At 60.6% G+C, this 45,897-nt stretch carries 36 protein-coding genes and 3 tRNA genes; 16 read left to right on the plus strand and 23 right to left on the minus strand.

What is annotated here, in order from left to right; all coding sequences use genetic code 11:
* Positions 1 to 124: 124 nt before the first annotated feature.
* Both GX444_12040 and GX444_12045 read right to left on the minus strand, forming a co-directional pair.
* On the minus strand, positions 125 to 910 hold the full coding sequence (locus tag GX444_12040) for a ParA family protein (protein NLH49314.1): 786 nt from the start codon (positions 908 to 910) through the stop codon (positions 125 to 127).
* 129 nt (positions 911 to 1,039) lie between these two features.
* Positions 1,040 to 1,113: transfer RNA gene (locus GX444_12045), tRNA-Arg, on the minus strand.
* A 144-nt stretch (positions 1,114 to 1,257) separates the two neighbouring features.
* Here GX444_12045 and GX444_12050 point away from each other — a divergent pair.
* The 3 genes from GX444_12050 (at position 1,258) to GX444_12060 (ending at position 3,613) form a co-directional block, all read left to right on the plus strand.
* Positions 1,258 to 1,926 (plus strand): DUF1566 domain-containing protein, encoded by a 669-nt coding sequence (locus GX444_12050; protein NLH49315.1) that lies wholly within the window; start codon positions 1,258 to 1,260, stop codon positions 1,924 to 1,926.
* Between the two features lie 121 nt (positions 1,927 to 2,047).
* A complete protein-coding gene (locus GX444_12055; protein ID NLH49316.1) occupies positions 2,048 to 3,265 on the plus strand; it encodes a hypothetical protein in 1,218 nt (405 codons plus the stop codon).
* Positions 3,266 to 3,277: 12 nt separating this feature from the next.
* On the plus strand, positions 3,278 to 3,613 hold the full coding sequence (locus tag GX444_12060; protein NLH49317.1) for a hypothetical protein: 336 nt from the start codon (positions 3,278 to 3,280) through the stop codon (positions 3,611 to 3,613).
* A gap of 5 nt (positions 3,614 to 3,618) precedes the next feature.
* Here GX444_12060 and nth read toward each other — a convergent pair whose 3' ends face one another.
* From nth to GX444_12080, 4 genes are all read right to left on the minus strand, one after another.
* Complete coding sequence (gene nth / locus GX444_12065) at positions 3,619 to 4,260, minus strand: endonuclease III (GenBank protein ID NLH49318.1); 642 nt, start codon at positions 4,258 to 4,260, stop codon at positions 3,619 to 3,621.
* A complete protein-coding gene (gene polX / locus GX444_12070; GenBank protein NLH49319.1) occupies positions 4,257 to 5,978 on the minus strand; it encodes a DNA polymerase/3'-5' exonuclease PolX in 1,722 nt (573 codons plus the stop codon). Before polX ends, nth begins: the two co-directional genes overlap by 4 nt.
* 70 nt (positions 5,979 to 6,048) lie before the next feature.
* Positions 6,049 to 7,047, minus strand: coding sequence for a radical SAM protein (locus GX444_12075; protein ID NLH49320.1), 999 nt, complete (start codon positions 7,045 to 7,047; stop codon positions 6,049 to 6,051).
* Positions 7,044 to 9,590, minus strand: coding sequence for a PQQ-like beta-propeller repeat protein (locus GX444_12080; protein NLH49321.1), 2,547 nt, complete (start codon positions 9,588 to 9,590; stop codon positions 7,044 to 7,046). Before GX444_12080 ends, GX444_12075 begins: the two co-directional genes overlap by 4 nt.
* Positions 9,591 to 9,781: 191 nt before the next feature.
* On the opposite strand from GX444_12080, the gene GX444_12085 reads away from it, so the two are divergent.
* A tRNA-Ala gene (locus GX444_12085) sits at positions 9,782 to 9,854 on the plus strand.
* Positions 9,855 to 9,864: 10 nt separating this feature from the next.
* Positions 9,865 to 9,937 (plus strand) — tRNA-Arg (locus tag GX444_12090).
* 70 nt (positions 9,938 to 10,007) lie between these two features.
* On the opposite strand, the gene GX444_12095 is transcribed toward GX444_12090, so the two are convergent.
* The gene (locus tag GX444_12095; protein NLH49322.1) at positions 10,008 to 10,622 is read right to left on the minus strand and encodes a TetR/AcrR family transcriptional regulator; all 615 of its coding nucleotides are present in this window, start codon (positions 10,620 to 10,622) and stop codon (positions 10,008 to 10,010) included.
* 151 nt (positions 10,623 to 10,773) lie between these two features.
* Here GX444_12095 and GX444_12100 point away from each other — a divergent pair, with 151 nt between their 5' ends.
* From GX444_12100 to GX444_12110, 3 genes are read left to right on the plus strand one after another with little or no spacing between them, the layout of a single operon-like run.
* Complete coding sequence (locus GX444_12100) at positions 10,774 to 12,252, plus strand: aminotransferase class III-fold pyridoxal phosphate-dependent enzyme (GenBank protein ID NLH49323.1); 1,479 nt, start codon at positions 10,774 to 10,776, stop codon at positions 12,250 to 12,252.
* Positions 12,253 to 12,265: 13 nt separating this feature from the next.
* Positions 12,266 to 12,937: a class II aldolase/adducin family protein gene (locus GX444_12105; protein ID NLH49324.1), complete on the plus strand. Its 672-nt coding sequence runs from the start codon at positions 12,266 to 12,268 to the stop codon at positions 12,935 to 12,937.
* 23 nt (positions 12,938 to 12,960) lie between these two features.
* A complete protein-coding gene (locus GX444_12110) occupies positions 12,961 to 14,568 on the plus strand; it encodes a xylulose kinase (GenBank protein NLH49325.1) in 1,608 nt (535 codons plus the stop codon).
* 84 nt (positions 14,569 to 14,652) lie between these two features.
* Here GX444_12110 and GX444_12115 read toward each other — a convergent pair whose 3' ends face one another.
* The 3 genes from GX444_12115 to GX444_12125 form a co-directional block, all read right to left on the minus strand.
* Complete coding sequence (locus GX444_12115) at positions 14,653 to 15,408, minus strand: YiiG family protein (GenBank protein ID NLH49326.1); 756 nt, start codon at positions 15,406 to 15,408, stop codon at positions 14,653 to 14,655.
* Positions 15,409 to 15,498: 90 nt separating this feature from the next.
* Positions 15,499 to 15,693, minus strand: coding sequence for a hypothetical protein (locus tag GX444_12120; GenBank protein ID NLH49327.1), 195 nt, complete (start codon positions 15,691 to 15,693; stop codon positions 15,499 to 15,501).
* A 427-nt stretch (positions 15,694 to 16,120) separates the two neighbouring features.
* A complete protein-coding gene (locus GX444_12125) occupies positions 16,121 to 17,428 on the minus strand; it encodes a hypothetical protein (GenBank protein ID NLH49328.1) in 1,308 nt (435 codons plus the stop codon).
* 272 nt (positions 17,429 to 17,700) lie between these two features.
* On the opposite strand from GX444_12125, the gene GX444_12130 reads away from it, so the two are divergent.
* Both GX444_12130 and GX444_12135 read left to right on the plus strand, forming a co-directional pair.
* Positions 17,701 to 20,319 carry an SUMF1/EgtB/PvdO family nonheme iron enzyme gene (locus tag GX444_12130; protein NLH49329.1) on the plus strand — a complete coding sequence of 873 codons (2,619 nt, stop codon included), beginning with the start codon at positions 17,701 to 17,703 and terminating at the stop codon, positions 20,317 to 20,319.
* Positions 20,320 to 21,356: 1,037 nt separating this feature from the next.
* The gene (locus GX444_12135; protein NLH49330.1) at positions 21,357 to 23,399 is read left to right on the plus strand and encodes a S8 family peptidase; all 2,043 of its coding nucleotides are present in this window, start codon (positions 21,357 to 21,359) and stop codon (positions 23,397 to 23,399) included.
* Between the two features lie 101 nt (positions 23,400 to 23,500).
* Here the strand turns inward: GX444_12135 and GX444_12140 are convergent, their stop codons facing one another.
* Positions 23,501 to 25,171, minus strand: a complete 1,671-nt coding sequence (locus tag GX444_12140; protein NLH49331.1) for a hypothetical protein — start codon at positions 25,169 to 25,171, stop codon at positions 23,501 to 23,503.
* 29 nt (positions 25,172 to 25,200) lie between these two features.
* Positions 25,201 to 25,698, minus strand: a complete 498-nt coding sequence (locus GX444_12145) for a DUF721 domain-containing protein (GenBank protein ID NLH49332.1) — start codon at positions 25,696 to 25,698, stop codon at positions 25,201 to 25,203.
* A 175-nt stretch (positions 25,699 to 25,873) separates the two neighbouring features.
* Here GX444_12145 and GX444_12150 point away from each other — a divergent pair, with 175 nt between their 5' ends.
* The 3 genes from GX444_12150 to GX444_12160 are packed head-to-tail and all read left to right on the plus strand — an operon-like array spanning position 25,874 to position 30,057.
* Positions 25,874 to 27,652 carry a peptide transporter gene (locus GX444_12150; protein ID NLH49333.1) on the plus strand — a complete coding sequence of 593 codons (1,779 nt, stop codon included), beginning with the start codon at positions 25,874 to 25,876 and terminating at the stop codon, positions 27,650 to 27,652.
* 36 nt (positions 27,653 to 27,688) lie between these two features.
* Positions 27,689 to 29,713, plus strand: a complete 2,025-nt coding sequence (locus tag GX444_12155) for a DUF2029 domain-containing protein (protein ID NLH49334.1) — start codon at positions 27,689 to 27,691, stop codon at positions 29,711 to 29,713.
* Between the two features lie 14 nt (positions 29,714 to 29,727).
* Entirely contained in the window at positions 29,728 to 30,057 is a 330-nt protein-coding gene (locus GX444_12160) for a hypothetical protein (protein ID NLH49335.1), read from the plus strand.
* On the opposite strand, the gene GX444_12165 is transcribed toward GX444_12160, so the two are convergent.
* Positions 30,020 to 31,366 carry a peptide MFS transporter gene (locus GX444_12165; GenBank protein NLH49336.1) on the minus strand — a complete coding sequence of 449 codons (1,347 nt, stop codon included), beginning with the start codon at positions 31,364 to 31,366 and terminating at the stop codon, positions 30,020 to 30,022. The two genes, GX444_12160 and GX444_12165, sit on opposite strands and share 38 nt — an antisense overlap.
* A 342-nt stretch (positions 31,367 to 31,708) precedes the next feature.
* Here GX444_12165 and GX444_12170 point away from each other — a divergent pair, with 342 nt between their 5' ends.
* From GX444_12170 to GX444_12180, 3 genes are read left to right on the plus strand one after another with little or no spacing between them, the layout of a single operon-like run.
* The gene (locus GX444_12170) at positions 31,709 to 34,123 is read left to right on the plus strand and encodes a diguanylate cyclase (protein NLH49337.1); all 2,415 of its coding nucleotides are present in this window, start codon (positions 31,709 to 31,711) and stop codon (positions 34,121 to 34,123) included.
* A gap of 47 nt (positions 34,124 to 34,170) precedes the next feature.
* Positions 34,171 to 34,674: an FHA domain-containing protein gene (locus tag GX444_12175; GenBank protein NLH49338.1), complete on the plus strand. Its 504-nt coding sequence runs from the start codon at positions 34,171 to 34,173 to the stop codon at positions 34,672 to 34,674.
* Between the two features lie 6 nt (positions 34,675 to 34,680).
* On the plus strand, positions 34,681 to 35,100 hold the full coding sequence (locus tag GX444_12180; GenBank protein ID NLH49339.1) for an FHA domain-containing protein: 420 nt from the start codon (positions 34,681 to 34,683) through the stop codon (positions 35,098 to 35,100).
* Here GX444_12180 and GX444_12185 read toward each other — a convergent pair.
* The 10 genes from GX444_12185 to GX444_12230 form a co-directional block, all read right to left on the minus strand.
* A complete protein-coding gene (locus GX444_12185) occupies positions 35,078 to 35,515 on the minus strand; it encodes a hypothetical protein (protein NLH49340.1) in 438 nt (145 codons plus the stop codon). The two genes, GX444_12180 and GX444_12185, sit on opposite strands and share 23 nt — an antisense overlap.
* The gene (locus tag GX444_12190; GenBank protein NLH49341.1) at positions 35,515 to 36,141 is read right to left on the minus strand and encodes a hypothetical protein; all 627 of its coding nucleotides are present in this window, start codon (positions 36,139 to 36,141) and stop codon (positions 35,515 to 35,517) included. Before GX444_12190 ends, GX444_12185 begins: the two co-directional genes overlap by 1 nt.
* A gap of 60 nt (positions 36,142 to 36,201) precedes the next feature.
* On the minus strand, positions 36,202 to 37,917 hold the full coding sequence (locus tag GX444_12195) for a HAMP domain-containing histidine kinase (protein ID NLH49342.1): 1,716 nt from the start codon (positions 37,915 to 37,917) through the stop codon (positions 36,202 to 36,204).
* Positions 37,918 to 37,926: 9 nt separating this feature from the next.
* Positions 37,927 to 38,739, minus strand: a complete 813-nt coding sequence (locus GX444_12200) for a hypothetical protein (GenBank protein NLH49343.1) — start codon at positions 38,737 to 38,739, stop codon at positions 37,927 to 37,929.
* Positions 38,702 to 39,574 carry an RNA methyltransferase gene (locus GX444_12205; protein ID NLH49344.1) on the minus strand — a complete coding sequence of 291 codons (873 nt, stop codon included), beginning with the start codon at positions 39,572 to 39,574 and terminating at the stop codon, positions 38,702 to 38,704. The genes GX444_12200 and GX444_12205 overlap by 38 nt, the downstream gene beginning before the upstream one ends.
* Positions 39,571 to 40,296: an orotidine-5'-phosphate decarboxylase gene (gene pyrF, locus GX444_12210; protein ID NLH49345.1), complete on the minus strand. Its 726-nt coding sequence runs from the start codon at positions 40,294 to 40,296 to the stop codon at positions 39,571 to 39,573. The genes GX444_12205 and pyrF overlap by 4 nt, the downstream gene beginning before the upstream one ends.
* Positions 40,283 to 42,004: a proline--tRNA ligase gene (locus GX444_12215; protein NLH49346.1), complete on the minus strand. Its 1,722-nt coding sequence runs from the start codon at positions 42,002 to 42,004 to the stop codon at positions 40,283 to 40,285. Before GX444_12215 ends, pyrF begins: the two co-directional genes overlap by 14 nt.
* 5 nt (positions 42,005 to 42,009) lie before the next feature.
* Positions 42,010 to 43,092 carry a flavodoxin-dependent (E)-4-hydroxy-3-methylbut-2-enyl-diphosphate synthase gene (ispG, locus tag GX444_12220; GenBank protein ID NLH49347.1) on the minus strand — a complete coding sequence of 361 codons (1,083 nt, stop codon included), beginning with the start codon at positions 43,090 to 43,092 and terminating at the stop codon, positions 42,010 to 42,012.
* Positions 43,089 to 44,462: a sigma-54-dependent Fis family transcriptional regulator gene (locus GX444_12225; GenBank protein NLH49348.1), complete on the minus strand. Its 1,374-nt coding sequence runs from the start codon at positions 44,460 to 44,462 to the stop codon at positions 43,089 to 43,091. The genes ispG and GX444_12225 overlap by 4 nt, the downstream gene beginning before the upstream one ends.
* A 304-nt stretch (positions 44,463 to 44,766) precedes the next feature.
* Positions 44,767 to 45,333: a hypothetical protein gene (locus tag GX444_12230; GenBank protein ID NLH49349.1), complete on the minus strand. Its 567-nt coding sequence runs from the start codon at positions 45,331 to 45,333 to the stop codon at positions 44,767 to 44,769.
* Positions 45,334 to 45,897: the final 564 nt, after the last annotated feature.

The raw sequence follows: 45,897 nt of genomic DNA on the forward strand, positions 1-45,897 counted from the left end.
GCGGCCGGCGTGGGCGCTTCCGCGGCCGGCGCTTTGGCCCGGGCGGTCCGCTTGGCCGGCGCGGGTTTGGCGGCGGGCGTCGTGGCGGTGAAGATGTCGTCGAAGCCCTTCGATTTCTTATCGGTCATCGGCTTGCCCCTCCTTCGATGCGCGCGAGCACTTCGCTCGTCAATAGTTCAAAATCCGTCGTGCCTTTGCCGTTCCGGCTGGCTTCGTATTCGTAGATGGTCTGCGACCTGCTGGGCGCGCTTTTCTGCCGCGTGTTGATGCGGATGCGCGCCTGGAAAACCTGGTCGCCGAACTTTTCCCGCAAGGTCTGTTCGACCTGGAAGGTGATCGCCTCCCGCCGGTCGTACATGGTGATGAGATACCCCAGGATGCTCAATTCCTGGTGCAGCTTCTGTTGCACCTTGCCGATGGTTTCGAGCAGGAATTTCAGGCCGAGCAGCGGCAGGTATTCGCACGAAATGGGCACCAGCACGTAGTCGGCAGCGACCAGCGCGTTGACCGTCAGCAGGCCGAGGTACGGCCCGTTGTCGATCAGCACGTAGTCGTAGCCGATTTTTTCCAGCGGGGCCAGGATGTTGCGCAGATACCGCTCGCGGCCCATCTGCGAAGCCAGGTTGAGGTCGGCGTTGGCCAGCGATTCGCCGGCCGGAACCAGGAACAGGTTTTCCTGCTTGGTCGGCACGATGATCGCGGACAGTTCGCCCTCGTCCAACAGCACCTCGCAAATGCCCGTTTCGTTCTCTTCCAGGCGGCGATGCAGAATCTGCGTGGCGTTGGCCTGGCTGTCGAGATCCACCACCAGCACCTTGCGGCCGTTCCGCGCCAGTCCGGCGCCCAGGTTGACGGCCACGGTCGTCTTGCCGACGCCGCCCTTTTGATTGGCGATCGCAATGGTTTTCATCGTTATCCCGCGCCTGTTGAAACTCGTTAGAGCTAACATCGCCCGTCGCGCGTTGTCAAATCGCGACGCCCGCTCTGGCGGCCGCGAATCGCGCCGAAAAATGGACTGGGCCGCCACGATAAAAGGTTTCGCGCCAGGCGGGATTCGAACCCACGACCTACGGATTAGAAGTCCGTTGCTCTATCCGGCTGAGCTACTGGCGCAGGGAGCGAGGCGAAACTAACACGGTTCCCCGCATGGGAAAAGAGGAGCGGGGGGATTCCGAGCCTTGCCTTTTCACGGTTGCGGACAAGCATTTTTTCATGGTATGCAATCCGCGCAATTCAACATTGAAACGGGAGTAATCGATGAAGAGACTTCTTATGTTGGCGATTTTTGCATTGCTGTTTGCCGGAATCGGCGTGGCGCTTTCTTGCGGCGATGACGATGACGACGACAACGATGTTGCCGACGACGATACCGGCGATGACGATACCGGTGACGACGATGCCGCCGACGATGATGCGGCGGACGACGACGCCGCCGACGATGACGACGACAACGACGACAATGACGATGACGATCAGGAAACGTGGACCGATCCCACTACCGGCTTGAATTGGTTGGTGAATCCCTCCGCCAGCCCGCTGGACTGGGCCGGCGCGGCTTCCTATTGCGACGCCCAGACCGTGAACGGCGGCGGCTGGCGCCTGCCCACCGTTTCGGAACTACGCACCCTGATTCGCGGTTGCGCCTCGACCATCACCGACGGCACTTGCGGCGTGACCGACGAATGCACCGAACTCGACTGCTATGACGACACCTGCTACGCCTGCGGGGAGGGCGAAGGCCCGACCGAAGGTTGCTACGGCCCCGCCGAACTGCCGGCCGAATGCGGTTGGTATTGGTCGGCCACCGAAATGGCCGGAAGCACCAGCGATCTCGTGTGGGGCGTCGACTTCAACGAGGGCGATCTGGCTTTTGATTCCATGTATTCCACGCGTATGACGCGTTGCGTGCAATTGCTCCAAAAATAACGGTCGCGAGCCATTTTCGCGAAATAAACACGAGCCGCGCGTACGGCAGCCGTTAGCGCATTTGCCGTAATCGTGCTATGCCTGGGTTCGGTGAATTTTCACACCGGATCGGGTGAGCGCGATGAATAAACTCCACTTTATTTTCCTGCTGGCGATGCTGGCTTTGCTGTGCGGCTGGTCCTTTTCCTGTTCGGAAGACGACGATGCCGATTCTGCTCAAGACCAATCCGACGACGACGATAATGACAACGATGACGACAACGACAACAACGACGTTTCGCCATCCGATGACGACGACGACAATGACGATAACGATGATGACGACAACGACAACGACAACGACAATGACGACAATGACAACGATACCTCGCCGATCGCCTACGAATACACCATCAAGGTCGATAATCTGCCGATGACCGACGTCACGAACCGGCTCGATCTGTTCGTCGAGCACGGTCTTTCAATGATGCTCAACGTGCGCCCCTGGGATATCACTCCTGATCTGCTGACCTTGCTGGCGGCGGCGCGTGAGGCGGGCGTGCCGGTCATCATCTGGCCGCTGCTGGATTGGAACGACGGTTCATGGGGTTGCGAGGACACGTTGGACGCGTTCATCGAAAACGCCTTGCTGGTGGCCGATTACATCCAGCCGCAGGCGGAAGCCATTCATCAGTTCGCTATCAACATGGAACTGGGCCACCCGGAAATCGACGAGTTATACGAGTACTTCGCCAACGGTGACTGGGACGCGGCGATTCAGCTTTTACTCGACAACCGCGATCAGGCGCGCTTCGCCGCCAGCCTGGCGAAGGTGGAATACCTGATCGAGGAACTGGCGGCGCGGGGCTTCAGCGCGATGGTGTCGACCTATCCCTTCATTCTCGACGACCTGATCGACGGCGATCCCGACATTCAGGACATCGCCGACATCCCAATGTCCGGCGCGGAATGGGCGCGCTGGGCTTTCAACCCCTACACGACGGAATACGGGGCCAACCTGGGCCTGCCGTTGGGCGCGGACATGGTTTACGAATACGCCCACGACGCGATCGAGCGCTGCGGAACGGACGTCGAGATCACCGTGGGCATCGTCAGCGCCGACCCGGATGTCGGCTACGATTCGGTCGAGGCGTTCGCCGCCGATATCGCCGCCGCGAAGGCGGGCGGTGCCCGGCGCATCGGCGTCTACAACCTGCCGGGACTGCTATCCATGGACGACCCGGAGGCTTGGATCGCTGCGTTGGAAACGCCCCCGACGACACCGCCGGCCGAGCCGATCGTCGGCTTGTTGCGCTCCGGCGTCCGGTTCGTCGATCGGTTGCTCGACGCTATTCCTTAGAGGAGGGGGGCCATGCACAAACAGGTTTTGTGGTTGATCCCGGCGGTGTTGGCCGCCTGTCTGACGGCATGGCTGGTCGGATGCGCCGCGACGCCGGCGCCGGCCTCCGGGTACTTCATCCATCAAAGCGCGGCCGGAGCGAATTGCCGTTCCTGCCATCCCGACTTGAAAGCGGATCAGAAGCCGGCGATGCACGACGACCGTTTTTTACGCCGGCACGCTTCGTATTCGCACGATCCGACTTGCGCGTTCTGTCACGGCCGCAACGCTTGCGCGAGTTGTCATCCCCAGAAAAAAGACGAACCGCCCAAGGCGCCGGACCCGCGCCGGTTGATTCCACGGCGCTGAACCAATCAGCTATTGGCCTTGAAGTAGTCGCACTGGTCGGCGACCGGGCAGGCCGGACAGACCGGTTGGCGGGCTTTGCAGACGCGGCGCCCGTGAAAAATCATCACGTGCGAAAGCAACGTCCATTCCTTTTGCGGGATCAGTTCCATCAAGTCGAATTCGACCTTCACCGGATCGTCGTTTTGCGTCAGGCCGATTCGCCGGGTGACGCGGCCGACGTGCGTATCGACGACGATGCCGGGAACGTCGAAGGCGTTGCCGAGGATGACGTTGGCGGTTTTACGGCCGACGCCGGGGAGGGTCACCAGCGTTTCGAGGTCGCGCGGCATCTCGCCGCGGTATTTTTCGATGATTTCCCGCGCCGCGCCCTGGATCGATTTCGCCTTGTTGCGGAAAAAGCCGGTCGAGCGGATGTCGTTTTCCAATTCGCTCAACGGCACGGCCAGGTAGTCGGTCGGCCGGCGGTACTTTTGAAACAGCTCCTTGGTGATCAGATTCACCCGCACGTCGGTGCATTGCGCCGAGAGGATCGTCGCGACGAGCAATTCGAACGGATTGGAAAAATCGAGCTCGATCCGGGCGTCCGGGTGCTGTTTTTTCAGCCGCCGGTAAACTTCCACGGCCTTTTTCCTCAAATCCACGGTCATTGCTTCCTCCGGGTGAAATATTCGGCCAGCCGGGCGGCCGGCCAACAGGTCGGCACGTCTTCCTTCGTCAGCCCGCCCTTGCGCGCGGTGCCGACACCGTAGGCGATGTCGTCGAGGCCCGCGGGCGTGTGGGCGTCGGGGCAGATCGGAATCGGAATCCCCAGTTCACGGGCTCGGCGATGGTGCCGCCAATCCAGGTCGAGCCGGTGTGGGTTGGCGTTGATTTCGACGGCCACGCCGCAGCGCGCCGCCGCGTCCAGCACCGCCGGTAGATTCACCGCGTAGCCGTCGCGCGACAATAGCAACCGACCGGTCGGGTGGCCGAGGATGGTCGTATACGGATTTTCCAGCGCCGCGACGATCCGCCGGGTCATTTCCTCCTCGCCGAGATTGAAACGGCTGTGCACCGAGGCGATGACGAAATCGAAGGCGGCCAGTTCCCGCTCGTCGTAGTCGAGACGCCCGTCGGCCAGGATGTCGGATTCGATGCCCTTGAAGATAATAAATGGCGCCAATTCCTCGTTCAGGGCGTCGATTTCGTCGTGCTGGCGTTTGAGGTCGTCGGGCTTGAGGCCGCCGGCGTAAGCGGCGCTTTGCGAATGATCGGTCACGCCGAGGTAATGATAGCCGCGGTCGCGCACGAGCAGCGCCAGTTGGCGCAGGGTCAACTGGCCGTCCGAGTAAGTGGTGTGCGCGTGCAGCACACCTTGCACGTCCGCGTCATCAACCAGCGCCGGAAAATCGCCGCGCGCGGCCCGCTCGATCTCGCCGAGGCCTTCGCGCAGTTCCGGCGGCACGAAATGCAAACCCAGGCGGCGATAAAGATCCGTTTCGTCGCGCAAGGGCAGCGGCGCGTCGTTTTCAAACAAGCCGTATTCGGAGAGCTTGCGGTTCTGGTCTTTGGCCAGCGAGCGCAGTTGGGTGTTGTGTTCCTTCGAGCCGGTGAAGTGGACCCACGCCGCCGCGTACTGGGTTTCGTCGACCACCCGCAAATCGACCGCGATGCCGCCGGCGAGCACGACCGACGACTTGGTTTCGCCGTGGCCGGTGATTTGGGCGACCCCGGGGGTATTCACGAACGCTTCCATCAGCCGCGCCGGTTGGGAAGAGGCGGCCAGCAGATCGATGTCTTTGACGATTTCCTTGCGCCGGCGCAACGAACCGCCGATCGCCAGGCGTTCGGCCAGCCCCGTCGCCCGCAGATGCGCCAGCAGTTCGTCGGCGATGCGGCGCGCGGTCGAATAGAGAAACAGTCCGCTGAACCGGCGCAGGCGTTCGATCCCGGCCAGGATGTTTTCCTGCGACTTGGCGCCGAAACCGGCCACTTTCAGCAGGTGGTTTTCGCGGCAGGCTTCCTCCAGGTCGCCGACCGATTGGATGCCCAGTTCCTGGTGCAGGGTGCGGATTTTTTTTGCGCCGAGGCCGGGTATCCGCAACATTTCCAGCAGGCCGGCCGGAAAAGCGGCGCGCAGTTCGTTCAGGTAGGCGATTTCACCCGTCCGCTGCAACTCGTCGATTTTTTCGGCGAGGCCCTTGCCGATGCCTTTGATCTCGCCGGCCAGCGAACGCGCCGCCAGATCGGCCAGCCCGAGTTCGCCGCTCTGCACGATCCGGGCGGCATTGGCATAAGCGCGGCCCTTGAAGGGATTTTCGCCCATCAGATCGAGCAATACGGCGATTTCCTCGAAAGCCGTCGTCAAATCTTTCAGCGTCGCCATGTCGCTCCCGTGAAGGTTGATGGGTCGATGATAGGAAAGAAAGGGGACGCTGACCAGCGGGCGGCGCTTTTTAAAGCGAGTCGCCTTGGGTGTAGCAGCAATTGACGCGGTAATTGCAGCCCCGGGCGCACCCCGTCATGCTCTCGCGGAGGCGGGCGGCGGCGGGCGACCGCCACAGCTCGCCCGGGTCGTCCGCGATGGTGCCCAACGCCCCGTGGTGATCGCAAAACGTGACCGCCCCGTCGGCCGTCACCAGCAGGTGGTCGCGGGCGACGCGGCACGGTTGATCGGCGAAGAAGCCGCGCGGATCGCGAAAATAGCCGCGCCAGAGCGCGAACTGCGCCGCTGGATTGTTGATCGGCCAGCCGTCGCTCTTCATTTGTTCCAGTTCGTCGAGCGCGGCCAGCACCGCGGCCAGCGTTTGCGGATCGCGCGGCCAGAGCGGGTCGCGGTCGAAAAACTCCCACGACCAAGGCACGGCCAACGGCGGGATGATCGCCTGGAAGTGGATCGTTTCCAGCCGGTAGGCACCGGACAGGCGGCGCACCAATTCGGGCAGTTCGGCGGCGCCGGCGGCGCTGACGAGCGCCACGGCCCGGAGCGGCAGGGCGGAATGCCGCGAGGCATATTCCAGCATGTCGCACAAACCCTGGTAGAGGCCGGGAGCGTCGCGCAGGCGGTCGTGCGTTTCGCCGAGGCCGTGAAAGGAAAAAATCAGCGAACCCAGCCCGGCGGCTTCCAGTTGCGCCAGCCGTTCGACGGTCAGCAGGATGCCGTTGGTGTTCAGGCGAGGTTCGAATCCTTCTTTCGCCAGGGCGCGGATCATCACGTCCAGGTCGTCGCGCAACAGCGGCTCGCCGCCGGTCAGGGTGATGACGCGCGGCCGGGGCAGCCAGCGGGCGAGACGTTCGAAGAACCGCAACCAGGAATCGGTGTCGGGTTCGCGTAGATTCGCCAGGTTGCTTTGGCACATCCGGCAGTTGAGGTTGCAGCGCGCGGTCACGCACAGATTGACGAACCACGGCAGATCGTCCGGCGGTCGCTCGTAACAGCGGCGTGGTGCGGTCACCGGTCTCCTCCCGCTTGGGGCGGCAGGGCGGCCGAATAAAGCGGATACAGGTTGACGATGACGTACGCGCTTTTACCGGTCGGATCGAAGCCCGGCGGCAAATTCAACCGGACCCCGTCCAGCTTGCCGGTGCCGGTCGCCGATTTTTCGAGGTTCGTTCCGTATTGAAGATCGATCGCCGCGAAATTCTCGTCGTCCACGACGAGGATCACCGGCAATTGTTCGGCGGCCGGCAGGTCGTTCGGTTGGAACGACGCTTCCAGATAGCCGCCGCCGAGGGTGCCGCCCGTGGCGTGATAGGTCAGCTCGTCGATGGCCAATCCCGCCGGCCGAAGGCCTTCGCCGCCCGTTTGCGGCGCCAGAAGCGCGGTGCCGTTGACGATCATCTTGCCGCTGTCCGGCGAGCAGAGCCCCAGGAGATTCAGGGCAAAGCCGAAAAATTCGATTTCGGCGCAGGTCACCTCGTCATAGATGTTGAGGTTGTCGGCGGTCAGATCCGGGGCCAAAAGGCCGCTGAGCCGAAACAGATCCATCGCGATCGACACCCCGGTGATGTCGAGCCGAAATCCCTCGCCGCCGAAGGCGAAATACGAATCGCGGTACTCGCCGTTCAGGCCGAAAATGCTCTTGGTGTCCACGTTCACGTGCGGCGACAGGCCGGGCGTGCCTTCCACCGTCAGCAGGATGGCTTTCTTGCGGGCCGGGTCGATCGCCACCGTGCCGAGCAGGAAGTTGTAGCTGTCGAAGCCGATCTGGTTGAAGGTCGTCAGCATCGGCGGCTGCGGCGCGGCCATCCGGCGCAGGAGCAGAGTGGTCGCCTGATCCTCGGTGACAGTCAGCGGCAACGGATGCCCGGTCGGCGCGGCCGTGCTGAAGGTAAAAGTGCGTTGGAAAGAACCGCCGACTTCACCGCCGAACAAACGATTGCCCAGCCGCCAGCCGCCGGTGAGGTACTGGCCGGAAATCGCGACGGTCATGGCGGTGTTCAGCGGCAGCGGCTCTTCCGGAATGACACTGAGGAAATTGCCGTCGGCCGAGACCTCGACCCGGTGCGCGACGTTCGGCGTCAGGGTCAGGTCGAGAGTGGAGGATTTCACGCGGGCGCGCACGGTTTCGCCGTTTTTACGCACGACCAGGCGGAAGGTGAGAACCTCGGTCGGCGCCGGCGCGGTTTCGATTTCCGCGACCGAGGAACCGCCGTTCGTGTAGAAGTACAGAAACGCGCCATGGTCGGGAATCGCCTCGTCGGGTGAGGTGTCGCAGCGGGAATCGGCGTTGTTATCGCAATAGCCGAACGGCACGAACACCACCGCGCCCGCTTCGCCGCCGATGACGATGCCCTGTTTGTCGATGGCCGGCGAGCCGTTCAGATCGTTGCGGTCGCCGGTGGTGGTGTCGAACGACCAGGCTTTTTTACCGTCGGGCCGCAGCGCGTACAATTTCCCGTCGCCGCAACCGAAGTACAGGTTGCCGTCGCCGTCGACAGCCGCCGAACTGCGGATCGGATCGAGCGTGTCGAACGACCACCGTAACGTGCCGTCCGGGTTGATCGCGTACATTGTGCCGTCGGCCGAGCCGATGTAGATCGTGCCGTCCGCGGCGATCGCCGGCGAGGCGTAAAAATGATCGCGAGCCGCGAATTTCCAGCGCGGCTTGCCGGTCGCAGCGTCGTAGGCGTGCAGGTAACCGTCGAACGAACCGACGTAAACCGTTGCGCGATCATCCGACAGTGCGGGCGAACCGGCGACCGGCCCCAGGGTCAGCGCCCGCCAGGCCCGTTTGCCCGCGGCGGTGACCGACCGGAACAGCAGGTCGTTCGAGCCGAAAAAGAGCCGGCCGTTTAGGCCGAACGCGGGGCAGGACCAGATCTGATCGCCGGTGGCGTATGTCCAGTCGATCCGGCCGTCGAGCGATATGCAGTACATCCGCCGGTCGTCGTTGCCCGCGTACAGGCGCCCGTCGGGGCCCATCGCGGCGTGGCCTTCCCACCAGGTGAGATAACCCTGATCGCCCAGGGCGGAAAGCCGCCATATTTCCTCGCCCGTCGCGGTCAGGGCGTGGATGTAACCGTCACCGCCGGGCACGTAGATCGTGCCGTCGGCCCCGAGCACGGCGGTGGAGTCGACCAGTTCGGTCATGGCGAAACGCCACTTTTCGGTGCCGTCGGGATTGATCGCGTAAAAATTGGTGTCGGCCGAGCCGATGTAAACGGTGCCGTCCTCGTCGAGGATCGGTTCGTGGAACATCCCCTTGGCGGTCTGGAAAAACCAGGGTTCGCGATCGTTGGGCGTCGGCACGATCGGGCTGCGGCCGCTGTGGGTGCTGGTGCGCCGGTGTTCCGGCCAGGGCGAAGTCGCCTTCACCGGCACGTCGTAATCGTATTCCTCGGGCGGCGGGCTCAGGTCGTTATCGTCATTGTCGTCGTCATCAGCGCCGCCGGCGTCGTCATCGGCGGTAGCGTCGCCGTCGTTTTCGCAAGCGATCAGCACACCCGTCGTCCATACAATCAGCAGCCATAAAAACAGGAGGTTTCTATTTTTCATGGATAACTCCGCCGATGGCTATCTTCATCGGCAGAATAGTGGAGGGGCCGGCGAGCGGCAACCCGGGAGAATATCCGCTTGACGCGGGACGGCAAAACCGCTAAATACAGCCGTCCCGAGACACCGCCGGGCGGGTGTCGCCGATCTTTACAGCAAGGCGCAATATTTCTATAAAGAAACCGAATGACAGTGGGCCGTTAGCTCAGCTGGAAGAGCGCTGCCTTCGCAAGGCAGAGGTCGGCAGTTCGAATCTGCTACGGTCCATTTTTTTATTGCCCCCTTAGCTCAGTGGATTAGAGCATCGGACTCCGGATCCGAGTGCGCTGGTTCGATTCCAGCAGGGGGCGAATCTTTTCAGGGCCGCGCCGAGGCGGTCTTTTTCTTTTTAAACACCAAATGATGTCGGCCGCCGAACGCTCAACGCGGCGGATGCTTATAGAAACCCTCGAGAAAAACCTCGACCAGCGTTTGAAACCGCGTTTCGAATGGTGCTTGCTCAACGCCGAGCAGGGCGCGGTCTTTCGGTGTCATGGTGATTTCCAGCAGGATCGCGCCGTGGATGCCGGCCCAGAGCGTCGCCGCCACCAGGCCCGGATCGGTGTACTTTTCCTTCAGACGGCCTTCGCGAATGCTTTCGGCCATCAGCGTCGTCAGCACGTGCAGCGTTTCGCGTTCCAGCGGCGGGCGTTCGTATTTGCGCAGTTCGATGTCCTGTTCCGCCCAGGCGGGCGGCGGCACGAGCAGCAAGCGGTAATGGTTCGGGTGGGCGATGCCCCACGAGGCGTAACGCCGAGCCATTTCGATCACCCGCTGCAGCGGATCGCCGACTTCGGCACACTCCAGCAGAAACGCCCGCAGGTCATCGGAATCCTTGCGAATGATTTCCATCACCAGCGCTTGTTTGTCTTGGAAGAATTGGTAGATGAACCCCGGTGAATATTCGATTTTTTGGGCGATCTTCCGCAGGGTGACCGCCTCGTAGCCGTCCCGCACGAACATCTCGCGCGCGACGTTCATGATCCGTTCGGTCATTTCCGCGCGCTCACGCTCCCGGCGCAATTCGGAAACGGATGGTTGACTTTTCGGTCGGCTTTGGTCCATAATCGCCCTCTGAACAGTGTTCAGATTATACACAGTGTATAAGTGCCTGACAATAAGAAAATTTTTTCGAGGACGGACGACCATGCCAGCGAACAAAGTTCCCAAAACCGGCTTCGCCATTTCCGAATATCACGATACCCGCGAGGTTTATCGCCGACTGGCGAAATTGACCGCGCAACCCGTGCGGCGGCTGAAGAAAAGCGCCTTGGAAGCCTACCTGCGCCAATACGAGGAGCATTGTAAGAAATCCAAGGCGATGACCGAGGAAGCCAAGCAATACATTCCCGGCGGCGTCCAGCACAACCTGGCGTTCAGTTATCCGTTTCCGCTTGTGTTTCCGCGGGCCGAAGGCGCCTATCTCTATGACCTGGACGGCAACCGCTACATCGATTTTCTGCAGGGCGGCGGGCCGACCGTGCTGGGCAGCAACCCGCCGGTGATCCGCGAGCAGGTGGAAGAGTTGCTGCGCGCGACCGGGCCGGTGACCGGGCTGTTCCACGAATACGAATTGAAGCTGGCCAAGTTCATCGCCGAGCGTTTTCCGAGCGTGGAAATGTTCCGCATGCTGGGCAGCGGCACCGAGTCGTGCATGGCGGCGATCCGGCTGGCCCGCGTCGCCACCGGAAAAAAGCAGATCGTGAAGATGGGCGGTGCCTATCACGGCTGGAGCGATCAGTTGTCCTACGGCATGCGGATCCCCGGCACACGCGGTTTCCTGTCGCATGGCATTCCCTACTATATTTTTTACCGGACCCACGAGGTTTATCCGAACGACATCGACGCGCTGAAGCGGCGGCTCCAGTTTAACCAGTTGCGCGGCGGCACGGCGGCGGTGCTGGTCGAGCCGGTCGGCCCCGAAAGCGGCACGCGGCCGGTGGACAAGGATTACAACGCCAAGGTGCGCGAATTGTGCGACCGCTACGGCGCGCTGCTGGTTTTCGACGAGGTCGTGACGGGTTTTCGGCTGGGGATGAGCGGCGCGCAGGGCTACTTCGGCATCAAGCCGGACCTCACCGTTTTCGGCAAGGCGGTGACGGGCGGCTATCCGTCGGCCGGCGGCCTGGGCGGGCGGCGCGAACTAATGGAGCTGCTGGCGGGCGGCATCGGCGGCAAGGCGATCAAGAAAAAAGTCCACGTCGGCGGCACGCTGGCGGCGAACCCGCTAAGCTGCGCGGCGGGCTATTTCACCCTGATGGAAATGGAGCGCACCAACGCGCCCGAGGTCGCGGGCCGGGCCGGCGATCGCCTGACCAAGGGTTTGCAGGCGCTGATCGATAAATACCGCCTGCCGTACGTGGCCTACAATCAAGGCTCCATCTGCCACTTGGAAACGACGGGCGTGATGCTGTTGGACATCAAACTGACGAAAATCAAATCGCTCCTGGAGGAAATCAACCTCCGGACCCAGCTCATGCAGGAGATCGGCGCGGCCTACATGGCCGAGGGCCTGATCACGCTGGCCGGCAGCCGCATGTACACCAGCGCCGCCTGCACCAACGCCATCATAGACGACGCCCTGGCGCGGTTCGAACGCGTCTTCCAGAACATCGAGGGCGTGTAGGAGGAGACGAACCATGTCGCTGACCGAACAAGAAGCACGCCTGTTGGTGCGCGACGGCGGCATCAAGTTGTTGCGCGAGGGGCTCGTCGCGCGGACGTGGGGCAACGTCAGTTGTCGCCTGGACGAGGAACGCTTCGTCATCACCCCCAGCGGCCGGGCCTACGAGGAGCTGACGCCCGAGGACATGGTCGTGGTGAATCTGCTCACCGGCCAGTACGGGGGCGACATCCGGCCCTCGGCCGAGCGCAAACTGCATGCGGCGATTTACCGCGAGCGCCCGGACGTGGGCGGGGTGATCCACACGCATCAGACCAACGCGTCGGTCGTCGCGGCGGCGCGGCGCGAGATTCCGCCGATCCTCGACGATCAGGTGCAACTTCTCGGCCCGTCCGTCCGGTGCGCGGATTACGCGCTGCCCTCTACCATGAAAACGGTGCGCGCTTGCCTGAAGGCGCTGAAGGGGCGTAACGCCGCGCTGATGGCCAACCACGGCGCGGTGTGCGTGGGGACGACGCTCGACGACGCCTTCGCGGCGTGCCTGGTGCTCGAAAAAACCTGCAAGGCGTTCATCGAGGCGGAGTTTCTCGGCGGCGCCAAAAGTATTAACGTGTTCGAGGCGCACTTGATGCACCAATACTATTTGCGCCTGTATTCCAAGCAAAACGCGAAAAACCGCCGGGACTGACGCGGCGGAAGGATGCCGAACCGTTGAAAAAGAAAGCCAGTCAGGCGGCGGAATACGTTCTGGCGATCGATCTGGGCACCTCCGGATGCAAGGCGGCGATCGTCGACTATTTTGGAACGGTTCACGCCTGGGAATTCCGCGGGGTGGAGACCATCCTGCCGCCCGGAGGCGGGGCGGAACAGGATCCCGAGGCCTGGTGGCGGGCGATCACCGCCGCCTGCCGGGCCGTCGTCAAGCAAGGCGTCGTTCCCGCCGGGGCCATCGCGGCGATCTGCGCCAACACCCAGGGCGAGGGCACGGTGCCGGTGGACCGGGACGGCAAGCCGCTCGGCAACGCCATTTTGTGGATGGATACCCGCGGCGCGGCGCTGGTCCGCAAACGGATGAGCGGGTTGGTGAACGTCTCGGGCTATTCTCCCGAAAAGATCGTGCAGTACATCTGGCTGACGGGCGGCGCGCCGTCGCTCACCGGCAAGGACCCCGTGGGCCACATGTTGCTGATCAAACAGCAACAGCCGGACATTTACCGCCGGACCCACAAGTTTTTAAATGTCCTGGACTACGTCAACTTCAGATTGACCGGGCGGCTGGTTTCGACCTTCGATTCCATCGCCACCTCGTGGCTGACCGACAACCGCTCGCCCGACCGCGTGAAGATCGATCCGCGGCTGTGCGCGCTCATCGGCATTCCGCCCGAGAAAATCCCCGCGCCCGTGCCGTGCACCGAAATATTAGGCGGCGTCGCGCCGGATTTCGCGCGGGAGGTCGGCCTTGCGCCGGCCACGCCGGTGGTCGCGGGCGCGATCGACGCCACGGCCGCCGCCGTGGGGGCCGGCACGATCGGCGACGGCGACACGCATCTTTACCTGGGCACCTCGAACTGGTTCGCCGCGCACGTGCCTTTCAAGAAGACCGATCTGCTGTCCGCCATCGCTTCGCTGCCGTGCGCCGTGCCCGGGAAGTACCTGATGATCGCGTTGCAAGCCACCGCGTGCGGCAACCTGACGTTCCTGCGCGACAACCTCCTGTTCCATCGCGATCTGCTTTACCGGGATGAAACGCCGGCGACGTTTTATCAAATCCTCGACCGCCTGGCCGAATCCGCGCCGCCGGGGGCTCACGGCCTGCTTTACACGCCGTGGATTTACGGCGAACGCGCGCCGGTTGAAAACCAGTCGATCCGCGCCGGTTTCCACAACCTGTCACTCGAACACACGCGTCCCGATCTGATCCGCGCCGTGTTCGAAGGCGTGGCGCTCAACGTTCGTTGGCTGCTGAAGCCGGTCGAAAAATTCCTGGGCCGGCGCTGCCTCTCGATCGCGGCCGTGGGCGGCGGCGCCAAATCCGCCGTTTGGTGCCAGATCTTCGCCGATGTTCTGGATCGTCAGATTCGGCAGGTGCGCAACCCGATCGAGGCCAACGTGCGCGGTTCGGCGTTCATCGCCGCCGCCGCCCTCGGCCGGATTCGGTTCGACGAAATCCCCCAGCGGGTGGCGATCCAGGCGACGTACGATCCGCAACCGCAAAACCGCCGAGTCTACGATCTGCACTTCGCGGAATTCACCAACCTGTATCAGGCCGAAAAGGGCATCCACCAGCGCCTCAACGCCTTCCACCACCGCGGGCGGTAGAACGGCGATCGACCGCAAACAGATGAGCATCGAACCCGTAGGGTCTTCACTGGAGTCTGAAAACACTATCGAGTGGGACGAAAATTAGAAATTCAATAAATGTCGACACGCAAGGCCCAGTAGGAAAAGAGCGATCGCCACGACAATTCCCCAAATCCATCGTTTCTTTTGCGTTTTTCCGGTTTGGGTAATTTTATTTATTATCTTTTCCGTAGGGAAGGGCTGTTCTTTTTTTATCTTTTCCAATAAATCATGATGGCTTTGAATGCTTTGATTGATGGTAAATAAATTGGTTGTTAGCGTCTCATAACGATAAATCAAATCTTCGCCTTTGGTGCAATCCTCTTGGATCCTCGCACTTTCCTTTTTTAAGTCTTCCAATTGTTTGATAAAGTGATCGTATTGATTGAAAGCGGTTTTTTCCTGATCGCTCAATACGGACAGAATGTGTGTGATTGAATATTTTGATATATAGTTAGAATAGGTCTTGTTGATGCTGCTAATGATCAAGTTATAGGAATGATAGCAAATGTGGTAGAGCTCTTTTTGTATTTTTTCAAATTCTTCAAGCCAAATACGATTCGGTTCCTCCTCCAGGTGCACTCCGTACTTTTCAAATCCATAATCCCCAGTCAATAGGGTCATCAGTGAATCAAGGACATTGGCCAATTTTCGTGCGTTACCCAACGAAAAATAATGCGGGTTGAACGACACTGCTTTGTTGGACATGGATTGGACAGTGCCTAAAAGTTGTTTTGTGTGGTAATATAAATGAATGATATTGGAAAAAGATTTCTTTTGTTCATCGGAAGGAATAGAAAATTTCTCGCGTTGCTTCATCCGTCTATTTCTCGACATCCAAAAGTGGAAGTTTAAAGTATGGCTATTAATTAAATGAGGTACCAAATAACCAGTGCAAACAGGGTGTTGTTACTTTGGTGATTCGACTGTATGTTCGTGTTCTGGGCTATCGGTATCTAATGTTTTAACGGCATCACCGTTTTTAGGGAGTTGTTCTTTCTTCAGAGTGCGTCTGATTTCAGTCAAATCCAGCAATTCCGCGAGCGGCCGTTTGTTCAGTTCGTCGGCGGACTTGCCGGTGATTTTTTCTGCAATCGAACTCATCCGCGCATCTCCCTCTCTATTATAAACATCGGTTTATCGCGCCTCAAACTTTAGTAATATTAGCACTTTACGAATACCAAAGCGACGCCTGGCCGACGAGAAAACAGGATGCCCGAAATGCGAGTAAATTCGTACCACTGTTTTCAACTTTCTCGCTACCTTCCCGCCCCTGCACACTTTTTATGGTAACTCGTTGCACGAAAAAATCAAGATAATAATTTCACTTCATCAAGGATAACAATAGGATATAAAAGAAATATAACGTGTATTTATAATTAATCGCCGCAAAATGCTGTAATATAAGAGAAAAAATAGAAACGCTGAATGAGCGCTCAATCAACCATGGCGAAAAATAGCACAGTGAAAATGTATTTGGCAAGGTTTTTTTAACCAAATGTTGTTTTAAATGGTTGTAGCAAGGATGAAATCAGCGTGACGTGTATTCATCCATACCGATGTCCCAGCCGTTGCCCACGGGACGGAGTTCGCTGTCCCAATCCCGGTCGTCCAGGTTGCCGTCGTACCAGGGCGTCGGGTCGACCCCGGTGTCGATGCAGGGGCTGCCGGCGGTCAGATGATAATCCCCGTTGGCGAAATCCGCGAAGGCCGGATCGGCGCTGATGTTGCCGGAGGCCTCCTCGCATCCGAGCCATTCGCAGGCGTTGACGTCGGCGGCCGTCATCTCCGAGTTCACCAAGGCAAGGGCGTCGCTGCTCCAGAGATCGTTATTGAGCAGATAGACCGAGCTGGAAACCACGTCGACGGCTTCATCACCGTTTTCGTCGAAATAAACGATGTTGTTGATCATGGTCAGCGTGCTGCCGTCGACCGCGACCCCGTAGTCCGAACCCTCACCGTTGTTGACGATGGTATTGCCGAGGAGATTCAACCGGCTGTCGCGCCAGACGTAAATACCGAAGGAAGTGCCGCTCGACGTGCCGCCGTTCAGCACGCAGTTGACCAGGGTCAGATTGGCTTCGAACATGACGTAAACCGCCGCCGTCAGCGCGGCGTTGCCGCCGTTGATGGTCAGCCAGGAAAGGGCGACGGACTTTTCGTGGGCATAGTTGGTGATGTAGACCCCGATGTCGGTGGCGGCGTTGATCCGCGTCGGCCCTTTGCCGCCGCGTTCCCAGGTTTCGTCACTGTAACCGCCGTGAATGGATACTTTCGTTTCGATGTATTCGGTGTAGTCGCCGACCGCGACGAAGACGGGCAGGTTCGAGGCTTGGGCGACCTCGACGCCGGCGTCGATCGTTTTCATCGGTGCTTCCATGGTGCCCGGATTCAGATCGTCGCCGCTGGGCGCCACGAAAATGCCGGTGTCGTTCGCGGGGATCAAATCCGCGCCGTCGCAGTCCTCGTCGATATCGTCGGTGGGCAGTTCCGCCGCGTCGGGGTTGGTCAGAAAGTCGGCATCGTTGCAATCGGTATGGTCATCGACCCATCCTTCCGGACAGGTGTCTGCCTGGAAGTCCTGATCAACCTCGGCATCGCCGAAGCCGTCGGAATCGTAGTCCCGATAACAGGCAATTTGATTGTCGTCGTTGTCATTATCGTCGTCGTCATCGTCGCCGGCGTCGTTGTCATCGTCGCCGTTGTCGTCGTCGGACGCGTCGTTATCGTCATTGTCGTCGTTATCATCGTCATCGTCGTCGCAGGCGCAGCCGGCGAGGGTCGTCAGCACGGCAAGAAGTGAAGCCGCAAAGACCATAAGCCAATATAGATTCCTCATTTTTGCCTTTTTTGGCAGCCCGAGGAAATAATTCATGGTTGGCGATATTCAAGATTGCTCAGGATTGAAACCGTTGCCGCTTTTTCTTTTATATCAAAAAGGTTCTTTGCGTTGCAGCCTTTGCTTGCGGGAAAATAAATCACCTATTCAAGTCAATAATATCGCTCAATAATTTAATGCCGGCGTATTTGTATCTGTTCGTTATTTGGTTTATCATTTATGAAGTTTCGTTTAATATTTGAGGGACAGGATTCGCAGAAGGGGAAATGACCATGCAGCGCAGGCTTTATTTGACCATATTGCTGTTGTTGTCGCTCGCACTGGGACTGGCGACGATAAGCGGTTGCCGCGGCGATGGCGATGACAACGACGATGACTCCTCGCCCGCGGACGACGACGATGATGACGACGACAATGACGATAACAACGACGATAACGATAATGATGACAACGACGATAATGACGATAACGATGACGACGATAACGATGACAACGACGACAACGACACTCCGGTGACGACGGCAGGCTTTGCGTATATTCCGGCGGGTGATTTCTACATGGGCAGTCCCGAATCCGAAACCGGCCATCGGTCGAACGAGGTCCGGCATCTGGTCACGCTTTCCCGCCATTTCGAAATGAAAAACACCGAGGTGAGCCAGGGCGAGTTTCTGGACGTCATGGATTTCAACCCCAGCCACTTCCCCAACTTCGGCGCGGATGAAACCTTGCCCGTCGAAACAGTGAGCTGGTTCGACGCGCTGGCCTACACCAACCGTCTTTCCGAAGATTTGCAGTACGCCCCTTGCTACGTGCTGGCCGAGATCATCTGCACCGATGAAACGGCCGGCGACACGCAAACCTACTGCGCGGAACATGGCGGCATCGCCGACGCCGCCGTCACCCTGAACGGCGAGGATTCCGTTTACGAGTGCGAAGGTTTCCGGCTACCGACCGAGGCCGAATGGGAATACGCGGCCCGCGCCGGAACGACGACCGCCACTTATGCCGGCGACCCGACGCTGATCACCTGCGAGCCGGTCGATCCGCTGCTGGATGGGATCGCCTGGTATTGCGGCAACTCCAAGAAGCAGACCCACCCGACCGGTAGCGGCAAAGCGGCCAACGATTGGGGTTTGTTCGATATGCTCGGCAACGTCGCCGAATGGACCTGGGATTGGTATCAAAACGATCTAGGCGGCGCGGCGACCGACCCGGAAGGGCCGAGCGACGGCCATTTCCGCGTCGTGCGCAGCACACCATACCGCTGGCTGGGGGCGGCGCGGACGCGGGCCGCCTATCGCACCGGCCACACGCCCGATTACCGGCTTCACCTGATCGGCCTCCGGCCCGTGCGCACTTTGCCCGCGGATGCCCCGCGGCTAATGCCTTCTCCCGTCCTCGCGGCGCCGATCGCGGTATCCTTGCCGAAGGCGGCGACCGACTGGCCCGATGAACTGCCGTTCGCGTTCACCCGGCCGGCGGTCGGCGATCCGCTGACGCCCGAGGAGATTTCAACCTTCACGGAAGCCGTCACTAATTTTTATGCGACCAGCCAATTCTTCCCCCGCATGTTGTGGGTCGGCCACGGGATGAGCGAGGACAACGGGCAGGGCTGGCCCGACTACAAATTGCAGGTTCAGGACGTGACGTTGACCAAGAGCGAAGGCGTGGTGACCTTCACCCACACCGGCCCGTCCGACAACCTGATGATCAGCACCGGCCGGTTGTTCAACAACGTGGCCGCGCTCTACCTGGCTTCCGGCGACGCCACGATGCGCCGGATTCTGGTCACCCATTCGAAAGGCATCAAGGCCTTGATCCAGGGCATGACCTTTACCGCCGACGATCCGGAGCCTTTTCTGATGCCGCGCACGCCGTTCCCTGCCAATCACGCCTATACCGAGGAGGGCGGCCGACAGATCGTCGTCAATTACGACCCGGTCAAGCAGTACCGGTTCGATTGGAACGGGTGGACGATCCCCAACGATTACAATCCGTATTTCGGCCCGATGTGGATCCGCAACATGCGCAGCAAGGATGACGTGCCGCACATCTATCGCACGATTCCCTTGCTGATGCGTCTTTCGACCGACGCCCCCGACCAGGATGTCCGCGACGCCGCGGCCGAGGCGCTGGAATACCTGGTCGGCTTCACCCGCGATATCGTCGAGACCGGTTATTACATCCGCACCAAGGACGAATGGGGCAATACGTTCATCCCGATGAACATGGACTATCCCTTCCTGGTCAACGACCTGGCGACATTCGAACTCTACACTGATCTGGTGCCCAGCGCCGAATGCGATCCGCGTTTGGCATCGGCGTTGATCGCCTACGGCGAGCCGCTGGGAGTCGATTGCGGCAACGGCATCGGCTGGATTTACGAGGTCATCGCGGCCTATCAGCATTACTTCAATTGGGCGATCATTCGCTATTTCCACATCGCGGCCGCGCACCAGGCTTTGATGACGGGAAACAACGACATCGCTTACGACTTGCTGACGGGCCTGACGCGTCGCGCCGACGACATGATGGAAGGCTTCGGCAACTGGGAAAACAGCCTCGACTACGTGCCGGATCAGGCGGCGTTTTTGCTGGCCGCGGCGACCGTGGGGTTGCCGCTGACCGATGCAGAGGCGCGGTTGATCCAGGAGCAATACACAACGGCCGTCACCCATTACTCCGCCTGGGCTTATTGGGATCCGTGGGATCCTTCGGTCCCCGACGGCGAGATTCCTTTCCGGCCGGATCGCGCGATTTCACCCGAGGAACGGGCCGTGCGGTGGGAGGATATGTCGTTCCTGCTGGAATATTGCTATTCGCCGTTCCGCAATCCGGCGGGCGCCCAAGTAGTGGATTGCGACGTGATTCTCGATCCGGAGCAGTGGTAAACCGGGGCGCTGGGCAAGGCTGAAAGAAGGTTTGTCCGTCTGTCGTTTCTCTTGCATTCTTTTCTCATTCTACCGGAACGGCTGAAAGCCGGCCGGACGCAGCGGAAAAAAGAAAATTCGTTGCATTCGGCGATCGGTGTATGGTAGTTAAAAAGAGACGCGCTGCCGGGATGGTGGGATGTAGGATAGGGGAGGATAACAAACCATCCGGCAGCGCGGTGGGTTCCTGAAAACGCCGTCAAGGGTCGATGACAATCTTGGAAGAAATTCGCCGTTGTAACGCTAAGTTGTAAAATCACTCGACGGCGTCATCGTTTTCTTTCCTGCTCACAATATAATCATCGGTCGGTTGGTGTATAGAGCATTAGAAAAATTATGGGCCGATTTGCACATTCAATTGTAAAGTACGCTTATCTAAATAATACTCATTATCGACGTTATTTTGCCTGAATCCCGAATCGGTCGAAAATGGATGAAACAGAATAACGTCGCAGCCGTTTTGTCGAATTGATTCAAATCTCGTGAGCTTTCATTGAGATAGGTAAACCTTGCCTGCCGGCGGGTGGTCAACTTTGCCGACGAAAAAAGAAGTTCTCACGCGCAACGAGCTGAAAAACAGCGACTGTCAAAAAAATGTCAGGCAGGAAACTATTTTCAAGCGGCGGCATTTTGACGTGGGAGGTGATTAGGCGAATCGGTCTAAATACATATAAAACCAAATAGATAGGCTGTTTTTTTGTTTTGACTTGAGTGCCGAAGATTAAAATCTCGCTTGATTTCCCAAGTATAAACGCCCAATCTGTCGGAAGTTTGGCGTTTTAATTGGCTTTTGACCGCTGCTTTTTCTCGTCAAATCCTTGTCGAACGAATGCGAAAATGTAAAAAAACAATAAAAACAATAGGATAGGTGCATTTCTATTTCCTTTTCGCATTTTGGCATATTAATTGAACATATATCGAACCGTCTCATGATGCAAAGGCTTATGGTTCGTTATTCGGCGAATCAAAAACGCTATTTATATGCTCAGGAGGATGACATGAAACGGTTGATTTGGGTGGCGATTTTCATGGCGGTCGCTTTGATCGCCGGTTGCGGGGAGGATGTTGCCACGAGCCCCGAATCTTCCCTTGACGAGTTGACCGCGGAAGAGGCGGCGAAAATCGCACCGGACCTCGAAGACGCTTTGCTGGCCGACGGACTGGTGGACATCATCGTCCAGGCCGATCCGCAAACGATCTTCGAAAAGGAAATCAGCCCGGCCGCTCAGCAACGGCTGTTGGATCCGGCGGTCATCTGGAAAGCCAGCCTCGACGGCGCGGTGATCTGGAAATTTACTCCCGAGCAGGCGGTCATTTGGAAAATGAGCTTCGACCGCGCAGTGATTTGGAAGCTGGTCGACAAGCTCAACGCTTCCGGATACGCGATCGACGAAGTATTCGACTCGATTCACGCCTTCAAACTGACGGCGGACCGCGCCGTGGTGCGGGATTTGGTGAAGCTGGACGAAGTGTCCTACATCACTCCCGACCGCGACGTTCAGGTTTCGTCGCTTAGTCTGACCAACAGCACCCTGGGCATGGATATGGTGCAGGTGCGGACCAACGCCACGAACTTTAACGGCCTGACGGGCGAAGGCGTGGCGGTAGCGGTCGTCGATTCCGGCATTGACGCCACCCAGGGCGATTTCGGCGGCGCCAGCGGCAGCCGGATCGTGGCCGTGAAGAACTTCTCCACCGAAGGCACGATCACAAACGTCGCCGACAACTACGGTCACGGCACCCACGTCGCCGGTTTGATCGCCGGCAACGGCCGCGATTCCTACATCAAGGGTTACAACACGACCTTCGAAGGCGTCGCTCCCGAGGCCAAGCTGGTCGTGGCCAAGGTTTTGAAGAGCGACGGCTCGGGTTCGGTCAGCAGCGTCATTTCGGCGTTGCAGTGGATCCTGTCGATTCGCTCGACCTACAACATCCGCGTCGCCAATCTGTCGCTCGGCCTGCCGCCGATGGATCCGTGGTCGCTCGATCCGCTTTGCCAGGCCGTGGAAAACGCGGTGGCCAACGGTTTGCTGGTCGTGGTCGCGGCCGGAAATTACGGCTATTACAACGGCAAGACGCTGTACGGCGTCGTCGCCTCGCCGGGCATCACGCCCTCAGCGGTCACCGTCGGCGCCAGCGATAGCCGGGACACCGTGTTGCGGCAGCAGGATCCGAACGGCCACAACGACAACGTGGCGTTCTTCAGCTCGCGCGGCCCGACGGCCTGGAACGGTCTGGCGAAGCCCGATTTGCTCGCCCCGGGCGTCGAGGTCATCGCCCCCTTGGCCGACGGCAGCACCCTGGCCGCCTCCTATCCGAACCGGATCGTCGATGCTTGCACGTACGGTGGCACGCCGTGCGGCCGCGCCAACGCCGACTACTTCAAAATGAGCGGTACCAGCATGGCCGCTCCGCTCGTCGCGGGCACCGCGGCGTTGCTCTTGCAGGCCAATCCTTCCCTGACCGTCAACGCGACCAAGGCCATACTGATGCTGACGGCCGAACCGCTCTTCTACGAGACGAGCCCGGCTTCCTGCTATACCAACGAAAACTGGCGCAACGACGCGAATTGCCGGGCGATTCCGGCGATCGAACAGGGCTCCGGCCTGCTCAACGTGCCGGGCGCCTCGTTCCTGGCTCTATCCGTCCGACAGGACACCAACCTGCTGCACGCGGGCGACACTTGGTTGTTGGACGAGAGCGTCGAACCGATCACCGTCTTCTCTTCGACCGGTGACGAAGTGATTTGGAGTCAAGGGTTGGCCTGGACGGGCATCACCGTCTCGGGCGAAAACCTCTACAATCTGTTCCAAGGTTCTTATCAGCCGGGCGTAGTTTGGGGGACCGGTTTGGCCTGGACCGGCATCGTAATCGGTACCGACCCAGTGTTCACCCCGATTATCCGCAGCCTCTGGGCTTCTTCCTTCGTTTCGCCGCAAAGCCTGGACGGCAACAATCGGGTACTGGGCGGTTACACGTACGATTGGGAAGCCACTCCCGATTATTCCAATCAGTCGGATGAGTGGTTCCCGCAAGGCTGAACCCGCAACCCGGGATTCGCCCGAATCCCGGTCGATTGCCTGACGGTCGGTCCGAGCCGCTCGGACCGGCCTTTTTTTATGCCAGGCGTGTGGCGGCGGGATTAAAAGATTTTTCGGCCGGCGCGGGGATGCAGGCGCAGCATCATCCCTTCGACAAACCAGATCGGGTTCTCCACCGGCTCATTCTGGTCGGTGCTTGCGGCCGGCGACCAATCGGCGATCGCGCGTTCGTCGTGCAGCATCAGCGGCGGCGGCAGGCGGTGGCTGCGGCGATAGGCTTCCATGGCCGCCTGCGTCTGTTTGGTGATCAGCGGCGTCAAATCCATCAGGTGCTGGTGGCCGTCGCTGAAGCCGTAAAACACTTTTTGCTCTTCGAGCGGCAGGCGGGCGAAAATTCCCAGCCGCTCGCCGCTCGGCGCGGCGTTGTCGCGCAGCACCAGCCGGCCGCCGACCAGCATCCGATAGCCGACCTGCCGCGGCGGCATGCCGGAATAGTGCGCGGCCAGAAACGCCGCTTCCATCAAACCCAACCGTGAGGAATCCGTCGGCAGCAGAACCTCGGTGCCGTTCGGCGTGTCGGTCACAAGTTTGGCCAGTTCACGGCCCATCCGGTTGACCAACAGCGCCCGGTGCGTCAGAACCTGCTCCAGGCGAAAAGTCTGTGGCCCGACCAGAAAAACCAACATGGCGATAACAATGATTTTACGGCGTCGCGACATTCCGAACGAGAAAAGGTCGGCCACCCAGATCGCCAGAAAGATCAGCGAGGGATAGAGCGCCGCCCAGGCCGTCGTGCGGGCGGGCGGGCCGGGCAGTTCCAGGTTTGTCGCGGCCGGCAACAGGGTCAGCAGGGCGAGCAGCGGCCAGATCGCCAGGCGCGGATGTTTGCGAAACCCGGCCATGGTGGCGGACATCAACGCCGCCGAGAGCAGGGCGATGAACACCGGTCCCAGCCATTCCGGACCGCGTGGCATCGTCGGATCGACCGGCAGAAACCAACCGCGTAGCAACCAGGCTGCGTGGATCGGAAAACGCGATGGCGTCCACTGCCGCAAATTTTCAAGGTACAGCACCGGCCGGCCGAACGAGTTCATGTAATAGGCGATCAGGACGACGCCGGCCAGCGAGGCGAGCGGCGCGGCGATCCGGCGCGGCCAGGGGTTTTCCTCGGGCTTCCGTGGGCCGGCGAAAGCCGTTAACAGCACCGCGGGGAGCACGATCAACCCGGCGACATCACAGGCGGCCGCCAGAAACGAAAACAGCAGGACCGGAAAAAGCAGGCGGATCGGGCCCTCTTGCTTCATCAACAGGGTAAACGCCATGGCCAACAAGGTATAACTCATCGCCAGGATCACCGCCAAGGAAGACAATCCCGCGACGGTGCCGGCGGCGATCGGATGCAGCGCTGCCAGGAGAATCGCCGGCCAGACCATGGAACGGTCGGGTTGCCAGAGGCGTAAAAGAAAGAACAGGAGATACAGCGCCGCCAGATGGGCGACGATGACGGCGAACAATTGGATCGATGGATTGTTACCCAGCCAGCGGAATAATACCGCGACGGTCAGCAGCGACACCGGGGCGGTGCGGCTGAGCGCCTGGTTCAATTCGGGGCCGCCCAGAACTCCTGCCATATCGAGCCGGTCGGGCGCCAGACCGCCAAGCAGTTGAGCGGCGGCGGCCAGCACGAAATCGTCGGCTTCGCGAAAACCGTGCCGGAGCAACGGCGAATAGACGAGAACGACCAGAACGGCCAGTCCCAAGGCTGCCAGCAAGGTTCGGCCGCGTGGTGAAAGATGGCGGATCAGCTTCGCGACTCCCCACGGCGTTTGGCCAACCGGCGGCTGTTCGCCCAGATGCGAGCCGCCAGCCGGCGATGCTCGGGATATTTGCCGATCGCGCTTTCGTCGAGTTGGCGGTCGATGTCGTCGGTTTCGACCTCGATCGTTTCCAATGGCGGTGGCGCCGCGGGCATCCGCGTCAGCGGTTCGATGACGCCGGTGACGACGCGAAGTTTGGTCAGCTGCGCGTCGCCGGTCCGTTCGGCGATCCGCTCCAAAATCAGCGTCGCGTGCATTTTAATGTCGTGTCCCCAGGAGCTATCGACTGTTTTAATGACCAGTGTCCGGCCTTTGATTTCGACCGGCCGGCAGACTTCCGCCAGCCGCGCACCGACAATCTGTTCCCACAACGGAAACAGCCGGTGCCGCCCGATCAGCGATTCCAGCCCGAAACGACGGGCGACGGATTCGACCAGTTCGGCGGAATTGTGCACGTTTTTGCCGTATTTGGCTCCGCTCATCGCGCCTCCGGCGAGTATCATGCGATTAAAGCGGAAACGGGTAAAGCTGTTTTTCGCGGGCGAAACGGCAGTACGACGGGATCGGATGATGAAGTAAAGCCGATCATTGCCGGTTTCGGAAGCGCGTGATATTTTCACTGGCGTTTATCACCCGCAAGACAAGGATTTATCGACCATGAAGAACAGTTGGTTGCCGAAAGTCGACACGTGGCAGTACTACGTGCTGCTGGCCGGCGTGACCGGCGTGCTGCTCGGGCCGCTGGGCGGCCTGGCGGCGATGTACATGAATTTCAGCCTCGGCTTTTTCGTCGGCGGCCAGGTGCTGGTCGGCATCCTGGGCAGCGTCATCACCTTCCATTACGGGGCGCAAGGACGGCACGGCGCGAATTACATGCAGACCATGGCCGGCGTGCTCTCCTCGATGTGCGGCATGGCGGTGTTGGTGCAGGCGATGTACTGGCTGGGCATGACGCCGCCGCCGGCCTGGCAGATGGCGGTGTTTTTCATCGCGGTCGGCATGTTCGGCATCGGCCTGGGCGTAATCTATACGCCGCTACTGGTCGATCGCCTGAAGCTGACCTATCCGTCCGGCGCCGCCGTGGCGACGATCATCCGCGCGCTGACCGATCCCAAGCTGCTCAAGGTGTCGATCATGAAACTGGGCGGCGGCATTTTGGCCGGCGCGGGCGGCGGCGTGTTGACGGGCACCAGCATTCCGATGGGCGGCTTTTCGTCATCGACGCTGGGCGCCGGAATGATCGTCAGCCAGCGGATCGCCATCCCGGGGCTGGTGATGGGACTGATCGGCTACGCGATGACACCCACGCTCAAGGCCTGGGGCTGGATCGGCGCCACCGATCCCTTCCGTAAAATCGGCTTTTTGATCGCCCTGGCGATGATCCTGGGCGCTTCACTGGTCGACCTGACCCTGATCTTCTGGGAGGCGATCCAGCGGATCCGCGGTGCCATGAAGGAAAAGCCGGAAGAGACCCCCGCGAATCAACAGGTCAATTTCAAGATTTTCATCGGCTGGGCAATCTTCTGGGGCGTGATCGTGACCGTGCTGGCCAAGACGATGTTGCATCAGCCCATCGGCTTCATTCTGCTGGCTTTGGGACTGGTGTTGCTGTTTTTGCTCGTCAACGGCATCTCGACCGGTATCTCCGATTCGAACCCGATCTCCTCGGCGTTCGTGCTGAGCGTGCTGTTGATGTCGGTGCTGGGATTGAAAGACCCGGTGCTGGGCTTGTTCGCCGCCAGCATCCTGCTCATTTGCTGCTCGGTCGGCGTGGACATGCAACAAGCGCTGGCCACCGGCCGGCGGCTCGGCACCAGCCGGATGATCCAGTTTCATTTTCAGTGGGGCGGGGTGATCATCGGGGCCATTTTCTCGATGATGCTGGCCGGCGTGTTTTTTAAGGCCTATCCCGACTTGACGCTCAACGCGGTCCATCAGGAAGTGCCGAAGTGGCAATCGGCGATGACCTATAAGATCGTCGGCATCCTCGAGGACATCGGCAACCTCAAGCCGCACCAGATGTACGCGCTGATCATCGGGCTCGTTTACGGTGTCGCGGTACAGATCCTGCGCAAGCTGCTCAAGGACAGCGCGCGTTACCGTGAATTTCTGGCCCGGGCGAAACAGAGCGGCAGCGCCGCGGAGCGGTGGCGCGGGATCATTGCGGACTTCTGCATCGACGCGCTGCTGTTGAGCAGCCCGTACGCCTTTTCGTTCGGCGGTTTCGTCGACGTGCCGACGGTGCTCTGGTTCGCGGTGGGCGGCGTGATTTGTTCGTCGATCAATTTCTATTCGCAACAAAAGGTCAAGCCGGGCGAGGAAATGCCGGAGGAAATCGGCACGACCTTCCTGGTCGGCGGCGGGTTGATCGCGGGCGACGCGATTTACGCGTTGGCGATCGGTCTGGTGGGGTTGTTCGGCTTGTTGTTGGGCTGATCGCGGCTCGGTTTTGCAGGCCAGACGGGGCGATTGATGCGCGGCGGAGCTCTCGGAATTTTCATCGGACTGCTGGTCTTGCCGACGGCGGCGCTACTCTTGCTTTGGCCGGTTCACGGGCTCAACACGCATTATTACGCGATCCGCGACGAGCAGCCCGTGTTTTGCGCCACGGCCGTTTCCACCGACCTCTTCTATTCCGAAACCGGACTGTTTCAATCGCCGTGCCGGTACGCCTGGAACAGCAAATTGCACGGCGACAACGACAAAGTCCCCGAATTGGCGGCCGAGTGGGCGGGCTATTTACGGGTTCCACACGCCGGTTCCTACTACTTTGCCTCGAAAAGCCCCGGTGATTTTTCGCTCGATCTCGGACCGCATCGAATCACGCTGTCGCCGGACGAACCGGCCGCGCGGCCGCTCTATCTGACGGCGGGGCTTTATCGCCTGAACGCGCATTATCGCGGCGAAAACGGACCGATGCTGACTTGGAACCGATCGGCCGGTAATCAACGGCCGATCGATCTGCGGTATTTCTACCGCCGCCCGCCGGCGCCGTTGGCGACTACCCTGGCCGTATTGTCGTTCGTCGCGCTTTTTTTCGCCGAATTCTATTTTCTAGCGCGGCTGGCGCCCGCCCGGGCGGCCGCTTTGGGGGATTTCGTCTGGCGGCGGCGCTACGGCCTGGCGCTGGTGTTTCTTTTGGCGCTGGTTTTGGCGACGCGGCTCTATCAATACGATCGCATGCCGTTTGCCGGCGAATCGGGCGACGAATACAACGTCGCGCTCAACGGGTTGAACCTGGTCTACACCGGCGTCCCGTCCTCCTGGTCGATTTTAAAGGCTTATCAACCCGCCCAGAGAGAAAAACAGCCGATCTTCGGACGTAATTTTTCAATTGTCCGGCCGTTCTTTGATCACCCGCCCGGCCATTCACTGCTCACCGGAGTCTGGTTGCGAATCATGGGCGTCGGCTATGACGAGCGCTACGAGCATTACTTCGAAAACAAGGCGCGCCTCGTGCCGATCGTCGCGACGGTGTTCAATGCCTTATTGCTCTTTTTCCTGGCGTGGCGGGTCTGCGGCCGGCGCGACCTGGCCTTGCTGGCGGTGCTGGTGTTCGCGCTCTATCCACCGGCCATGTTCAGCGGCCGGCTGTCCAAGGAAGAAAATTTTCTCATCACGTTTTTTCTGCTCGCGCTCCTGGGAGTGGAAAATTATCTATCGACCGGCAAGCCGAGCCGCCTGCTCCTGGCCGCTGTCGCCGCCGGTGCGGCTTGTCTTTTCAAGGTGTCCGGATTGGCGGTGGTCGGCGGCGCGGCCGGGGTGCTCATCGCGGCGCGCCGGTGGCGGGCGGCGTTGTGGGTGGGCGCGATCGGCGCGGTGTTTTTTGGTTTGTATTTCGCCTACGGCGCTTACTACGACTGGTCGACTTTTCTGCGCGTCTTCGCCGGGCAGGCCAATCGCCAGTTCAGCAAGGTCGGCGGCTCATCCCTGAGCACGCAGGGGTTGTGGGCGCTGCTGACTTATTCCGCGCCGGTGCGAAAAAACTTTTTCTCGCTGACGCATCTCTGGTTTTGGCTTGGCCTGTTTTTCTTCTGGCGCGAACAAAGCAAGCTCCCGGAGGACCGGCGCTGGCGAGTGGATCTGGTCGTCTGGCCGGCGCTGATCTACCTGGCGTTCATGGCGATCACCATTAGCTCGGATCTGCCTTACGGCTGGTATCGCATCCCGTTTCTGCCGTTTTTCGCGATCGCCGCGGCCTGGTATCTCGATCGATTGTTGCGTGAGGGCCAAACCCCGCCGGCGGTTTTATTCTGCTTGCTGCCGTTGAACGACGCCCTTTACTGGGGCTGGCTCGCGCCGGCGACGCACCACCGACTGACCTACCGGCTGGCCAACCTGGTTCCCGTAGGCTTGCTGGTGTTGGCGCAACTGTTGCCACCGCGTTATCGACCGGCCGCGGTGAAGGTTGTTTCCTGGGTGGCGGTCGGCGCGGTTTGCATCCTGACGATCGTCAGCCTGTTCCGCCGCTGGTACCTTTACGATCTGGAATACTGAAAGGGGGATTCGCCGTGTCCAACGGGCGCAAAATCCTGTTGCTCTGTTGGACCCTCTGGCCGCTCATTTGCTTCTTCCTGTTTTTCGCTGTGGTGGTGGGATTCGCCGTCACGAGCATCTACCGCGAACAGACGAGCGCCCGCGCCGACCAGTCAGCCGTTGCCGTCGCTCCGCTTGATCTGGCTGCTGCTGATCCTGTTTTTCAACATGTTTTGTATGCCGGTTTATTGGTACCTGTACATATGAAAACCGCGCCCGTTGCCGGGCGCGGTCGGTTGAAACGAGGATTTTTTCAAACCGCGACGGCTAGTGAATGCCGTGCATCCACTTCTTCAATGTCTTGACCAGGAACAGCAGGATGATCGTCGCGCCGCCGGCGGTGGCCACCGGAATCATGAAGAAGGTCGCTTTGGCCATCGTGTCGTATCGACCCGCGAACAAGCCGCCCACCAAATTGGCCGCGAAGTTCGACAGGAACCAGGTGCCCATCAGGAGCGACGCGAAGCGGACCGGCGCCAACTTGGTGACCATCGACAGGCCGACCGGCGACAGGCAAAGCTCGCCCAGCGTGCACATGACGTAGCAGCCCACCAGCCACAAATAGGTGACCTTGGTCTCCGGGCCGCCTTTGTCCACCAGCGCGCCGGCAAACAGCATAACGACCATGCCGAGGGTCAGCATGCTCAGGCCGAAGACGAATTTCACGGGGGTCGAAGGTTCGCGGCCGGCTTTCGCCAGGCGGATCCACATCGAGGAGAACAGCGGCGCCAACACAAAGATCAGGAAGGGATTGACCGATTGGAACCAACTGGCCGGAAATTCCCAGTTGATCAGCGGAAGCATCCGGTTGGTGGATTTGTCGGCGAACAAGGTCAGCGAGCTGCCGGCCTGCTCGAAGGACGCCCAGAAGAAAATGACGAAGAACGCCATGATGAAGATTACCGCGATGCGGTGTTTTTCTTCGGTCGTCAGCGGCGCGTGTTCCGCCGCGCCCTTGGCCTGATAACCAGGTTTCATCCCGGCGTCGCCGAGGTATTTCTTGCCGCCGAGCAGGTACATGCCCAACCCGGCCAGCATGCCGACGCCGGCCGCGGCGAAACCGTACTGCCAGCCGATCCGCTCGCCCAGCGTGCCGCAAATCAGCGGCGAGAAAAGGGCGCCCAGGTTGATGCCCATGTAGAAGATGGTGAACGCTCCGTCGCGGCGCGGATCGTTTTGTTCGTACAGCTGCCCGACCGTCGTGGAAATGTTCGGTTTGAAAAAGCCGTTGCCGATGATCAGGAAACAGAGGCCGAGGTAAAACAGGGTCTGCCCCGCGAACGTGGCGCCGGCGTCGCCGGCCCCTGAAACCGCCGCGACTGCCAGGCAGAATTCGCCGATGGCCATGATCAGGCCGCCGATGAAAATGCTCTTGCGCTGTCCCAGGTAGCGGTCGGCCAGGTAGCCGCCGATCAGCGGCGTCATGTAGACCAGGCCGGTGTACCAGCCGTAGATCGAGCCGGCCTTTTCGGTGTTGAACAGCAGGTACTTGGTCATGAAGAGCACGAGGATGGCGCGCATGCCGTAATAGCTGAAGCGCTCCCACATTTCGACGCCGAAAAGCAGATACAGACCGGGCGGATGGCCGTTGGTTTTCGCTACGGGTTGAGCCATTTCTCTCTCCCTTTCGCAGGTGCGGTAGATGAAAAAGATGTTTTGACTTTACTAGGATAGGAACGGGGAGAAGTCAATGCGATTTGCCTCTGCGGAGGTTCTCTGATTGATGTGGATAGATTCTTCGGTCAAGGGCCACAGAATGAAAACGACCGATAATCTGTAAAGTGAGCAACCGCTCATCGGTCATTTTTAATATGTTCTTGCGCAGAAAAACTGACACCGGATGCAAAATTTCCTCTTGTTTTTTGTCTAGATGCATGCTATTGGCAAAATCGCGGCACTAAGAATCTGTATTTCCAGTGGGGCTGGGAAGGGGGATAAGACTGTAAGGAGTCCCCGATGCCCTGGAAAAATCTGCCGCGACCACTGCAATTTTACATCATCTTTTTAATCACGGCCGCCGCTGCTGTTTTCTTTCAACAAGTGCACTTCATGGCCGCCGCGCCGCTGACCTGGTCGCTGATTCTCTATATTCTGCTTTCCATTCTAACCGCCCGCATCAATGTGAAGATTCCCTACACCGACGTTCATTTTTCGATGGATACGGCGTTCGTTTACGCGATTCTGATGCTCTACGGCGGCTTGCCGGCGATGGTGGCGGATTCGGCGAGCAAGATCATCAACACCATGCCGCACATCAAGCAGCAGACCTGGTACAAGGTTCCCTTCAACGTCGCGTCGGGGTTGTTGTCGGTCTTCGCGGCCGGCCAGGTCTACTATCTGTTGTTGCCGAACAACCCGACGTATAGCGGCTATCTGCTGCCGCTGGCCTGCATGGCCATGGCGTATTTCCTGGTCAATTCGATCACCGTGGCGGTGGCGATCAGCCTTTCCACCGGGATGAACGTGATCAAGCTCTGGGTGGAAAATTTTCTGTGGACTTCCATCGGCTTTTTCGCGGCGTTGTCGATCGCGGTGCTAATTTACCTGCTCGATTTCACCATCGGCGCCCTGGCGTTTCTGGTCAGCCTGCCGATTCTGGGGCTCGTCTATTTTTCGCAGCGCGTTTACCTCCGGCAGGAGGAAGACGCCAAGGCGCACATCAACCAGCTCGAAGCGATGCACATGAGCACCATCGAGACGCTTTCGCTGGCCATCGACGCCAAGGACCAGATCACCCACGGTCACGTGCACCGGGTCACGGCCTACGTCACCAAACTGGCGGAATATCTCGGCGTGACCGCCCCCGAGGAAATGCAGGGGTTGCGCTTCGCGGCGCTGGTGCATGATATCGGCAAAATCGGCATTCCCGATTTGCTGCTGGCCAAGCCGGGGCGGTTCACCCACGAGGAGATGGACCGGATGCGCATGCACCCGGTGATCGGCGCCCAGATCGTCAAGGCGGTGTCGACCGATTTCCCCATCACCGACATCGTGCTGTGTCATCACGAGCGGTGGGACGGCACGGGCTATCCGCGGCGGCTGAAAGGCGAGGCGATCAACCGTTTCGCCCGCATGTTGGCGATCTGCGACGTCTACGACGCCCTGCGCTCCGACCGGCCTTACCGGCGGGCGATGTGCAAGGAAAAGGCCGTCAACATCATTCGCGACGAACGCGGCGGCGCTTTCGATCCGGAAATCACCGACGTCTTTTTGACCCACTTGGAGGATTTGGAGGCGGCGGCGGCCGAAGAGGATCGCCGCCTGGAAGCGCTGACATTTTCGACGCCTTCGTCGACCGACGGTTTGGACGTCGTGCACAATTACAACCCGCTGGAGTTGTACGGCCAGATTTCCTACACGCAACAGGAAGTGTTCTTGCTTTACGAGACGGCCCAGTTGGTCGGCTTGAATCTGCCGGCGCAGGAGCTGGCGGCCAAGCTGATGACCAGCGTCGGCAAATTGATCCCCTACAACACCGCCATCGTGTTTTTGACCGACACCGCCGAGGATCATCTCGAGCCGCTGTACGTCGATTCGCGCGATGCCGGCGCGTTTTCCGGTTTCCGCATCGCGTTCGGGCGCGGCATGTCCGGCTGGGTGGCGCAAAACGGCCAGCCGATGCGCAACGTCGACCCCGTGGCCGAACTGGGCGAGTTGGATATCGCCGACCAGAAATACCGGACCATGCTGTCGGTGCCGCTGCGATTCGACGGGCGCACGGTCGGCGTGGTCAGCCTGTACTCCGAGAAAAAGGATTTCTACCAGGATCGCCACCAGGATCTGCTCATCAAGCTGTGCAGCATGGTCACCCCGGCCGTGGTCGGCGCGCTCAAGAGCGAAGAAATGATGTCGGAGGATTTGATCGATCCCCTCACGCACCTGGGCAACGTGCGCGCGATGAAGCACTACTTCGAGGGCGAATTGATCGGCCACCCGCGACAGGAAGCCTATTCACTGTATTTGCTGGATTTGCGCGGCTGGCGGCAGATCAACCAGCGTTACGGGCATGAGACCGGCGATCGCCTGTTGCAGACGCTGGTCAGCGGCGTCACCGGCGTACTGCGTCCCGAGGATCGCTGCTTCCGTTGCGGGGCGGACGAACTTGCCGTCGTCGCGCACGGCGCCGACAAACAAGGCGCGATGGCGCTCACGGTGCGGCTGCGGCGTTCGATCACGCGCCTGGGCGTCAAGGTGGCCGGAGGCGTGCTCTCGCCCGATGTGGCGATCGGCTACGCCTCGTATCCCGAGGACGGCATCACGCCCGAGGAATTGTGGCGTGTCGCCGACAGCAACCTGTACAAGGACCAGATGCGTAGCGCGGTGCCCGCAAAGGATTGGCACAATTCAATGGCGCCGGCCAGCGGATCCTGATCCGTCGATCCTTGTTTACCCGCCGCGGTTGCCCGATAATAGCCGCCATGTGGAAACTGCTGACGCGCTTCGGCGAAGCCGGCGAAGCCGATTTCCCGCTCCTCGACGAGTTGACGATCGGCCGCGCGCCGGATAACGCCATCTGGCTCGACGACCCGCTGGTGTCGCGCCGCCACGCCCGGATTTATCTCGCGGGACAGGCCGCGTTCGCCGTCGATCTGCAAAGCGCCAACGGCGTTTTTCGCAACGGCGAACGGTTGACCGACCCGGTCGAATTGCGGCCCGGCGACGTGCTGCTGATCGGCGGCTACAAGCTGCTGGTGACCTGGTCGGGGCAGGGGCCTGCCCCCGCGCCGGCCGGCGATGAGTCGCTCGACCGGACGTTTCACCTCACCACGCAACGGCCAGGAGCCGGGGAACTGGAATCGCCGTCGGCAAAGAAAAGCGATGAACCTTTGGCGGCGAAACGCGCGGCGCCGCGTCCGCGGGCGGGCTGCCTGCTGCCGCTGCTCGCTCCAGTCTTGCTCTGGCTGGCGTTAAGGCTCTGGTAACCAAAGATGACTGACGAACGAACCCGACTCGAGGATACGACGGTACGCGAATCCACCGCCCATCTGCGGGAAAAGGCCGGGCGGCGGCGCGACGAAGCGCCGCAATGTCCTTACCTGCTGGTGATGACCGGGCGGATGAAGCATAAAAAGATCCTGCTGCTCGCCGGGCGGACGCTGATCGGCCGCGACCCGTCCTGCCACCTGGTACTCGACGACCCGTGCGTTTCGGCGCGGCATCTGCGGCTTGTCCGCCGGCCGGAAGGGGTTTACGGCGAGGACCTCGACAGCGCCAACGGCACGCTCGTCAACGGCCAGCCGCCGGAAGCGACGCAACCGTTGCGGCACGGCGACCGTCTGCAAATCGGCCGCACCGAACTGGAATTCCGTTATCCGACCGCGACGATTATTCCGAATGGTACCGATTGAAGAGACAATGCCAGCGGCCGAGGCTGAACCAGTAGTCGATCGCCGGCCGCGTCAGCGTCTCCCGATGTAACGGGCAAAGCGCGTTTTGGCTGGCGCCCAGACGGGTCAGGTCGACGTTCAAGCGGGTGCGCGCGCCGCCGGGTTCGTCGAGCTTCGGATTGAAGATAATCACCAACAACGGCGGGCGATCGTCCGGGTAGCGGATGGAATAGGCCTCCTGGACGTCCCAGATTTCGCGGCCCTGCTCGTAGCAGGTTTCCCATAACGCGCGGTCGAGAGCGATCTGGTGCTGGTAGCAATCCTCGCGCGTCGAAGCGTAATAGACATCGTCGATTTTGGTCACGACCAGGACCGCCAGGATCAAGATCGCCAGCAGAAAGACCAGATCGACCGCCGTGAATCCGCGCGTGTTCATTATTCGAGTTTCAACACTCCGTCGCCCATGATGAAGAGCCGCCGGTAATTGTAACGGTCCGCCCGCGGCAGGTTTAAAATGAATTGCTCCTCGCCTTCGATCAGCGAGTAAACGTACGGTTCGCCGGTATCCAGGATCGTCGGCGGCTCCGGCAAGTATTTTGGCACGAGCCCTTTCAATTCCTTGGGAAATTGACCGTCGTTCTCATTGGCGTACAAAAAAATCTTCGAGGCAATATAGGTCATCTGCAACGAGGGATCGCCCATCTGTTTGAAGCGTTTGAGTTCGTTGACGGCCGGCAGGCCCGCCCGGTCGATGTAGTGGTTCATGTAGATGAGGGTACCGAGCAGCAGCAGGATGAGGACGATGTACCAGCCGTTGATCACCTCCAGCGCCGCTTCCAATTTCGTTTTCTTCTTTTTGGTGTCGTCGGCTTTGCGGTGCCGCAATTCGAGGTATTCGCGCGTGTCGTCGTCGGCGATTTCCACCGCCGATTCCAGGGTGCAGGCGGGACAGATGACCTTGTCTTCCTCGTCGAAGCGCATGCACTGGCCGCAGATCGGTTTGCCGCAACTCGTACACTCGTAGAGCGCGTCCTCGTTCGGGTGAAAAAAGCACCGAGTCATGCCGCGCGGCTCCTTACCGCTGATTAATCGATGAAGAATATTTTGCCCGACTTCGCGACATCAATCAACACGGTCGCCGGGGATCGCCAACATGCGTTTGCGTTGGGCCGCCTTGGCATCAAGCGGCAACACCACGGTAAAGGCGGTGCCGTGATCGATCCGACTGGCGAAGTGAATGTCGCCGCCCAGCCATTCGACGATCATCCGGCTGATCGGCATGCCCAGGCCGAGGCCGTCGTGATGCGTGTCCAGCCGTTCGATCTGCTGAAAACGATCGAACACCTTGTGCGCGTCCTCCGCCTGAATGCCGATGCCGGTGTCCGCGACGACCAGCCGCGCCATCGATTCCAGGCCGCTTTCCACCAGATCGAGGCGAACGGTGATGCGGCCCTTCTCGGTGAACTTGATCGCGTTGCTCAGCAGGTTGGTGACGACTTGCACCACCCGGTCGGCGTCGACGACCACCGCGCGCAGGCGGGGATCGTTCTTCAGATTGATTTCGAACGCGAGCCCCTTCTGGATGATCGAGAGTCGATACGCCTCGCAGGTCTGCTGCACCAGGGCGATCAAATCGGTCTTTTGGAAATGGAACTGAATCCGGCCCGCCTCGAGGCTCGAAAGGTCGAGCAGGTCGTTGATCAAGCGGGTCAGCCGGAGAGCCTCGCTCTGCATGATGCGCAGAAAACGTTCGCGGCCGCGTTCGGTCAGCGGCAGGTTTTTCGTCAACAGCGCCTCGGCGCTGGCGCTGATGGAGGTCAGCGGGGTTTTCAATTCGTGCGAGACGAGGCTGAGGAAGTCGTCCTTGTTTTTATCGAGTTCGCGCAGTTTTTCCAGGGCGATTTCCAGGTCGGCGGTGCGTTCGCTGATCCGCTTCTCCAGGTTGAGGTTGAGTTGCATGATTTCCTGGTCGGCCTTTTCCAGGGCGCCCTGCTTTTCCTCCAGTTCGCCGCGCGCCTGGACCAGCTTGAAGGTCATTTCCGAAAATTTTTCGCTCAGAATGCCGATTTCGTCCATCCGAGCGGCGGCCAACTGAATCGGCTGGCGGCCGTCGAAGGTTTCCATGTCGGTGGTGAGTTGCTCGAGCGGATGCGTCAGGTTCCGCGCCAGCCAGCGCGACATCAGGATCGCGATCAGGCACAGCGCGAGAAAGAAGGCGAGGGCGATGAAGCGCAGTTCGGCGATCGCCGAGTCGAACTTGGCGCGGACGTCGGTGGTGAAATCGTCCTGGAAGCGCTGCGCCGCGCTCTGCCAGACCTGACTTTTCTCGCGCGGCTGCGCGTAGAGCAGGGTGTAGCCGACCGGCGGCAGCGGGGCGGTCGCCGTGACGTACCCGTGCTGCAACTGACGGTTCACGACGTCGATCTCCCGGCCGTTGTAGGCCAGGAAATCCGGCGAGGAACTGGCGGTCAGGTTGCCTTCCTCGTTGAACAACAGGACGATGCCGGGCGTATTGTCCAGCAGCCGCATGAACCGCTGCAGAGTGCGATCGAGGTCGCCCTGGCTGTCCTGATAAAGGTTCTGCCAGCCGGCGGCGAGCGAGGCGGCGTTGGTGTGCAGCGTCATTTCCAGGTCGTTCTGCAGGGCCAGGTTCAGCAGTTGCGTTTTGCGTTCGGCGTAGTCGCCGGCATCCTTGGCCGTCAGCAGGCGTGTCGAGTTCAGCATTTCACTGAGCAGCAGAAAAAGCGAAATGATGGGAATGACCGCCAGCAGCATGGTCCAGAAGAGGATGCGGTTTTGCATCGCTTGCGTTCTTCTCGTCTGGCTGCCTTCAGGCATCACCGGCTCCTACCAGGGAATCGGCTCCAACGGCCGCGGCACGATCACTTCCGTTTCCGGCCGCAACTGCCGGACTCGTTCGGCGAACGGAACAGGGTCGCTGCCCGGAATGTATTTGTCCATTTCCGTCAGCGGCCGGGAAAAATCCTCGAAATGGAACGGAAAAACCCGGCGCGGGCGAATCCGGGAGAACAGGCGCTGGATGAAATGCGGCGTGTATTGGTGGCCCGAGACGCAGATCCAGGCGTCGTCCACCGCGCATTCCGGCAGGAGGTTGTCGATCAGGTTGGCCGTGCCCTGGTGAAAAAGAGTCCGCCCGCCGGCCCGCACGAAGGCCAGCAGCGGCGGTTCGCCGTGGCGGTATTTCCAAACCCAGAGCGGCGGTTTACCGTTTGGGTCGATGCGGCCGGGAAACGGCACCTTGCCCAGCGCCACCCGGCCGTGGCGGGTTTTCACGGTTTCGACGGCAAACGGGCCGATCGTGAAATTCTCGCCGCCGGCCAGCACTTGCGGGCAGCCCGGCAGGCCGTGCAGGCGCAGCAGGGTGTCGACGCTTTCGTTGCCCCAGACCGGCACGCCCAATCGGCCGGCGATGTACGGCGTGTCCTGCGAGTGGTCGGAATGCGCGTGGGTGATCAGAATGCCGCAGACCTCGCCTTCCAGGCCGGCGAGGTACCGGTCGATTTTTTCGGTGTCCGGCCGGATCGGCCGCGTGAACGAGGCCCACTTGTCGAGCCGCGACAGATGCGGATCGATCAGCAGGATTTTCCCGTCTTGAGCCAGCTCAAGACTCGCCGTCCCCAGCCATTTCGCGGTAGCCATCGCGCTCTCCGGTTTTGCAGACATGATTAATATACCACTCCGTGTCGGCGAGAATCCCGTGCAAAATGCGCGCCTCGCGCAGCGACGGGGCGGCGCGCGAATAAAGGCGCCGCAGGACGCGCATGTTGCGCTCCGGATTGTGGCGATCGATGAAGCCGACCTCGAGGTAGATCCGGCGCATGTGTTCGTACAGGCGCTGCAGTTGATCGTGCGAGGCCGGATGATGCTTGTCGATCTGCGGCGACACGTCGGCGGCACGGCTGAACAGCTCGTAGGCGAGAATCACCACCGCCTGCGCCAGGTTTAGGCTGCGATGGCCGGGGTCGGTGGCGATCTCGACCAGTTGATTGCACAAGTCCAGCTCCGGCTTGGACAGCCCGCTGGTCTCGTTGCCGAATACGATGGCCGCGCGCCGATCGCCCGCCAGTTGCGGCAGCAGCCAGTCGGCCAGGGCGCGCGAGGTGCAGAAACGCTCGCGAAACTTGCCGATCCGGCGGGTCGTGCCGATGACGTAGTGAAAACCGGCGAGCGCCTGTTCCAGGTCGTCGAAGCGTTCCGCCCGTTCGACGATGTCGTAGGCACTCGTCGCGTACTGCTTGCAAAGCTCCGTTTCGGTGTATTGCGGATTGACCAGCAGCAATCGGCGCAGGCCGAAATTTTTCATCGCCCGCGCCGTCTGGCCGACATTGGCGTCGCCGCCCGGCCGGACCAGCACGACGGCGATCCGTTCCATGATCGGCGGATGCTGCGTGACCGTGACGCCGCGTTCGGCCCGGCCGCGCTTGATGAACGACTTCGAGGTCGCGGACTGTTTCGTCGTCGGAATGGCGGTCATCCTCCCGTCGCGGTGTGAATTTCCTGCACAATGGCCGCCACGGCGGCGACCGGGTCGGGGGCCTGGGTGATCGGCCGCCCGATAACCAGGTAGTCGGCGCCCGCGCGGATCGCGGCGGCCGGGGTCATGATGCGTTTTTGATCGTCGGCCGAGCCGGAGGCAGGCCGGATGCCCGGGGTCACGGTGAGGAAGTCGGGCCCGCAGGCTTCCTTGATCGCCGCGACGTCCTGCGCGCTGGCCACCACGCCGTCCAATCCGGCTTCCTTCGCCAGTTTTGCCAACCGCAAAGCCGCGTCCTGGGTCGGCCCCTGCAAGCCGACGGCGGCCAGATCCTTGTTGTCCAGGCTGGTCAGCACGGTGACCCCGATGACCAGCGGCTTGGGAATGTGCAACGAAGCCACCACCTGCTGCGCCGCCACCGCCGCCGCGCGGCACATCGCCGGCCCGCCGGCCGCGTGGACGTTGACCATCCAGACACCGTGCGCCGCCGCCGCTTCCACCGCGCCGGCCACGGTGTTGGGGATGTCGTGGAATTTCAGATCCAGAAAAACCCGCATGCCGTTTTCGACCAGCACCCGGATGATTTCCGGGCCGACGCTGACGAACAGCTCCTTGCCGATCTTGAAGGCGCCGACCTTGCCGCTCAACTGATGCGCCAGTTGGCGCGCCTTTTCGATGTTGTTGACGTCCAGGGCGACGATGACGCGCTCATGCGGATGCATGCAGTTCCTCCGCGATGACGGCCTTGATTTTCGCCACGGCGTCGGCCAGCGGCACCATTTCCAACTCGGGCGCAGCGCGCCGTTTCAGTTCCACCGCGCCGGTCGCCAGTCCTTTCTTGCCGACGGTCAACCGCAGCGGGTAGCCGATGAGGTCGGCGTCGTTGAACTTGACGCCCGGGCGCTCGTCGCGGTCGTCGAAGACCGCTTCCACGCCCGCGGCGAGCAATTCGCCGTAAAGCTTTTCGGCGACCTGGAATTCCTCGCTGCCCGTTTTGCCGGCGGCCAGCACGACGATCTGGAAGGGGGCCAGGGGCATGGGCCAGATGATGCCCTTGTCGTCGTGGTTTTGCTCGATCGCGGCGGCGGCGGTGCGGCCGATGCCGATGCCGTAGCAGCCCATGATCATCGGTTTTTCCTGGCCGTTCTCGTCGAGGTAGACGCAGCGCATCGACTGTGAATATTTCGTGCCGAGCTTGAAGACGTGCCCGACCTCGATGCCGCGCAGGATGCGGTAGACGCCGCCGTGCGGGCAGGGGTCGCCTTCGCGGGCGAAGCGCAGATCGGCCCATTGGGTCGGCTGGAAGTCGCGGCCGAGGTTGACGCCGGTGACGTGGTAATCCTGTTCGTTGGCGCCGGCGACCAGGTTGCCGCGGCCGCGCAGGGCGTAATCGGCGATGACGGGCTCGGTTTTCAAACCCTGCGGTCCGGCGAAACCGACCGGCGCTCCGGTGACCTTGACGATGGTGTCGGGGTCGGCCAGTTCCAGCGAGTCGGCCTTGAGCAGGCGCTGCAGCTTGATCGGATTGATTTCGTGATCGCCGCGGACCAGCGCCACGACGGGTTTGCCGTCGGCGACGAAGACCAGCGTCTTGATGACATCGGTGGCTTGAACGCCGAGGAATGCCGTGACTTCCTCGATCGTGTGTTGGCCGGGCGTGTGGACTTTTTTCAATTCCTGCCTTTCGCCCGCAAACGCGGCGCCGGGATCGTCGGCCAGTTCGGCTTTTTCGACGTTGGCCGCGTAATGGCCGATGTCGCTGTAGACGATGGCGTCCTCGCCGGTGGCGGCCAGGACCATGAATTCAGCGCTGAAGCTGCCGCCGATGTTGCCCGAGTCGGCCGCGACCTCGCGGAATTTCAGCCCGCAGCGCGCAAAGATGCGGTGGTAGGCCTGGCGCATCGCCTCGTAGGAGGCGTTGGCGCCGGCTTCGTCCAGGTCGAAGCTGTAGGCGTCCTTCATGACGAATTCGCGCGCCCGCATCAGGCCGAAGCGCGGCCGGACCTCGTCGCGGAACTTGGTTTGGATTTGATAGAGGTTGAGCGGCAGTTCGCGGTAGGAGCGCACGTCGCGCCGCACCACGTCGGTGACGATTTCCTCGTGCGTCGGGCCGAGGCAGAAGTCGCGGAAATGGCGGTCTTTGAAGCGCAGCAGTTCCGGGCCGTAATGCTGCCAGCGCCCGGATTCGATCCACAACTCGGCCGGCAATACCGCGGGCAGCAGGACTTCCTGCGCGCCGGCGCGGTTCATCTCTTCGCGGACGATCTGCTCGACCTTGCGCAAAACCCGCAAGCCGAGCGGCAGGTAATCGTACAGGCCGGCGGCCAGTTTGCGGATCATGCCGGCGCGCAGCATGAGCTGGTGGCTGACGACTTCCGCGTCGGCGGGAGTCTCCTTCAACGTCGGCGCAAACAATTTCGAAAAGCGCACCTTCCTTACTCCTTATCCGTCTCGTGATTGGCGGCGGGCCATTCGGCCAGTGCCTCGCGAACGCTCGGCACCACCTCGTCCCGCGTTACTTTTTTCCAGTATTCGCCCTGTTTGTAAAGCAAAAAACCGTCACGGGCGGCGATCACGCCCAGATCCGCCTGGCGGCTTTCACCGGGCCCGTTGACGCTGCATCCCATGACGGCCAGATGCAGCCGCAGCTCGCTCTTGCCGAACGCGGCCTCGATGTCGGCGATCACTTCCTCGATCGGTTGTTCCAGGCGCCCGCAGTTGGGGCAGGAGGTGATCGTGATGCCGCGTTGCCGCAAGCCGAGGCTCTTGAGGATCTCCCAGCCGACCTTGACCTCCGGCGTCGGGTCGCCGGTCAGGCTGACGCGGATCGTGTCGCCGATGCCTTCGTGCAGCAGGATTCCGAGGCCCACCGCGCTACGCACCGCGCCGTTGAGCAGGGTCCCGGCCTCGGTGATACCCAGGTGCAGCGGGATGTCCGAACGGGCGGAAAACAGCCGGTTGGCCGCGATGGTGCGCGGCACGTCGGAAGCTTTCAGGCTCACCTTGATGAGGCGAAAGTCCATGTCTTCCAGCAGGGCGACGTGATCCAGCGCCGATTCCACCATCGCCTCGGGCGTCGCGCCGCCGTATTTTTCGAGCAGCCGCTTTTCCAGGCTGCCGGTGTTGATGCCGATGCGGATGGGCACGCGGCGCTCGGCGCAGGCGCGGACGACTGCTTGGGTCCGTTCTCGGCTGCCGATGTTGCCCGGATTGATCCGCAGCATCGCCACGCCGGCTTCCAACGACGCCAGGGCCAGCCGATAGTCGAAGTGGATGTCGGCGACGAGCGGCACGCTGGTGCGCTTGACGATTTCCTTGAGCGCCGCGGCCGCCGCCGCGTCGACCACGGCCAGGCGGACGATTTCCGCCCCGGCACCCTGCAGGGCGTTGACCTGAGCGATGGTCGCTTCAACGTCGCGCGTGTCGGTGTTGGTCATCGATTGCACGGCGATGGGCGCGCCTCCGCCGATCGGCACGGGGCCGACGAAAATTTGCCGGGTTCGGCGCCGCGCGATCATTCGTCCTCCCGCGGCACGTTCAACCCCAGGCTTTTCATTTTGCGATGCAGGTTGGTGCGTTCGATGCCGATCGCCTCGGCCGTCTTGGTGATGTTGCCGCCGTTCTCGTCGAGCTTGCGGCGCAGGAATTCACGTTCGAACTGCGCCTTGGCCTCGCGGTAGTCGGGCACGGCGAACAGGTCGTCGGGCTCTTCCGGTTGGACGGCCTGCAGCTTGATCGCCTGGCTGACGTGCGCCGCGGTCACCGATTCGGCGCGGGTGAGGATGACTAGGCGTTCGACGATGTTTTTCAGTTCGCGGATGTTGCCCGGCCAGTCGTATTCCATCAGCCGGGCGATCGCCTCGGGCTCGAAGTCGCGCGGCGGCAGGCCCGACCGGACGCAGAAGGCCTTGGTGAAGAAATCCACGAACAGCGGAATGTCTTCCTTCCGTTCGCGGAGTGGCGGCACCTGCAGCGGAATGACGTTGAGCCGGTAGTACAGATCCTCGCGGAAGCGGTTCGCGGCGATCTCCTGTTCCAGGTCTTTGTTGGTGGCGGCGATGACCCGCACGTTGACGGGGATCAGTTCGCGCCCGCCGACCCGCTCGAAATGCTGTTCCTGCAAAACGCGCAACACTTTGGCCTGCGTTTTGAGGCTCATGTCGGCGATTTCGTCCAGGAAGATCGTGCCGCCGTCGGCCAGGTCGAACTTGCCGCGCCGCCGCTCGGTGGCGCCGGTGAAGGCGCCTTTTTCGTGGCCGAACAATTCCGACTCGATCAATTCGTCGGGAATCGCGGCGCAATTCACCTCGACGAACGGTTTTTGTGCCCGCTTGGACTGCCGGTGGATCTGGCGGGCGACCAGTTCCTTGCCGGTGCCGTTTTCACCGGTGACCAGCACCCAGCTATCGGTCGGCGCGGCGAGGGCGATCTGTTCGCGCAGCGCCAGAATCCGCGGGTGACCGCCGATCATCTCGTACTTGGCCTCGATCCCTTCCTTGAGGTGGCGATTCTCTTCCTCCAGCCAGATCAAATCCATCACGCGGTGGACCGTCAGCATGACGTCGGAAAGCGAGAGCGGTTTTTCGATGAAATCGTAGGCCCCGAGCTTGATCGCCTTGACCGCGGTTTCGACGTTGCCGTGCCCGCTGATCATCACCACCTGCAGGGCCGGGTACATTTCCTTCAGGCGGGCCAGTGTCTGCATGCCGTCGATGCCGGGCATCCAGATGTCGAGCATGACCAGGTCGGGCCGCTCCTGCCGCACGTATTTCAACGCCTCCTCGCCGGAAGCCACGCCGTGAACCAGAAAACCTTCGTCCTCCAGGATGCCGCTGAGCGTCTCCCGGATATCCGGTTCATCGTCGACGATGAGTATTCTTCTCTCCACGAACACCTCTATTTCTTGAGCGAATTCGAATGACTCATTGTAGCAGATTTGCAACACTTGGCTAGCCGAAAGAGTATCGTTCCTCGCGGGTCGAAAATGGCGCGGATCGCTTCGTTTATTCCGCCCCTTCAGGGCGGACGTTACTTCCTCTCGATTCCTGGGGTTTCCACCCCAGGCTGAAATATTTCGCCCCTCCGGGACGATCGGCGATCCGCCGAAGGCCGCTTCGGCGACATATCAACGAAATATTAAGGCGGCACGAAAAATCACCTCACCTTCCGCGCCGCGCCGACATCCATCTCCGCTATTCCGCTACCGTCACGATATCGAGCAACAACCGATTGCTGTGCGTCGCGCAGTCATTCGAGATTTCCAGAAAGTAGGGCGCGCCTTCGCCGTTGAGGAAGATCGAGGGGTCCACCTTGAAAATTAACGGTTCTCCTTTTTCGGTATAACACATACTGGGAATGCCCATCGGGAACGACTCATCGGTTATCGTGCCCTCGGTCTTGTCCAAGCAATAGGATTCTCCATTCTTCACGATGAAGATATGTCCGCCGCATAATTGGTTCCCCGGATAAGCGAACTCAATGGCAAAAGTCAAATTCGCCTCCAGGCCAATACTGACCGGTTGATTGACCGGCGACCCGTCAATCAGGATACTCACGCCATTCAGGTGGGGTTGCCGATCAACCGCTGTTCCACATTCTGGATAATTGTACCCTTCGCAATGTGCCCCTTCGAAAAAATCGACCGAGCCCTGACCACTATCATTATCGTCGTCATCGTTATCATCCCTGTTGTCGCACATCAGCAACGAGATCGAGCAAAGCAACAACGAGGCAAGCAATAAGAAGGTTTGTGCTTCCATCTTTTCACTCCTTTTCAATTTTATGGCCAAACGCCGCGATAGCCGCCGTCGCCGCTTCCCAAGTGTTTCAAATCTGCCTGCTTTTTTTCTCGCCCAAAGGGGGCGTCATATCGTAGCCAGGGGTGGAGTCTGTAGCGGACGGAACCCCTGGAAACAGGCGGTGTCCATTTTTCGCCCTGAAGGGGTGACCTATTTCGAAAAGCAGAATGGATCGCTTCGTTTATTCCGCCCCTTCAGGGCGGACGTTACTTCCTCTCGATTCCTGGGGTTTCCACCCCAGGCTGAAATATTTCACCCCTCCGGGGCGATCGGCGATCCGCCATCGACGGCTGTCCACTCGGCATAAACGCCGTCGCCGAGCCCTCACAGGTCCTCGAGGCTGTCATCGTAGAGTTGTTGACTGGTTATTTTTGGTTGTTGGAGGGCAAGAATCGTGCCATGCGGCAAAGCCGATCGCGGCGATTGCCAAACACGGCAACACCAGGAACAGAAGCGACTTACGTGTCATGTTTACCTCCAAAGTTGGCACCGAGTGCAAAGAACGAAGAAGATGGAATAAATATA

The organism is Myxococcales bacterium, from assembly GCA_012517325.1.
In the GTDB taxonomy this organism is placed as follows: Bacteria; Lernaellota; Lernaellaia; order Lernaellales; family Lernaellaceae; genus JAAYVF01.

What these genes read in the sequence shown, in the direction of transcription:
- GX444_12040 (NLH49314.1), bottom strand. Translation starts at nt 910, where the DNA reads ATGAAAACCATTGCGATCGCCAATCAAAAGGGCGGCGTCGGCAAGACG.
- GX444_12050 (NLH49315.1), top strand. Translation starts at nt 1,258, where the DNA reads ATGAAGAGACTTCTTATGTTGGCGATTTTTGCATTGCTGTTTGCCGGA.
- GX444_12055 (NLH49316.1), top strand. Translation starts at nt 2,048, where the DNA reads ATGAATAAACTCCACTTTATTTTCCTGCTGGCGATGCTGGCTTTGCTG.
- GX444_12060 (NLH49317.1), top strand. Translation starts at nt 3,278, where the DNA reads ATGCACAAACAGGTTTTGTGGTTGATCCCGGCGGTGTTGGCCGCCTGT.
- nth (NLH49318.1), bottom strand. Translation starts at nt 4,260, where the DNA reads ATGACCGTGGATTTGAGGAAAAAGGCCGTGGAAGTTTACCGGCGGCTG.
- polX (NLH49319.1), bottom strand. Translation starts at nt 5,978, where the DNA reads ATGGCGACGCTGAAAGATTTGACGACGGCTTTCGAGGAAATCGCCGTA.
- GX444_12080 (NLH49321.1), bottom strand. Translation starts at nt 9,590, where the DNA reads ATGAAAAATAGAAACCTCCTGTTTTTATGGCTGCTGATTGTATGGACG.
- GX444_12095 (NLH49322.1), bottom strand. Translation starts at nt 10,622, where the DNA reads ATGACCGAACGGATCATGAACGTCGCGCGCGAGATGTTCGTGCGGGAC.
- GX444_12100 (NLH49323.1), top strand. Translation starts at nt 10,774, where the DNA reads ATGCCAGCGAACAAAGTTCCCAAAACCGGCTTCGCCATTTCCGAATAT.
- GX444_12105 (NLH49324.1), top strand. Translation starts at nt 12,266, where the DNA reads ATGTCGCTGACCGAACAAGAAGCACGCCTGTTGGTGCGCGACGGCGGC.
- GX444_12115 (NLH49326.1), bottom strand. Translation starts at nt 15,408, where the DNA reads ATGAAGCAACGCGAGAAATTTTCTATTCCTTCCGATGAACAAAAGAAA.
- GX444_12120 (NLH49327.1), bottom strand. Translation starts at nt 15,693, where the DNA reads ATGAGTTCGATTGCAGAAAAAATCACCGGCAAGTCCGCCGACGAACTG.
- GX444_12125 (NLH49328.1), bottom strand. Translation starts at nt 17,428, where the DNA reads ATGAGGAATCTATATTGGCTTATGGTCTTTGCGGCTTCACTTCTTGCC.
- GX444_12130 (NLH49329.1), top strand. Translation starts at nt 17,701, where the DNA reads ATGCAGCGCAGGCTTTATTTGACCATATTGCTGTTGTTGTCGCTCGCA.
- GX444_12135 (NLH49330.1), top strand. Translation starts at nt 21,357, where the DNA reads ATGAAACGGTTGATTTGGGTGGCGATTTTCATGGCGGTCGCTTTGATC.
- GX444_12145 (NLH49332.1), bottom strand. Translation starts at nt 25,698, where the DNA reads ATGAGCGGAGCCAAATACGGCAAAAACGTGCACAATTCCGCCGAACTG.
- GX444_12150 (NLH49333.1), top strand. Translation starts at nt 25,874, where the DNA reads ATGAAGAACAGTTGGTTGCCGAAAGTCGACACGTGGCAGTACTACGTG.
- GX444_12155 (NLH49334.1), top strand. Translation starts at nt 27,689, where the DNA reads ATGCGCGGCGGAGCTCTCGGAATTTTCATCGGACTGCTGGTCTTGCCG.
- GX444_12165 (NLH49336.1), bottom strand. Translation starts at nt 31,366, where the DNA reads ATGGCTCAACCCGTAGCGAAAACCAACGGCCATCCGCCCGGTCTGTAT.
- GX444_12170 (NLH49337.1), top strand. Translation starts at nt 31,709, where the DNA reads ATGCCCTGGAAAAATCTGCCGCGACCACTGCAATTTTACATCATCTTT.
- GX444_12175 (NLH49338.1), top strand. Translation starts at nt 34,171, where the DNA reads ATGTGGAAACTGCTGACGCGCTTCGGCGAAGCCGGCGAAGCCGATTTC.
- GX444_12180 (NLH49339.1), top strand. Translation starts at nt 34,681, where the DNA reads ATGACTGACGAACGAACCCGACTCGAGGATACGACGGTACGCGAATCC.
- GX444_12185 (NLH49340.1), bottom strand. Translation starts at nt 35,515, where the DNA reads ATGAACACGCGCGGATTCACGGCGGTCGATCTGGTCTTTCTGCTGGCG.
- GX444_12190 (NLH49341.1), bottom strand. Translation starts at nt 36,141, where the DNA reads ATGACTCGGTGCTTTTTTCACCCGAACGAGGACGCGCTCTACGAGTGT.
- GX444_12195 (NLH49342.1), bottom strand. Translation starts at nt 37,917, where the DNA reads ATGCCTGAAGGCAGCCAGACGAGAAGAACGCAAGCGATGCAAAACCGC.
- GX444_12200 (NLH49343.1), bottom strand. Translation starts at nt 38,739, where the DNA reads ATGGCTACCGCGAAATGGCTGGGGACGGCGAGTCTTGAGCTGGCTCAA.
- GX444_12205 (NLH49344.1), bottom strand. Translation starts at nt 39,574, where the DNA reads ATGACCGCCATTCCGACGACGAAACAGTCCGCGACCTCGAAGTCGTTC.
- pyrF (NLH49345.1), bottom strand. Translation starts at nt 40,296, where the DNA reads ATGCATCCGCATGAGCGCGTCATCGTCGCCCTGGACGTCAACAACATC.
- ispG (NLH49347.1), bottom strand. Translation starts at nt 43,092, where the DNA reads ATGATCGCGCGGCGCCGAACCCGGCAAATTTTCGTCGGCCCCGTGCCG.
- GX444_12230 (NLH49349.1), bottom strand. Translation starts at nt 45,333, where the DNA reads ATGGAAGCACAAACCTTCTTATTGCTTGCCTCGTTGTTGCTTTGCTCG.